The following is a 56383-nucleotide window of genomic DNA, read 5'->3' as shown; positions in this document are numbered from 1 at the left end:
GCACCGGGCGGGCGGCGTGCCGGGCCAGTTCGGCGGCGGCGAACTGGCACAGCGGGCAGCCGGAGTCGGCGACCAGCACCGTGCGCGGGCCGTCGAAGCGGGCGGTGACCGAGCCGGGCAGGCGCAGTTCGGCCAGGTCCGCGCCGGTGGCCTGGCGGGCGGTGAGCTGACGGCGGAGCAGCCGCAGCTCGCGCAGCACCGCGGCCAGGCCCAGGTACAGCAGCGCGATCGCCAGCCAGGCCAGGATCAACAGGGCGAGCACCGGGTCCATCAGTGACCGGCCCAGGCCACGTCGAGTCCGGCCACCCAGTCGAGCAGCTCATCGGTGCTCGCCCCGGTGTCCCGGCTCAGCTGCACCTCGGCCGCGCCGCGCAGGCCGGCCAGCACGAACAGGTAGTCCCTGGCGTCCGGGGAACCTTTCCGGCCGGGCAGCGCCAGCCGCCACAGCTCGCCGCCGGGGGTGGCCGCGCCGCGGTGCTTGGGCAGCACCTGGCGGGCGGTCTCCGGGCCGGGGATGGTCACCGTGCCGCGACCGTGCACGGTGAGCGTGATCCGCTCCAGCACCTGCCCGACCGCGGCGCGCACCCTCAGCCCCTCCGGCCGGTCGTCCAGGTCCAGGCCGCTGAACAGCGCGAGCAGGGTCTCCCGGCTCGGCGCCGGGCCGCTGAAGACGGTGAGCAGCTCGTGGAAGGGACCGAGCCAGCTGACCACGGTGGTGTCGCCGTCCGCGGTGGCCGAGGCGAGGACCTCCCGCCCGGCGGCCGGGAACCGGTGCGCCGCGGTGGCGGGCAGCACCTCCCGGCAGGCGAACTCGTGGTAGCCGCGCGGGCCGATCTGGAAGCCCCGGCTGTACACGCCACCGGCGAAGCGCACCTCCGCGGCGACCGAGGTCACCCTGGCCGCGTCCGGCAGCCGCACGGTCACCGCCCGCCCGCTCGGGCCGCGCAGGCGCAGTGTTGATCCGGCCACTTCGGACCTCCCCGTTCACTCAACCGTGGTCGCTCGTTCGTTTCCGTTGCCGAGCCTGCTCATCGAACGAACCCCCGGCCTCTCGGCAGGGTCCGAAAGGTTTGTGGTTCGCCGTGCTCCCGGTAGGACAGATCACGGGGGGTATCGCTCAATCGGGTCAACCTGAGTGAGGATCGGGCGACCATGCTGAAGGCGACCCGTGAAGAGAAAGAGGAGTGGGTGGATCTCGTCGGACGTGCGGTCGAGCTGAACGCGGTCGACGAGCTGCTCTCCCTGGCGCACTCCGGCCACGGGACCAGCGCGCTGCTGCGCGGCCCTGCCGGGGCCGGCAAGAGCGCTCTGCTGCGGGCGGTGCTGGCCCGCGCGCGGGCCGCGGGCGACCTGGTGCTGGCCGCGAGCGCGGACCGCTGGGAGGCGGACTTCCCGTTGTGCCTGCTGCGTCAGCTGTTCTCCGAACGTTTGCTCAGCAATGAACTCGACTGGGGCAGGCAGCTGACCTCGGTGAGCGCGGGCGGCCGGGCCGGCGTGCCCGCGGCCGCGGTGCGCTCGCTGGGCAGGCACGAGACCCGCTACCTGCCCTATGACGCGGTGGAGGAGCTGTACCGGGTCGCGGTCGGGCTCAGCGAGCAGCGGCCGCTGGTGATCGCGGTGGACGACCTGCACTGGGCGGACGCGGCCTCGGCCCGCTGGCTGGCCTACCTGCTGCGCCGGATCGGCGGCGAACGGGTGCTGGTGCTGGGCACCACCGCGCCCGCCGACGTCTGGCCCGCCGACCTGGCCGGCCGGTTCGCCCACCACATCGTCCTGGACGGACTGTCCATCCCGGACGTGACCACGATTGCGGGCGCGGTGCTCGGCGTGCCGGTGGCCGAGGGCGTCGGCGCGGCCTGCCACGCGGCCACCGCGGGCAACCCGTTCCTGGTGCACGCGTTGCTGCGCGGGCTGCGGCAGTCCGGCACGCCGCCGACGGTGAGCACGGTGCGCGCGTTGCTGGAGCGCCCGCCAGGGGAGATCGTGAGCTGGCTGCGGCTGGTGCTGGCCGAGCTGGCACCGGGCGCCAGCGAGCTGGCCGGGACGCTGGCCACCCTGGGCGAGGAGGTCGAGCTGGACCTGGCCGGGGCCATCCGCGGCCTGCCTGCCGACCGGGCCGCGCGGCTGGCCGACGCGCTCACCGAGGCCGGGCTGCTGCGCTGGCGCGGTGACCAGGTGGCGCTGCGGCAGCCGCTGGTGCGGGCCGCCGCGGCCGCGGACCTGAGCCAGGAGGCGCGCCAGCACGTGCACGGTGGCGCGGCCCGGCTGCTGCACGCGCGCGGCGCGGGCGCGGAGCGGGTGGGCGCGGAGCTGTTGCGGGCCGGGCCGCTCGGCGAGTCCTGGGCGGCGCAGGTGCTGGAGCTGGCCGCCACCGAGGCGGTCGCGGCCGGCCGCACCGGGCACGCGGTGCGCTACCTGCGCGCGGCCCTGCGCGAGCAGCTCGACCACCGGCAGCGGGCCGCGATCCTGGTCCGGCTGGGCTCGGCGCTGAGCCACCTGGACGTGGCGGGCGCGGTGGCCGCGCTGCGCAGGGCGCTGACGGTGAGCGCGGATCCGGTGCAGCGCAAGGAGATCGCCCGCCAGCTGGCCGGGCTGCTGTGCCTGAGCCGCAGGCACGAGGACGGGTTGCGGGTGCTCACCGAGGTGCGCGAGCAGTGCGCCGACCCGGCGGTGGCCGAGGCGCTGCTGGTGGGCGAGGCGCTGCTGGCGCTGCTGCACTCCTCCACCGCGGCCACCCGGTTCACCCCGCAGCCGGAGCGGGAGCTGCCGCCGGTGCTGTGGTGCGTGCGCGCGGTGCTGGCCGGCACCGACCGGGACCGGGTGCACGACTGGGCGCGGGCCTCGCTGGCCCCGGCGACCGCGCTTGCGCTGACCATCGCCGGGGCCAACGAGGCCGCGGCCGGGCAGGCCGAGCTGCTGTTCGAGCAGGCCAGCTCGCCGGCGGACACCGCGTTCGCGCTGGCCGTGCGTACCGAGGTGGGCTACCGGCTGGGCAGGCTCACCCAGTGCCGGGAGGACGCCCGCGCCTGCCTGAACACCCTGGTCCGGTTCGGCCCCCGGTACGCGCACGGCCTGGCGGTGACCGCGGCCACCCGGCTGGCCGACACGCTCGCCGAGACCGGGGACGTGGAGGGCGCGCACCGGCTCTACGAGGAGGTGCTGGCCGCGGACAACCTGCCCGGCGGCCTGGCCGGGGCCTGGCTGCTGGCCGGGCGCGGGCGGCTGCGGATCGCCACCGGCGCCGCGGCCGAGGGCGTGGAGGACCTGCTGTGCGCGGGCCGCAGGCTGGACGCCTGGCGGATGTCCAACCCGGCCGTGGTGCCCTGGCGCTCAGCCGCCGCGATCGGCCTGGCCGCGCTGGGCAGGCTGGGCACGGCCAAGGCGCTGGCCATGGAGGAGCTGGCGCTGGCCCGCTCCTGGGGCAGTCCGCAGGCCATCGGCGCGGCGCTGCGCGTCTCCGGGGTGCTGGCCAGGGGCAGCGCGGCGGTGGAGCTGCTGCGCGAGGCGGCCAGGGTGCTGGCCGAGGCGCAGGCCCCGCTGGAGCAGGCCCGCGCGCTGGCCGACCTGGGCACCGCGCTGCGCAAGACCAACCAGCTGGCCGAGGCCCGCGAGCAGCTGCGGCTGGCCGGGGCGCTGGCCCAGCAGTGCGGGGCGACCGTGGTGGACCGGCGGATCCGGGCCGAGCTGCGGGTCTCCGGCGCGCGGCCGCGGCGGCAGGCGCACAGCGGCCTGGAGTCGCTGACGCCGACCGAGCTGCGGGTGACCAACCTGGCCGCGCTCGGGCTGAGCAACCGGGAGATCGCGGCCCGGCTGTTCGTGGTGCGCCGGACCGTGGAGCTGCACCTGAGCAGCGCCTACCGCAAGCTCGGCATCAGCAGCCGGACCGAGCTCCCCCGGCCCTGAACCTGGCCTGACTGGCCGGAATCCGCAGTCCCTCGGTGATCGCGGTGTGCACCGCGCGGGCCAGCGCCGAGCCGATCAGCGACCTCGGCCCGCCGTAGCGTTCGGCCTCGCCGTCGGCCGGGCAGAGCAGCACGGTGGCGTCGGTGCAGGTGCCGGTGCCCTCGATCCCGTTCTGCGCCAACGCTTGCGCCTTCGCCTCGGCCACCGTGGCCACCGCGTTCACCAGCGCGCCCTCGGTCAGCCGCACCGGTAGCAGGCCCACCACGTTGATGGTGCCCGGCGGCGGCCGCCACACCAGCGGTTCGGCCGAGGCCGCCCACACCGGCTGGCCGACCCCGGTGGTCGCGGTGACCCTGGTCCCTTCGCTCGCGCTGTGCACCGCGTGCCGCACGTCCACCGCGGTCAGCAGCGCGGTGCCGTTGCCGGACAAGCCGATCCGCGCCGCCATCTGTCCACAGTGGACTTCCGGGTCGGTGCGGTCGTAGCCGGTGGGCACGGTGGCGTTGAGCACCCAGTTGCGTTCGCCGATGCCGCCGCCGAGCACCGCGGAGGAGATGGCCAGCCACGGGCGCTCGGTTTTCCAGGCCAGCAACGGGAACCCGTCCAGCCAGTGCGTCTCCGGAGTCACGGTTCGCGGAGCCGCCCGGTCATTTCGCCAGCGCCCGCACCACCCGGGACGGGCTCGGCCTGCCCAGCTGCTCTGCCATCCACACGCTGGTGGCGACCAGCTGGTCCAGGTCGACGCCGTGCTCGATGCCCATGCCCTCCAGCATCCACACCAGGTCCTCGGTGGCCAGGTTGCCGGTGGCCGACTCCGCGTACGGGCAGCCGCCCAGCCCACCGGCCGAGGAGTCGATCGTGGACACCCCGCAGTACAGCGCGCTCAACGAGTTCGACAGCGCCTGGCCGTAGGTGTCGTGGAAGTGCACCGCCAGCATGGACGGGTCCACGCCTGCCTCGATGAAGCCGCCGAGCACCGCCTCCACGTGGCCGGGCGTGGCCACCCCGATGGTGTCGCCGAGGGAGAGCTGCCAGCAGCCCATCTCCAGCAGCCTGCGGCCGACCTCGACCACCTGCTGCACCGGGACCGGACCTTCCCACGGGTCGCCGAAGCACATCGAGACGTACCCGCGCACCGACATGTCCGCCTCCAGCGCCCTGGAGACCACCGGGTCGAACATGGCGAACTGCACGTCCAGGCTGCTGTTCAGGTTGCGCTGGGCGAAGGTGTCGGTGGCGCTGGCGAAGATCGCGATGTGGTCCACCCCGGCGGCCAGCGCGCGGTCCAGGCCGCGCTCGTTGGGCACCAGCACCGGGTAGATCACCTCGGGCCGCTTGCGCAGCCCGGCCAGCAGCTCCTCGGCGTCGGCCAGCTGCGGCACCCACTTGGGGTGCACGAAGCTGGTCGCCTCCAGCACGGACAGCCCGCTGTCGGCCAGCCGGTCCAGGAACTCCAGCTTGACCTCCACCGGCACCGCGGTCTGCTCGTTCTGCAGCCCGTCGCGGGCGCCGACCTCCCAGATGGTCACCCTGGAGGGCAGCTCCTCGGTGTTCACCGGCAGCACCCTGGCCGGCAGCCCCACCTCACGCGCGCCCATCAGCGGCCTTCCTCGCGCGGCGGCCGGTTGCGGATGAAGTCGTCCTCAGGGTCATCGTTGACCTCCCGGTAGAGCAGGGTGTGCACGCGTTCCACGCCCGGGATGTCGTCGAACTCCAGCGGTTCGTCCGAGGCGGATTCCACGATCAGGGTGCCGCAGCCCAGCACCCGGTCCAGCAGGCCGTGCTTGAACCGGACGCTGTTGATCCGGGACAGCGGGATGTCGATGCCGTTGCGGGTGATCACGCCCTCGCGGACCATGATCCGCTGGGTGGTGACCACGAAGTGGGTGGAGCGCCAGCGCACCAGCGGCACCAGCACGAACACGATGATCACCAGGCCGCCGAGGCAGCCGAGCACGATCCAGCCGGTGTTCGCCCAGCTCAGGTCCTGGACCAGGGCGGCGAGGTAGAGGCAGAGCCCGATGGTGACCAGCAGCACCAGCACCGGGAGGATGAGCGTCTTCCAGTGCGGATGCTTGTGGACCACGACGTGCTCGTTGTCCGCGAGCAGGTCGTCCGGATAGGCCACGGCACTTCCTCCAGGAATGGCACACCGTTCGGTCGACGATCACGGTACCGGCGCACGACGGCGCCGTACGGGAGCGACGGACCCTATCCGGCCACACCTTGCGGTGCCACCGGCCGCAGGTGCACGACGTCACCTGCGGAAACGGGCTTCAGCTGGCCGGTGGTGGTGCGGATCACCAGCCTGCCGTCCAGGTCCACGTCGCTGGCGAAGCCGTTCAGGTTCACCCCGCCCGGCAGCTCGACCCTGACCTGCTTGCCCAGGGTCGCGCAGGCCGAGCGGTAGTCCCCGGCCAGTCCGCACCGGCTCGGATCGCCCTCGGCGGCCCGCCAGTGCGCCTCGGCCCTGGCCAGCTCCTCCAGCAGCCGCACCGTGATGAGCTGCCGGTCCAGGCAGGCGGCCTGCTGCAGCGCGAGCGAGGTCGGCCGCAGCCCGCCGGGCCCGACCGGCAGCTCCTCCCTGGTGTGGTGCACGTTCACGCCGATGCCCAGCACCACCGCCGGTTCCGGCGCGCCGGTGACCACCTCGGCCAGGATGCCGCCGCACTTGGCCAGGTCCGGGCCGACCAGCAGGTCGTTGGGCCACTTCAGCCGGGCCTGCACCTCGCACAGGTCGCCGATGGCGTTGACCACCGCCACCCCGGCCAGCATCACCAGCCAGCCCAGCCGCGGGAAGGGCACGCCCGCCGGCCGGAGCAGCACGCTCAGGTACAGCCCGGCCCTGGGCGGGGAGAACCACTGCCGGTCCTGGTTGCGGCCCCGGCCCGCGGTCTGGGTCTCGGCGATGAGCACCGTCCGGTCCGCCGCGCCGGAGTGCGCGGCGGCGACCAGGTCGGTGTTGGTGGATCCGGTGCAGGAGACGACCTCCAGCGCCGCGTACGGCCCGCCCGGCCGCGCGAGCTTCTCGCGCAGCCCTTCAGCGTCCAGCGGGGGCCGTTCCGCGGGCGCCTGATCGTCCCAGTCACGCACCCGGACAGTGTACGAAAACCCAGGTGAGCGGCCGGTCAGCTGAAGCCGAAGTTCTGGGTCCAGTAGAAGCGGTAGCTGCCGCCCTTGTGCAGGCCGACACCGATCGCCTGGTAGCCGCAGTTGAGGATGTTGGCCCGGTGCCCAGGGCTGTTCATCCAGGACTTCATCACCGCTTCCGGGCTGTTCTGACCTGCGGCGATGTTCTCCCCCGCGCCGCCGGGGTAACCCTCGGCCTTGACCCGGTCGGACGGGGAGCGCCCGTCCTGGGAGGTGTGCGAGAAGTAGTTCTTGGTGGCCATGTCCGCGCTGTGCTTGCGGGCCGCGGTGGCCAGCCGGTCGTCCCAGCGCAGCGCGGCGCAGCCCGCCTTCGCGCGCTCGGCGTCGACCAGCGCGCGCACGGCCTGCTCGGCGGCGTCCCCGGGCGGCGGGTTCGGGGTGCGGCTGGGCGTGGTGGTGCTGGGGCGCGGCTTGGTGGTCGGCTTGGCGCTGGTGGGGGTGGGTGTCGCGCTGGTGGTGGTCGTGGTGGTGCTGCTGCTCGTGCTGGTGCTGGGTTCGGCGCTGGTGGTGCTGGTCTCAGTCGGTTCGGCGGACTCGGACGGGGCAGGGCCACCCACGCCGGAACCGGGGTCGATGATGCCGGCGGAGAGGGGCACCGGAGCCGCCAGTGGCTTGGGCGAGGGCGTCGGTGTGGTCAGCCATGCCGCCACACCCACTCCCGCCGTCACGGCGGCCAGCACGCCGATGGTCATCCGGTTCCGCCGCCACCGTGTGCTCCCTTCATGCGCGGTCACTAGTCCAGGGGTCCTTCCGGGTTGCCGGATACGGGCAGTGGCTGGGCCCGAGCAGGGGTGCGGGCCCAGCCACTCATCTGGAGGACGGAAAATCGCCCGGAGGGATTACGGTCTGACCCGAAAAGTCCGGGAAAGGTTTGGCACTCGCGTCCGGAGGCCCCGCTCGTGCAGACCCAGGAACCCACTGACGCGGAGCTGGTCCGCGCGGCCGCGGCCGGTGCAGGCCAGGCGTTCGCGACCCTCTACGCCCGGCACCGGCCCTCGGTGTTCGCCTTCGTGCTGCGGCTGGCCAGGGACGGGCACCTGGCCGAGGACATCACCCAGGAAGCCTTCGTCACCGCCCTGCGCAACCTCGCTGACCTGCGCGAACCCGAGCGTTTCCGGCCCTGGCTGGTGAGCATCGCGCACCGCGCCGCGCTGGACCACCTGCGCAAGCCGGGTCCCGCGCTGATGCCGGAGCTGCCCGAGCTGGTCGCCGGCGAGGCCTCCCCCGCCGAGGCCGCGGCCGCGCACGAGGCGGCCCGGCTGGTCTGGGACGCCGCGGCCAGCCTGGAGCCGCGGCAGCTCGCGGTGCTGGAGCTGACGGTGCGGGAAGGTCTTTCCGGCACCGAGCTGGCCGAGGCGCTGGACGTGCGGGCGAACCACGCCGCGGTGCTCGCCCACCGGGCCCGTTCCGCGCTGGGCAACGCGGTCCGGATGCTGCTGCTGGCCCGCAACCCGCGCCGCTGCCCCCGGCTGGCCGAGCTGGTGCCCGGCAAGCCGCGCTCGCTGTCGCTGCCGCAGCGGATGAGCGTGGACCGGCACCTGCGCCGCTGCCCGCAGTGCCGGGACCTGGCCGGTCGCCTGACCAGGCCGCTGGCCGTGCTGGGCGCGCTGTTCGCCGCCGCGGTGCCCGCCGACCACCCGGCGCTGCTGCCGGTGCACGCCGGGCACTCGATGGCGTTCAAGGCCTCCGTGCCGGTCGCGCTGGCCGCCGCGCTGAGCCTGGGCTACTACCTGCTGCCGCACCCGGTCCAGCCGCCGCAGGCCGCCCCGCCCGCGCCCGCGACCAGCACCACGACCACCACCGTCGAACCCGCCACGACCACGCCGCCCCCGCCCAGCAGCAGCACCCCGCCGACCTCGACCACCCGCCCGAAACCCAGCCCGACCACCACCACCCCCGCCCCGGCCGGTCCGGGCGAACAGCTCACGGTGCTGATCAACGAGCGCCGGTCCGCCGCTGGCTGCCAGCCGCTGCGCCAGGACCCGAGGCTGACCACCGCGGCCCGCCAGCACAGCGCGGACATGATGAAGCACAACTACATCGGCATGACCGGCCCGGACGGCACCTCGGTCGAGGAGCGGGCCAGGGCGGCGGGCTACCAGCGGACCGCGGGCGCCTACGTGGCCGCCTCCAGGGAGTCGGCCAGGGAGATGGCGCCCACGGTCGCGGACGGCGACTCACCGGCGCTGCGCTGCGACCTGCGCTCGGTGGGCGTCAGCCGGGTGGTCGGCGGTGAGTGCGGTTACTACTGGACCGTGATCTACGGCCGCGCTTAGGGCCAGCGGTCCGCCATCGCGTAGGCGGCATGCAGCAGGGCGGCGTCACCGGTGCGGGCGTGCTCGCGGAAGGCGGCCTCGGTCAGCTTGATCACGTGCGCGTCCCCGGAGGCCACCGCCCGCTCCACCAGCGTCTCCGCCACCGGCGGCTCCGCCAGCACCACGTCCAGCCCGTCCAGCCGCTCCGGCGAGAACGCGGCCACGATGCCGCCGACCACCTGCCAGGACGCGGCCACCGCCGGCGCGGCGAACTCGGCGGGCAGGTGCGGCAGCACCAGCCGGACCGCGGCAGGCCCGGTGACCGCGTGGCAGAACTCGATCGGCGCGTCCGGCCGGGCCAGGAACACCCTGGCGGCGGCGCTGATCAGCTCGTCCAGCACCGCGTCGGGGGCTTCCGGTGCGCCGTAGCGGTCCAGCCCTTCGGCGAACCCGGCCAACCCGTCCAGGTGCGCGAGGTCGCCGCTGATGCCACCGCCGTGGCCGATCTGGTCCGGGGTGAGCCGGGGCAGCCGGGAGATGGCCACGCCCAGCGGGTCCGGGCCGCGCAGCGCGGGTGAGCCGGGCAGCTCCTGGTAGCGGGCGGCCCAGAAGCCGAGGCCCTTTGCCAGCTCGTCCACCAGCATCGGGTGCGGTCCGGCCAGCGTCAGCGCGCGGACCCCGTGCGCGGTGCGGATCACCCCGTGGGTGGCGCTGGCGGCCAGTCCGGGCAGCAGCCGCGGCCACCAGGCGCGCAGCACCTCCAGCCAGTCCCGCTCGGCCAGCTCGCGGCGGAACAGCGCGGTCCAGTCACCGAGCCGGCTGAGGTCGCCGAGGTGTTCCCGCCAGTCCGCCGCGTCCAGCCGGAACCGCTCCGGCGGCTCGGGTTCCAGGATCGGCCGGTAGAGCCGGGTCCAGCCGGGAGCGGCCCCGGCCACGCCGAGGGCGACCAGCGCTTCGGCCGCCATCGGGCCGTGGTTGGCCAGGTAGCCGCGGCGCTCGGCCCCGGTGCCCGCGAGCAGTTCCAGGCTTTCCAGGAGTTTGTCCAGGTCAGAAGTCATCTGCCCACGATCGGATCTCCAGTGCGGTGGAGGTCAAGGGTGAACCTGGACGTGACATGGGCTACGGGCCGGTAGCTTCCGCGGTGATGCTGGTTACGCTGCCGGGTCATGAGCAGTGCCACCGCGCCGATGGGGCAGCCGCTGGAGTCCGCCCCGGCCGAACCGGACATCCACACCACGGCAGGCAAGCTGGCCGACCTGTACCGGCGCAACGAGGACGCGGTGCACGCCGGGTCGGCGCGGGCGGTGGAACGGCAGCACGCCAAGGGCAAGATGACCGCCCGCGAGCGGATCGACCTGCTGCTGGACCCCGGCTCCTTCGTGGAGCTGGACGAGCTGGCGCGGCACCGCTCGACCAACTTCGGCCAGGAGAAGAACCGGCCCTACGGCGACGGCGTGGTCACCGGCTACGGCACCGTGGACGGGCGGCCGGTCTGCGTGTTCAGCCAGGACGTGACCGTCTTCGGCGGCTCGCTGGGCGAGGTCTACGGCGAGAAGATCGTCAAGGTGATGGACCTGGCGCTCAAGACCGGGCGGCCGATCGTGGGCATCAACGAGGGCGGCGGCGCGCGGATCCAGGAGGGCGTGGTCTCCCTCGGGCTCTACGGCGAGATCTTCCGGCGCAACACGCTGGCCTCCGGCGTCATCCCGCAGATCTCGCTGATCATGGGCGCGGCCGCGGGCGGGCACGTGTACTCCCCCGCGCTGACCGACTTCACCGTGATGGTGGACCAGACCTCGCACATGTTCATCACCGGCCCGGACGTGATCAAGACCGTCACCGGTGAGGACGTCGGCTTCGAGGAGCTGGGCGGCGGGCGCACGCACAACACCAAGTCCGGCAACGCGCACTACCTGGGCAGCGACGAGCAGGACGCGATCTCCTACGTCAAGGCGCTGCTGTCCTACCTGCCCTCGAACAACCTCTCCGAGGCCCCGGCCTACCCGGGTCCCGGTCTCACCGAGGCTTCCATCGCCGACTCGCTGACCGAGGAGGACCGGGAGCTGGACACGCTCATCCCGGACTCGGCGAACCAGCCCTACGACATGCACGAGGTGCTCACCAGGGTCCTCGACGACGGCGAGTTCCTGGAAGTGCAGCCGCTGTTCGCGCCGAACATCCTGATCGGCTTCGGCCGGGTGGACGGGCAGAGCGTGGGCGTGGTGGCCAACCAGCCGACCCAGTTCGCCGGCTGCCTGGACATCGACGCCAGCGAGAAGGCCGCCCGGTTCGTGCGCACCTGCGACGCGTTCAACCTGCCGGTGCTGACCTTCGTGGACGTGCCGGGCTTCCTGCCGGGCACCGACCAGGAGTGGAACGGCATCATCCGGCGCGGCGCCAAGCTGATCTACGCCTACGCCGAGGCCACCGTGCCGCTGGTCACCGTGATCACCCGCAAGGCCTACGGCGGCGCCTACGACGTGATGGGCTCCAAGCACCTGGGCGCGGACGTGAACCTGGCCTGGCCCACCGCGCAGATCGCGGTGATGGGCGCGCAGGGCGCGGCCAACATCGTGCACCGCAAGACCCTGGCCCAGGCGGCCGAGCGCGGCGAGGACGTGGACGCGCTGCGCGCCCAGCTCCAGCAGGAGTACGAGGACACCCTGTGCAACCCGTACGTGGCCGCCGAACGCGGTTACGTGGACTCGGTGATCCCGCCCTCCTACACCCGCGGCTACGTGGCCCGCGCGCTGAACCTGTTGCGGGACAAGCGGGAGACCCTGCCGCCGAAGAAGCACGGGAACATCCCACTGTGAGCCCGGCCGAGGAGGGGCAGGCATGACCGAGCGCCCACTGTTGCGCGTGGTCCGGGGCACCCCGGACGACGCCGAGCTGGCCGCGCTGACCGCGGTGGTGGCGGGTTTGGCGAGCGCGCCCAGCGCCGAGCCGGCGCCCCAGCCGCGTTCGGCCTGGGGCGATCCGGCCCGGCTGCACCGGCCGCCGCTGCGGCCGGGACCGGGCGCCTGGCGGGCGTCCGGCCTGCCGCGCTGAGCAAGGGCCTCAGCGCAGTCCGCGCCAGAACTCCAGCCGGTGCTGCGCCGGGAAGTCCACCTGCCGGGTGGCCTCTCCCGGCGCCAGCGCCTGCACGTACTTCGCGGTGCCGAACTCCTCCCACCTCGGCAGGCCAGGCCCGTTCGGGTCGCCGGTGCGGGCGAAGTTGGCCCAGTACTTGAGCATCCGCTCCGACAGCTCCCGCTGCCCCGGCTTGGCCTTGTCCCGGAAACCCTTGTCCGGGAACAGGTACGGGGTGTCCGCGGCGTGGAAAGCCCCTGGTGGCAACGATTGCGGGAACGGCAGGTAGCTCGGCGCCTCCCGGTCGGCGAAGGAGTAGGCGAAGGTCTTGCCGCGCTGGGCGCCCAGTTCGGCCTGCTCGAACGCGGCGGTGGCCCACAGCCCGTCGGTGAGCACCGCGGACCAGGCCAGCGCCGGTGACTCGAACTGGCTCAGCGGGTACTCGCGCAGGATCCGGTCCGCCTTGGCGCCAAAGGCTTCCGCCACCAGCTTCGGGTACTCCGCCGCGCTCAGCTCGCCGCGGAACAGGCCGACGAAGGTCCGGTGCTCGTCCCTGGTGATCCCGGTGACCAGCGGCACCGGCTGGGCCTTGCCCGCGCGCAGCGCCGCGGCGGGCAGCTCGGGCAGCACCTCGCCGCCGTAGGCGTAGCTCTGGAACAGCCGCATCAGCGGGAACAGCTTGTCCACCGGCAGCTTGCGCAGGCAGTCCAGGTCCGCGCAGCCCAGCTCGCCGGCCATGGCCGCGCCCAGCTGTTCGGTCTCGGCCAGCGAGCGCCACATGAACCAGTCCACCGCCGGGATGCCGGGGTTGACCGCGCCCGCGGGCAGCGGCATCAGCGCCTCTCCACTGTGGACGGAGGCCCGCTGGAAGAGTCCTTGCGCCCCAGGCGAAACCAGGTGCGCGCTGATCGAGGAGCCGCCGTAGGAGGAACCGATCACGGTGACGTTGCCCGGATCCCCGCCGAACGCGCCGATGTTCTGCTTGACCCAGCGCAGCGCGGCCTGCTGGTCGGCCAGCCCGAAGGTGCCCGAGCCGGCCAGCCCCGGAAAGCCGAAGCCGCCGAACACGCCGAGCCGGTAGTTGATCGTCACCACCACCGCGTCGCCCGCGGTGGCCAGTGGCACGCCGTCGAAGAGCGCGCCCGAGCCGACCACGCCGTCGCCGTGGATCCACACCAGCACCGGCTTCCGCTCACCCGAACGTGGTGTGGTCACGTTGAGGTACAGGCAGTCCTCGGTGGTGCTGCCGGTCTTGGCGTACTCGGTGCCCTCCTGCGGGCAGGCGTTGCCCGGCCGGTCCGCCGCCCTGGTGCCGGTCCAGGCCGCCACCGGCTTCGGTGGCTGCCAGCGCAGCTCGCCCACCGGCGGTGCGGCGTACGGGATCCCCTGGTAGCTCAGGTGATCCGCGGCCACCACGCCGCGCAGCTCGCCCGCCTCGGTCCGCACCACCGCCGTCGGCTCCGGTGGCGCGCCCGCGCATCCCGCCAGCAGCAGCGCCGCCAGCGCCAGTCCCGCTGTTCGTCCGCTCATGTCTCCCCCGATCCGCGATCTCGATGACCTCAATCGGAAGCTAGCGCCAAGGGGGCAGTACAGGTGTCGCCCAATAGTCCGGACAGTTGGACCTGGCAACTGAACAGAACTGGCCCTAGCGTTCACGCAGATCACAGGAGGTGTTCGTGACCCACCGCCGACCTTCGCGCGCCCTCATCGCGCTGCTGGCCACCGTGGCCAGTGGCATCGGCGCGCTGACCTTCGTGCCCGCCGCCAGTGCCGCCGCCGAGCAGGCCTTCCAGCTCCGGTCCGGGGTCAGCGACCCCATCTACTCCTATGCGAACGCCATCCGCGAGACCGTGTACGTGCCCACCGGGTTCGACCTGGACGGGGACAACGTGATCGACCGGGTGGCCGCGGACATCATCCGGCCTTCGGAAGCCGCCCAGCAGGGCAAGAAGGTCCCGGTGATCATGGACGCGAGTCCGTACTACGACAACCTGGGCCGGGGCAACGAGAGCGAGAAGAAGACCTACAACGGCCAGCAGCCGTTGGGCTTCCCGCTGTTCTACGACAACTACTTCGTGCCGCGCGGGTACGCGGTGGTGCTGGTCGACCTGGCCGGGACCACTCGTTCGGAGGGTTGCAGCGACATCGGCGGCAAGTCCGACGTGGCCTCGGCCAAGAAGGTCATCGACTGGCTCAACGGCAGCGCCGACGGCTTCACCACCAAGGCCGGCAACGTGAAGGCCTCCGCCGCCTGGAGCACCGGCGCCACCGGCATGATCGGCAAGTCCTACGACGGCACCATCGCCAACGGCGTGGCCGCCACCGGCGTGCCCGGCCTGAAGACCATCGTGCCGATCGGCGCGATCAGCTCCTGGTACGACTACTACCGCAGCGACGGCGTGTCCTTCGGCTTCAACCCGGTCGGCCTGGCCAACACGGTGGAGAAGGGCGGCCGCGCGGACTGCGGCGCGCAGAAGACCAAGCTCACCAACGGCGCGACCAGCAACGGCGACTACAACGCCTTCTGGGCCGAACGCGACTACCTGCCGAACGCGAGCAAGGTCAAGGCCAGCGTGTTCGTCGTGCACGGCCAGGGCGACCTGAACGTCAAGGCGCTGCACTACGGGCAGTGGTGGGACAAGCTGGCCGCGGCCGGGGTCACCCGCAAGATCTGGCTGACCCAGGCCGGGCACGTGGACCCGTTCGACTTCCGCCGCTCGGTGTGGGTGGACACCCTGCACCGCTGGTTCGACCGCTGGCTGCTGGGCGTGAACAACGGCATCGAGAACGAGCCGCAGGCCACCATCGAGCGCGCCCCCGACACCTGGGTGAACGAGCCGACCTGGCCGCTGGCCGGAACCGAACAGGTGAACCTGCGCATCCGCAAGGGCCAGGTCGCCGGGCTCGGCCTGCTGGGCACCACCCAGGCCACCCCCGGCAGCACCGAGAAGTTCACCGACACCGCGGGCCAGAACTCGGCGAACTGGGCGGCCAACCCGAACGCCGCCTCCACCGCGCGCACCCTGTTCAGCACCGGTCCGCTGACCAAGGACCTGCGCATCTCGGGCACCGGCTCGGTGACCGTGCGGGTCACCCCGACCACCTCCACCGCGCACCTGAGCGCGGTGCTGGTGGACTACGGCCCGGCGACCATCCGCAACTACGCGGGCTCCGGCGAGGGCATCAGCACGCTGGCCAACGAGTCCTGCTGGGGCGAGTCCACGCCAGGCGACAACGGTTGCTACAAGAACACCGCGACCACCACCACGAACGTGGGCCTTGAGGTCTTCGCCAGGGGCTGGGCCGACCTGGCCAACTCCGAGTCGCTGACCAGCCAGACCCCGATCGTGCCCGGTCAGGCCCGCACCATGACCTTCAGGCTGGCCAGCACCGACCACGTGATCCCCAAGGGCCACCGGCTCGCGGTGATCATCGCGGGCACCGACGCCGGCCGGATCGTGGCCCCGGCCAACCGCCCGACGGTGACCATCGACCTGGGCCGCTCCTTCGTGACCCTGCCGGTCGTGGGCGGCGCGGGCCAGGTGCCGCCGGCCGCGCCGGACGCGCTGACCCCTGACCTGCCCGGTCACCTCCCGCAGCTGGACCTGGGCGGGAACCAGAACGGCGACTTCGTGCGGCGCTGACAACCCCACACGAATCACCAACGGCGGGGCGTCCCTCCCTCGGGGCGCCCCGTCGTCATGCCCGGCTGAGCAGGGCCTCGATGCCCACCACCGCCGCGCCGCGCGCCCAGTCCTCGAAGGACAGCGGCCGCAACTCCAGCGCGCACCGGGCGGCCGCGCCGAAGGCGTGGACGGCGAAGGTCTCCCGCAGGCGTTCGCCGAGCAGGTCGTAGGCGGCCAGTCCCTCGCCGGAGACCACGATCCGCTCCGGGCCGACCAGGTTGGCCAGCGCCGCCAGCCCCAAGCCGATGGCGTGCCCGGCCTCGGCGAAGACCGCCCGCAGCGGCTGGTCCCCGGCCCGCGCGGCGGCCACCGCCTCGGCCATGGTCAGCTCGGTGCCGGACACCTCGCGGGATCTGGCCAGGATGGCCCGCTCGGCGGCCACCGCCTCCACGCAGCCGGTCCGGCCGCACGGGCAGCGCGGTCCGTCGGCGACCACCGGCACGTGCCCCAGCTCCCCGGCCACCCCGTGCGCACCGGCCACCAGCGCGCCATTGACCACCAGCCCGCAGCCGACCCCGGTGCCCACCGTGACCAGTGCGAACGAGCTGGCGCCCAGCCCGCTGCCGAACCAGCGCTCGGCCGCGGTGAGCGCCTTGACGTCGTTCTCCACCAGCACCGTCAGCCCGGTGGCCGCGGCCAGCCGCGCGCCGAGGTCCACCTCGGTCCAGCCCAGGAACGGCGAGGACCGCACCACCCCGGCGGCCCGGTCGATGTCCCCGGAGACCGCGACCCCCAGGGTGCGCACCCGCTGGCGGCGGCCCGGCTCGGCCAGCAGTTCCTCCACCAGCGCGGCGAGCGCGGGCACCACGGCCTCGGGCGTGCAGGCGGCCAGCGCGCGCCGGGTGCTGGCGCGGACCCCGGCGCGCAGGTCGGTGACCACCGCGATCAGCTCGGCCGCGGTGACCTTGACGCCGAGGAAGAACTCCCGGTCCGCCCTGATCGCCAGCGGGCTGCGCGGGCGGCCGCGGCCGGAGGGGTCCTCGGCCCGTTCCTCCACCAGGTAGCCGTTGTCCAGGAACGGCCGGGTGGCCTTGGTGACCGTGGCCGAGGACAGGCCGGTCAGCTCGCCGATCTCCACCCTGGACAGCGGGCCCCTGGTCAGGACGGTGGTGAAGACCAGCGCGCCGGCCGGGGTGGACTGAGGGCTGTTGTCTGGCACACCCTGATGCTAATTTTCCTTCCCAAGGAAATTAAACCACCGTCCGGTCCCCGCCAGTGAAGGGTCAGCAACGATGCGGTCCTTACCCCGACTCCTGCTCGCGCTCGGCCTCGTCGCCGCCGGGCTCGGTGGCGCCGCGCAGGCCGCGCCCACTGTCCCCACGCTGGCCGCCTTGCCCGCCGACGCGCCTGCCGTGCGGCCGTACATGGGCTGGAGCAGCTGGAGCCTCCAGACCACCTCCTACCCGGGGGTCAACCCCAAGGGGCGAGCCAGCTTCCTCACCGAGGCCAACGTGCTCAAGCAGGCCGAGGTGCTGGCCCGCGACCTCAAGCAGTACGGCTACGACTACGTCAACATCGACGCGGGCTGGTGGCACACCTGGGGCTGGGTGCCGCAGTTCGACGAGTACGGCAGGCCCAAGGCCGATGCGGAGAAGTTCCCGCGCGGCATCAAGTGGCTCTCCGAGCAGCTGCACCGCAAGGGCCTGAAGTTCGGCATCTACCAGCCCGTCGGCCTGCAGAAGGAGGCCTTCGGCCTGGACCAGGCCAACCGGCGGAACTTCCCCATCCACGGCGCGCCCGGCTGCACCGGCAACGACATCGTCTACCCGGACTGGCGCACCACCAACGGCTGGGACAACGCCTACAAGATCGACTTCGCCAAACCCTGCGCGCAGAAGTACATCGACTCGATCACCACGATGTTCGGCGACTGGCAGGTGGACTTCTTCAAGCTGGACGGCGTCGGCCCCGGCTTGTGGAAGGAAGGCCCCAACTACGACAACCGCCCGGACGTGGCGGCCTGGCGCAAGGGCCTGGACAAGACCGGCCGCAAGGTCATCCTGGAGATCTCCTGGTCGGTCGACATCAAGGCGATCGACTTCTGGAAAGAGCACGCCACCGGCTGGCGGATCAACACCGACGTGGAGTGCTACTGCCCGACCCTGGTCACCTGGCAGAACTCGGTGGACGACCGGTTCGCCGACCTGCCGCAGTGGCTCCAGCACACCCGGCCCGGCCAGTGGCACGACCTGGACACGCTCAACGTGGGCAACGGCGTGATGGACGGCCTCACCCCGGAGGAGCGGCGCAGCTACCTGACGCTGTGGGCGGTCACCAACGCCCCGCTCTACATCGGTGACGACCTCACCCAGCTGGACAGCTTCGGCAAGTCGCTGCTGACCAACCGCGAGGTGCTGGCGATCAACCAGAACGGCATGCCCGCCAAGCCGGTGCGCACCGGGGTGGACCAGCAGGTCTGGTCGGTCAAGAACGCCGACGGCAGCCACACCGTGGCCCTGTTCAACCTGGGCGGCGCGAAAGCCCCGGTGGACGCGGTCTTCGCCGAACTGGGCATCACCGGCCCTGCCCAGATCCGCGACGTCTGGGCGGGCGCGGACCTGGGCACTTTCCAGCACGGCTTCACCGCCGAGGTGCCCACCCACGGCACCCGGCTGCTCAAGATCACTTCGGGCGGGCGGCCCACCGGCGTCGAGGCCGAGGCGGCCGAGAGCGTGCTCACCGGCGGCGCGAAGGTCTCCGACTGCGCCGGCTGCTCGGGCGGCCGCAAGGTCGGCGACCTGGGCAACGGCTCGGTCACCCTGCACGGGATCACCGTCCCCCGCGCCGGCGGCTACACCGTGCGGGTGGGTTACGTCTCCGGCGACCCGAGGGCGTTCGCGGTCGGCGTGAACGGGGCGGCGAACATCAACTTCGACCTGCCGCCCACCGGCGGCTGGGGCACCCCGGGCGTGGCCGAGATCGTGGTCCGGCTCAAGGCCGGCGCGAACTCGCTGAAGTTCAGCAATCCCGGCAACCACGCACCGGACCTGGACCGCGTCGAGGTCGTGCGGTAAACGCTGATCGACGCGCACGGCCGGGCAACTAAGCTGCCCGGCCGTGCGCTTTGTTCTGGCTTCCCAGTCCCCCGCCCGTCTCAACGTGCTCCGCACCGCGGGCATCGAACCCGTCGTGCACGTCTCCGGCGTTGACGAGGACGCGGTGGCCGCCGCCCTGCCCGACCCCAAGCCGGCCGAGGTGGTCGTCGCGCTGGCCGCGGCCAAGGCCGAGGCGGTGCTGCCCACGGTGGCCGCCGAGCTCGACGAGGCGGTGGTGGTCGGCTGCGACTCGATGCTGCTGATGGACACCCCGGACGGGCCGCAGATCGTCGGCAAGCCGGCCAGCACCGAGATCGCCCGGCAGCGCTGGCGGCTGATGGCCGGGCGCAGCGGCGAGCTGCTCACCGGGCACGCGGTCGTCCGGCTCAGCGGCGGCCAGGCGGTGGCCCGCGCGCAGGAGACCATGTCCACCACGGTGCGCTGGTCCGCGCCCAGCGAGGCCGAGCTGGAGGCGTACCTGGCCAGCGGCGAGCCGCTGCACGTGGCCGGTGGGTTCACCCTGGACGGGCTGGGCGGCTGGTTCGTCGAGGGCATCGACGGCGACCACGGCAGCGTGATCGGGATCAGCCTGCCGCTGACCCGCAGGCTGCTGGCCGCGGTCGGCGTCTCGGTCGTTGATCTCTGGGCCAAATAGCCTGCTCAACGTGACTGTCCTCACCCGTTCGAAGGACAAGGAAGACGTGAGGGAGTTTTAGAGTTCTACCCATCGTCATGGGCATCCGATGGTTCTTCACCGAGCGCCGCCACGTCGACCTGGGTCGGCTGGCGAGTTCGCTCTGTCCGGCCTGAGCCGCACCCCCGCTCAGTCCCGACCCATCGCCAACCCATGATCCCCTGGGGGAATCCGTGCTGTCCGCACTCAAGAAGTTCCCGTTCTGGGCGCAGACCGTCACCGGTCTCGTGCTCGGTGTGCTGCTCGGCGTGCTCGCCAGAGCCAACGGCCTGACCTGGCTGTCCACCACGCTGGCCACCATCGGCTCCACCTTCGTGCAGCTGCTCACGCTGGCCGTGGTGCCGCTGGTGTTCACCGCGATCGTGGTCAGCATCGCCAACCTGCGCAACGTCAACGGCGGACCGGGCACGGTGGCCAGGCTGGCCGGCAAGACGCTGCTCTGGTTCGGCATCACCTCGCTGATCGCGGTGCTGGTCGGCATCGCGGTCGGCCTGATCACCAACCCCGGACAGGGTGTCACCCTGCCGGTGGACCAGTCGTACAAGCCGAAGAGCCAGGGCGGCTGGCTGGACTTCCTCAAGGGCCTGCTGCCGACCAACCCGGTGCTGGCCTTCACCGAGGGCCGGGTGCTGCAGATCGTGTTCCTGGCCGTGGTGATCGGCATCGCCGCGTACAAGATCGGTAACAAGGCCGAGCCGTTCGTGAACTTCAGCCGGTCCCTGCTGGAGATCACCCAGAAGGCGCTGTGGTGGGTCATCCGGCTCGCCCCGCTGGGCACGCTGGGCCTGATCGGCCGGGCCACCGCGCAGTACGGCTTCGACCTGCTCCGCCCGCTGGCCACCTTCGCCTTCGCGGTCTACCTGGGCTGCGCGATCGTGCTGTTCGTGGTCTACCCGCTGCTGCTGGCGCTGGTCGGCAAGGTCAACCCGCTGCGCTTCTACGCCAAGGCCTGGGCGCCGATCCAGCTGGCCTTCGTCTCCCGCTCCTCCATCGGCACCCTGCCGCTGACCCAGCAGACCACCATCCGCCGCCTCGGCGTGCCGGAGCAGTACGCCAGCTTCGCGGTTCCCTTCGGCGCGACCACCAAGATGGACGGCTGCGCCGCGGTCTACCCGGCCATCGCCGCGATCTTCGTGGCCCAGGTGTTCAACGTGCCGCTGTCCTTCACCGACTACATCCTGATCGCCGCGGTGTCGGTGTTCGGCTCGGCCGCCACCGCGGGGCTGACCGGCGCGATCGTGATGCTCACCCTCACCCTGTCCACGGTCGGCCTGCCGCTGGCCGGGGTCGGCCTGATCATCGCCATCGACGCGATCCTGGACATGATCCGCACCGCCACCAACGTGGCCGGTCAGATGGTGGTCCCGGTGCTGGTCGCGCGCAGCGAGGGCACCCTGGACGACGAGGTCTTCAACGCCCCCGGCGGTGGCGACCCGCTGGCCGAGCGCGCGGCGGAGGAGGTCAGGGCCGAGGAGAAGGTGCCCGCGACGGTCTGAGCACCGTCACTGGCAGACCTTGAGCTGCTGCCTGGTTGGCGACAGGTTGTTCGGCCAGCCGGGCAGCAGCTCCTTCTTGGTCACCACCGCGGTGCAGCCGATGTAGCTGCCCTCGTGGTTGATCGCCTGCAGCACGAACCGCTTGCAGGCCTGGAAGTTGCCGCTGCCGTCACAGGCGCTGGCCACCGCGAGCACCTCGGGGATGCCGTCGTCGTTGACGTCCCGCAGCTGGAGCACGCCCTGGTCGGAGGGGTAGTTGGCCTCCACCCGCACCCACGGCCGGGACGGCGGCTTCAGGTACAGCGTGCCCACCTTGGTGCCGTCGTCGGACTGGTTGAAGGTGACCAGGCAGGCCTGGTACCGGCTGGCGGCCTGGCAGCTCAGCGAGCCCTTCTGCACCTTGCCGCCGACGGAGATGGCCAGCGTCTCGTGCACGTTGAGCCCGGAGTCGCCGCCCTCGTCGAAGCGCACCCGGCTGAAGCCGCCGGAGGCGTCGGCGAGCAGCTCCACCTTGGTGTTGCCGACCGTGGTGGCCTCCACGCCGACACACGGCCCGGAGCCGCAGCGCAGCGCGGGCGCGGCCGAGCTGGCGGGCGCGCGCTCGCTGGCTGAAGGCTGCTGCGCACCGGGCACCCCGCCCGAGGCGGCCGGTCCCTCCCGGAGCAGGGCGGCCCCCAGCAGCGCGGCCACCGTGGCCACGGCCGAAGCCACCATCGCGACCTTCACCAGCCTCGGCACCTTGGCCGTCTGCTCGGCCACCGCCGCCACCTCCACCTCTCGCCCACCGGGCTCCATACCATCGACGCGGACACACCACGTGAGGTTGCTCTCGCTCAGTGCATCACCACTGGACCCTAGACTCGCCGAACACCACCCTTTTCGATGACGTGTCGTCTCGTAAGAACGTGTCGTCCGGGGTCGTCAGCACATGGAGGTGCCGTGGCACTGCGCAAGGTGCTCATCGCCAACCGCGGTGAGATCGCCGTCCGAGTCATCAGGGCCTGCCGGGATGCCGGGCTGACCAGCGTCGCGGTCTACGCCGACCCGGATCGGGACGCGCCGTTCGTGCGCCTGGCCGATGAGGCCTTCGCCCTGGGTGGCACCACGGCCGCCGAGTCCTACCTGGTCGTGGACAAGCTCCTGGAGGCGGCCAAACGCGCGGGCGCGGACGCGGTGCACCCCGGCTACGGCTTCCTCTCCGAGAACGCCGACTTCGCCCAGTCGGTGCTGGACGCGGGCCTGACCTGGATCGGCCCGACCCCGCAGGCCATCCGCGACCTGGGCGACAAGGTGACCGCCCGGCACATCGCGCTGCGCGCGGGCGCCCCGCTGGTGCCCGGCACCAAGGACCCGGTCAACGGGCCGGAGGAGGTCGTCGCCTTCGCGCAGGAGCACGGCCTGCCGGTGGCGATCAAGGCCGCGTTCGGCGGCGGCGGGCGCGGGCTGAAGGTGGCCCGCACGCTGGAGGAGATCCCGGAGCTGTTCGACAGCGCGGTGCGCGAGGCGGTCACCGCCTTCGGCCGCGGCGAGTGCTTCGTGGAGCGTTACCTGGACAAGCCGAGGCACGTCGAGGCCCAGGTGCTGGCGGACACGCACGGCAACGTGATCGTGGTCGGCACCCGCGACTGCTCGCTGCAGCGCCGTCACCAGAAGCTGGTGGAGGAGGCCCCCGCGCCGTTCCTCTCCGCCGAGCAGCGCGCCACCATCCACACCGCGGCCCGCGCGATCTGCGCCGAGGCCGGGTACCACGGCGCGGGCACGGTGGAGTTCCTGGTCGGCCAGGACGGCACCATCTCCTTCCTGGAGGTCAACACCCGGCTCCAGGTCGAGCACCCGGTCAGCGAGGAGACCGCCGGGATCGACCTGGTGCGCGAGCAGTTCCGCATCGCCGCGGGCGAGCGGCTGCGCTTCGACACCGACCCCGAGCCGCGCGGTCACTCCATCGAGTTCCGCATCAACGGCGAGGACGCCGGCCGCAACTTCCTGCCCGCCCCCGGCACGGTCACCCGGTTCATCCCGCCCTCCGGCCCCGGCGTGCGGGTGGACGCGGGTGTGGAGAGCGGCAGCGTGATCGGCGGCCAGTTCGACTCGCTGCTGGCCAAGCTGATCGTCACCGGCGAGACCCGAGAGCAGGCCCTTGAGCGGTCCCGGCGGGCGCTGGACGAACTGGTGGTCGAGGGCATGGCCACCGTGGTGCCGTTCCACCAGGCCGTGGTGCGCGACCCGGCGTTCACCGCGCAGGACGGCTTCACCGTGCACACCAGGTGGATCGAGACCGAGTTCGACAACACCATCCCGCCCTTCACCGGCGGCGCGGAGGCCGAGGCGGAGGAAACCCCCCGGCAGACCGTGGTGGTCGAGGTCGGCGGCCGCAGGCTGGAGGTCTCGCTGCCCGGCGACCTGGCCGTCGGCGGCGGCGCGCCCGCGGCGAAGGCCAAGCCCCGCAAGCGTTCCGCGGGCAAGGCCGGGGCCGCGGTCTCCGGTGACGCGGTGGCCGCGCCCATGCAGGGCACCATCGTCAAGGTCGCGGTGGAGGAGGGCCAGCAGGTCAGCGCGGGCGAGCTGCTCGTGGTGCTGGAGGCGATGAAGATGGAGAACCCGGTCACCGCGCACAAGGACGGCGTCGTCACCGGCCTGTCCGCCAAGCCGGGAGAGACGGTGACCCAGGGCTCGGTGCTCTGCGAGCTGAAAGACTGACCACAGTGGACAGTCCAATCCAGACTGATCAGAGTTTGCTGCTGGTCCTGCACGACCGGCAGGAGGCGGAGGACCTCGCGGAGGAGCTGCGCGCCGACGGCTGGGTGGTCGGCGGCGTGCACCGCGAGATGCTGGCCGGCGAGGACGACGCGGAGGACGTGGACTGGGTGGTGGTGCTGGAAACCGCCCCTGACGGCCTCCCGGCGTCCTGCTGGCAGGACCAGTTGGAGGACATCGCCGAGGCACACGACGGCTTCGTCAGTCAGCCCTAGCCAAAAGTCGGTCACGGCTGGCCAAAAGGCCGAGGGCACGAGCCGGTCGGATCCCTAACTTTGACGTTGTGAGCACATATGGGGATCACGTCGAGCTGCGGATCGGGGACACCGAGCGGACCGAGGCCGAGCGGTTGCTCGGTGAGCACCTCCGGGTCGGACGGCTGACCGCGGAGGAGTTCGGGGAGCGGGCCAACGTGGCCGCCTCCGCGCGCACCCGCCGGGAGCTGTCCATGCTCTTCGAGGACCTGCCCGCGCCGCACCCGACCTTCGAGCTGCCCGCGCCGCTGCAGTACCAGCCACAGGTCACGCCGATGCCGCTGGCCGCGCCGCCGTCGCGGCAGTCCGACTACGCCGCGCACACCGTGGTCAAGGTGATGGCGGTGCTGATCGGCGTGCCGGTGGCCGGGCTGACCCTGCTGGCCGGTGGCGGCTTCACGCTGGCCCTGGTCGACCGGCTGCCCGCCACGCTGGCCATGCTGACCGCGGCCTGCATCGGCGTGCTGGTGCTGGCCGGGGTCGTGGTGGCCGTGCAGCGGTTCAAGCCGAAGTAGCATCGGAATGTGCCCAACGAGCCTGAGCTGCGGATCAGCGATCACGAGCGGTCCGAGGCGCTGACCGCGCTCGGCGAGCACTTCGCCGTGGGCAGGCTGCAGCTGACCGAGTACGACCAGCGCGCCGCCCAGGTGGCCGCCGCGCTGACCAGGGGTGAGTTGCACGCGCTGTTCAGCGACCTGCCCGAACCGCACCCGCGCTTCGACCACCTGCCCGCCGTGGTCAAGGCGAGCAGCGGCGCGGTCGCCGTGCCCGACCCGCGCACCCCGGCCCAGCGGGCCGCCGCGGTGAGCCTGGTGGTGCTCGGCGTGGCCTGGATCCCGCTGATGATCTTCCTCGGCTGGTGGTGGTTCTTCTTCATCCCGCTGGGTTTCGGCGCGGTCTACGGCTCGCTGTGGGGCGAGGACTGGAACAGCAGGGACCAGGGCCGCAAGAAGGGCAAGAAGAAGCGCAAGTAGGTTTCCTTTCATGGAGCCGGTGGAGATCAACGCGGGTGCGTACTACCTGCGGCAGCTGCGGGCGGACAACCTGATGGACGACCGGCCAGCCGTGCTGGCCGCGTTCACCGACCCGGAGCTGCGGCGCTGGGTCACCGGCTACCAGGTCGAGGACCTGGACAGCGCAGGCCGCTACATCACGCTGCGCGCGCACGAGTGGCAGGAGGACCTGCGCTGCTCGTGGGCGGTGGCCGAGCCGACCACCGGCGAGATGCTCGCCGAGGTCGGCCTCAAGGACCTGGACCTGGTGCGCGGCATCGGTTCCGCGGCCTGCTGGACCCACCCCGCGCACCGCGGCCGGGGCGTGATGACCCAGGCCCTGCAGACCGCGCTCCGCTTCGGCATCGAGGCACTCGGCCTGCGCCGGATCGGCTACCGGCACGCGGCGGGCAACGAGTCCTCCCGCCGGGTCGCGGAGAAATGCGGCTTCACCCTGGAGGCCACCCTGCACCAGGCCACCACGGTCGACGGCGACCTGCACGACGTGCTCGCCTGGACCCTCATCGTCTAGCGTGCCCAGCGTGGCCAGACCGCTCCGAATCCCAGCACTCCGAATCACCGGGCTGCTGCTCGGCTGCCTCCTGCTGGCCGCCTGCACCCCGCCGCCGCCCCAGCCCACCGCGCCGAACCCGCCGCCGGTCCCGGTCACCAATCCCAAGGTCTCCCTGCCGCCCCGGCCCAAGGAGATCAAGCTCGACCGGGTGGACCCGTGCACCCTGCTGACCACCCGCCAGCGCAAGACCCTCGGCATGGACCGCCCGCCGCTGCCCACCCGGTACCCGACCATGGGCAACGCCAAGGTCTGCGACTTCCGCGACTCCACCAGGGCGCTCACCGTGCGCATCGGCCTGGTGCTGGTCCAGGGCGTCGGCGTCTGGCTGGAGGAGACCGCCCAGGCCGAGGCCAAGGCCGCCACGGTGGCCGATTTCCCCGCGGTGGTGGTGCGCACCGCCGAGCAGACCAAGTTCTGCAACGTCGAGGTCGACGTGGCCGAGGGCCAGTTCCTGGACATCCAGTTCGGCGACGCGGGCAACGCCCACCCACCCAGCCTGGACGCGCTGTGCGCCTCCGCCCAGGAGGTCGCCACCGCCGCGATGACCACGCTCGCCGGCCGCTGAGACGAAGTACTCGCCAGCACCACCTGGATGGCCCGTTGACAGTTCACCAGTAGGTGGGATCGTTACGGAGACCGCACCAAGTGATCACTGTCGGTCGCTACAGTGACCGCGCAAGGATTGTCCAGTTCGGGGAGACGCCGTGCCGCGCACCAACTCCGCCAGTGGCGACGCTGTGCAGTCCGGGCTCGACTCCGTCAGCGGCGGTGGCGCCAAGGTCCGGGTCGAGCAAGCCGCGATCCCGACCATGCGCAAGGCCTTCCAGCGGGCGCTGGACAAGCTGACGCCGCAGATCGGGCACGCCCGCACGGACCTTAGGATGCGGCCGTGGGCCGGTGACCCGGTCAGCGACGAGGCCGCGGAGAAGTTCAACGAGCGCTCGATGGACGGCGGCGAGGCCGCGCTGAGCGCCCTGGAGGGCTACCAGCAGCAGCTGCAGACCGCGGTCAGGGCGTTGCAGGAGGTCGAGTACGAGTACCGCGGCGCCGAGCGCGGGAATGCCGACTCGGTGCGGGTCAGCGGCTGCTGAGAGGGGACGCGACCATGGCTGACCATCGCTGGCAGGGCTATTCGCACCAGGAGCTGTACGGGCAGCTGCACTCCGGTCCGGGGCCGGCGGCCTCGGCCACCTCGATCGGCCGGTGGTCGGACATGTCCGCCGCGCTGGCCGACATCGACGCCGAGATCAAGCAGGCCATCGGCAACTCCCGCGCGGACTGGACCGGCAAGGCCGCCGACGCCGCGGACGCCGCGCTGCACCCGCTGGCCCAGTGGGCGCGGGACGCGCAGGCCGGGGCCGAGCTGATGCGCCTGTCCGCCGAGCTCCAGGCCGAGTACGTGGGCAAGGCCCGCGCGGACATGCCCGCGCCCATGGAGGTCACGGCCGAGAAGCCGAACATGCTGGTCACCGGCGTGGTGCACCTCTTCGGCGGGCAGACCGACTACGAGCTGCAGGAGGCGGCGCAGAGCGCGGCCGAGCAGCGGGCCTTCGAGGTCATGGAGACCTACCAGACCAGCACCGCGGCCAACGTGGCCACGCTGGGCCAGTTCACCAAGCCGCCGGAGCTGCACCTGGACACCGGCCACGGTGCGCACCAGAGCAGCGGCCCGATCGGCGCCGCCGCGCCACCACCGGCCCGGCCGACCCGGATCCCCCCGGCCCGCAGCGCGCCGACCAGCAGCGGCGGCCGTACCGGTTCCGCACCTGTGCCGGCCCCGCCCCGCTCGGGCGCCCCAGCGACCTCCTCCGGCGCGCCCGCCCCCGGCACCCGCCTCAGCGGCGCGACGCCACCGGCCGCGACCGGCTCCCCGGCGACCGCCTCGGGCGTCCCGGCCGCCAGCGGCACCTCGCCGTCCAGCACCACCGCACCGTCCGCGGCCCGCCCCGGCGGCGCGCCCGCGCCCGGCTCCGCCCGCGACCTGCCGCAGCCGCGCACCGAGGGCACTGGCACCTCCGCGGCGAGCACCCGCCCCGGCCCGCAGCACCGCCCGAACTGGGACGCCGCCGAAGCCACCCACCTCGCCGAGGCCCGCCGCGGCAACGCGCCGCAGGGCGTCCTCGGCCTGGACTCCACCCCGGCGCCGATCGCGCCCGCCGCGGCCGCGCCGATGGGCCGGGCCAGGCGCGAGGACGACGGCGAGCACCAGAGCTTCCTGGTCGAGGACGAGGACGTCTTCGGCGACGCCCGCCAGTACGCGCCACCGGTGATCGGCGAGTGACCCTGTTCGAGCAGGGGCTGCGCGAGCCGATCGCGCTGACCGCCCTGGAGTTCGACGTGCTCTGGCAGCACCTCGGCCTCGGCCAGCCGCCCCTGGTGATCAAGGTGCCCTCGCCCGGCCGCACGCACACCGAGCGCGCCGGGCTGGAACGCCAGGCCTGGGACGCGCTGGAGGCGCGCGGGCTGGGCCGCCCGGTCGCGGTGGACGAGGAGCTGGCCGCGCTGCTGCGCCTGCTCGCCGACCCGGCCCGCGAGGTGGACGGCAGGCTGTGGCTGGGCCGCAGCGTGCGAGTGCTGGCCGCCGCCCGCGAGGAGGAGGGCGCGCTCGCCGTGCTCGACTCCGGCCAGCTCACCGTCAAGGCCATCTCCGGGCTGAGCCTGCCGCGCGAGGCCGTGGGCGTGCTGCGCCCGCTGCCCGCCGGTCCCGGCCGCTCGGTCACCCTGCCCAGCGCCGAGCTGGACGCCGCCGCGGCCGCCGCGGGCAACTCCGCGGACCGCCTCGGCCCCGAGCTGGTCGAGCGCGGCATCCGGCAGGAGGACGCCAAGGTCATCACCGAGATGATCAAGGACGCGGGCGACCTCGGCCAGTTCGGCGTGGCCGCCAAGGAGCAGTGGGAACGCCGCCGCAGGGCCGATCGCGTGATCGGCTTCTTCGACACCCCGGCGGGCCGCTACCTGCAGACCCGCCGCGGCGTGGACGGCGGCGCGGCCTGGAGCACCATCGCCCCGGTGGACAACCGCCGCCTCACCCAGCACCTGGAGGAGGTCCTCGCGGACCTCCTCGCAGGCTGAGTCGTCAGCTGACCGGTTCGATGACCTCGGGCCTGGCCTCCGGCGCGGCCGAACGCCGGGCGTCGGCGGCCTGGTCGTCCGGCTGGGTCTGCGAGTCCCGCTCGGCCTCGACCCTGGCGGTGTAGACCTCGACCTCGTGCGCGACCCGCTTGTCATCCCAGCCGTGCACCCCGGCCATCAGCCTGGCCGCCGCCTCCGCGCTCTCCACGCCGCGGTGCGGGTACTCGATGGAGATCCGGGTGCGCCGGGTGAGCGCGTCCTCCAGGTGCAGCGCGCCCTCGGCCGCGGCCGCGTAGACGATCTCGACCTGCAGGTAGTCCGGCGCGCCTGCCAGCGGGCGGAGCAGTTCGGGGTTGCCGTCGGCGGTGGCCAGCACCTGGTGCACCAGCGAGCCGTAGCGGTCCAGCAGGTGCCGCACCCGGTAGGGGTGCAGGCCGTGCTTGGCGCCCAGCTGGTCGGCCTGGTTGACCAGCGCGTGGTAGCCGTCCGCGCCCAGCAGCGGCACCTTGTCGGTGATCGAGGACATGATCCGGCCGGGCAGGTCGGGGCTGGCCGCGTCGATCGCGTCCGCCGCCATCACCCGGTAGGTGGTGTACTTGCCGCCCGCGATGGCCACCAGGCCCGGCGCGACCCGCGCCACCGCGTGCTCCCTGGAGAGCTTCGAGGTGTCCTCGCTCTCCCCGGAGAGCAGCGGCCGCAGGCCCGCGTACACGCCTTCGATGTCCTCGTTGGTCAGCGGCGTGGCCAGCACCTTGTTGACGTGGGTGAGGATGTAGTCGATGTCCTTCTTGGTGGCCGCGGGGTGCGCCAGGTCGAGGTTCCAGTCCGTGTCGGTGGTGCCCACGATCCAGTGGTTGCGCCACGGGATGACGAACAGCACGGACTTCTCGGTGCGCAGGATCATCCCGCTCTCGGACACGATCCGGTCCCTGGGCACCACGATGTGCACGCCCTTGCTGGCGCGCACCCGGAACCGCCCCCTGGTACCGGCCAGCCGCTGGATCTCGTCGGTCCACACGCCGGTGCAGTTGATCACCGCGTGCGCCTTGACCTCGATCTCCTCGCCGGTCTCCACATCGCGCACGTGCACGCCGGCCACCCGGTCGGCCTCCCGGAGCATGCCGGTGACCTGGGTGGAGGTGCGCACCACCGCGCCGTAGTGGGCCGCGGTGCGGGCCACGGTCATGGTGTGCCGGGCGTCGTCGGCCTGGGCGTCGTAGTAGCGGATGCCGCCGATCAGCGCGCTGCGCTTGAGCGCGGGCACCATCCGCAGCGCGCCCGCCCTGGTCAGGTGCTTCTGCCCGGGAACGGACTTGGCGCCACCCATGGTGTCGTAGAGGAACAGGCCGGCCGCGGTGTAGGGGCGCTCCCAGATCCGCTTGGTCAGCGGGTAGAGGAAGCTCACCGGCTTCACCAGGTGCGGCGCGATCCGGGTGATCATCAGCTCCCGCTCGCGCAGGGCCTCCCGGACCAGACCGAATTCCAGCTGTTCGAGGTAACGCAGACCGCCGTGGAAGAGCTTGCTGGAGCGGCTGGAGGTGCCGGAGGCGAGGTCGCGCGCCTCGACCAGGGCCACCCGCAGACCACGCGTGGCGGCGTCCAGAGCCGCGCCCGCGCCGGTCACGCCGCCACCGATGATCACCACGTCGAAGTGCTCGGATCCCAGTCTGCGCCAAGCTTCCTGGCGTTCTGCCGGTCCCAGTCGACCCTGCACGATCTCCGCGCTGCTCTCCTTGGCCTTGGCCACTGAACGTCGCCTCCCTGCTCGGCTTGGACGCGGGGCCTACGCTACCGCTCCACACGTGTCCACGTGCACTGACAGTAATAACGAAACTGTCCCGTTTCGAATTCTACCGTAGACAGTTGATCGGCCCGGGACTACGTTCCCCAGCTCAGACGCAATGGAGCGGACTGAGGGAGGACGCGCATGTCCGGCGGAGCAATCTTCGTCTGGGAGCTGATCGGCACCGCGGTGCTGATTCTGCTGGGCGCAGGTGTGGTGGCCAACACCGTGCTGAAGAACTCACTGGGGAACAACGGTGGCTGGCTGCTGATCACCTTCGGCTGGGGTTTCGCGGTCTTCGCGGGCGCCAGCATCGCCGCTCCCAGCGGCGCGCACCTCAACCCCGCGGTCACCCTCGGCCTGGCCACCGCGGGCAAGCTGGACTGGGCGCTGGTGCCGATCTACTTCATCGCCCAGCTGCTCGGCGCCTTCCTCGGCGCGGTGCTCTGCTGGCTGGCCTACAAGCTCCAGTTCGACACCCACGACGACCCCGGCGGCACGCTGGGCATCTTCTCCACCGGCCCCACCGTGGACCACAAGGTCTGGAACACCGTCACCGAGGTGATCGGCACCTTCGTGCTGGTGCTGTGGATCTTGCTCAGCCCCGGCGCGAAGGCGGCCACCGAGGGCATCCCGCAGTTCGGCAACGCCGCGCTGGGCTACGCCGCGGTGATGTTCGTGGTGGTCGGCATCGGCGCCTCCCTGGGTGGCCCGACCGGCTACGCGATCAACCCGGCCCGCGACCTCGGCCCGCGCATCGCCTACGCGCTGCTGCCGATCAAGGGCAAGGGCGGTGCCAACTGGGGATACTCCTGGGTGCCGGTGGTCGGCCCGCTGATCGGCGGCGCACTCGCCGGCCTGCTCTCCCTCGCACTGGCCTGATCCCGCTGACACGAAAGGCAAAGAGGCAGCAACATGTCCGCTGAAGCGCGTTACGTGGCCGCCATCGACCAGGGCACGACCTCCACCCGGTGCATGGTCTTCGACCACTCCGGCCGGGTGGTCTCGGTCGACCAGACCGAGCACGAGCAGATCTTCCCCAAGGCCGGCTGGGTCGAGCACGACGCCGAGGAGATCTGGCGGAACACCCGCAAGGTGTGCGGCGGGGCACTGGCCAAGGCCGACATCCAGAACTCCGACCTCGCCGCGGTCGGCATCACCAACCAGCGCGAGACCGCGGTGGTGTGGGACAAGAACACCGGCAAGCCGGTCTACAACGCGATCGTCTGGCAGGACACCCGCACCGACGCGATCTGCGACTCGCTGGCCGCGCTCGGCGGCGGCCAGGAGCGCTACCGCTCCCGCACCGGGCTGCCGCTGGCCACCTACTTCTCCGGCCCCAAGGTCCGCTGGATCCTGGACAACGTCGAGGGCGCGCGGGAGAAGGCCGAGGCGGGCGACCTGCTCTTCGGCAACATGGACACCTGGGTGCTGTGGAACATGACCGGCGGCCCGGACGGCGGTCTGCACTACACCGACCCGACCAACGCCTCCCGCACCCTGCTGATGGACCTCGACACCCTGGACTGGGATGACGAGATCTGCGCGGAGATGAAGATCCCGCGGTCCATGCTGCCGGAGATCCGCTCCTCCTCCGAGGAGTACGGCAAGGTCCGCGAGCGCGGCGTGCTGGCCGGGGTGCCGATCGCGGGCATCCTCGGCGACCAGCAGGCGGCCACCTTCGGCCAGGCCTGCCTGTCCCCCGGCGAGGCCAAGAACACCTACGGCACCGGCAACTTCGTGCTGCTCAACACCGGCAACGAGAAGGTGATGAGCGAGAACGGGCTGCTCACCACGGTCTGCTACAAGATCGGCGAGAACGCCCCGGTCTACGCCCTGGAGGGCTCGATCGCGGTCACCGGCTCGCTGGTGCAGTGGCTGCGGGACAACCTGGGCCTGATCCGCTCGGCGGCGGACATCGAGCCGCTGGCCAAGGGCGTGGAGGACAACGGCGGCGCGTACTTCGTGCCCGCCTTCTCCGGCCTGTTCGCGCCGTACTGGCGGGGTGACGCGCGCGGCGCGATCGTCGGCCTGACCAGGTTCGTGAACAAGGGCCACCTGGCCCGCGCCGCGCTGGAGGCCACCGCCTTCCAGACCCGCGAGGTCATCGACGCCATGAACGCCGACTCCGGGGTGCCGCTGACCTCGCTGAAGGTCGACGGCGGCATGGTGGTCAACGAGCTGCTCATGCAGTTCCAGGCGGACATCCTGGGCGTGCCGGTGATCCGGCCGGTGGTCAACGAGACCACCGCGCTGGGCGCGGCCTACGCGGCCGGTCTCGCGGTCGGTTTCTGGGCGAGCGAGGACGACATCCGGGCCAACTGGGCGCAGGACAAGCAGTGGGACCCGGCGATGGACGAGACCCACCGGGACAAGCAGTACCGCAACTGGAAGAAGGCGGTCACCAAGACCTTCGACTGGGTCGAGGCCGACTGACCAGCTGAACGTCGAAACGGGGCGTGCCCGCGCGGCACGCCCCGTTTTCGCTGCTCAGGCCACGAGTGTGGCGTAGACGATGGTGTTGTCGCGGTAGCTGCCCGCGGCCCGGTCGAAGCTGCCGCCGCAGGTGATCAGCCGCAGCTCCGGCTGGTCGGTGTTGCCGTAGACCTCCTCGGTGGGGAAGTCGGTCTTGGGCACCTGGGCCAGGCGCCGCACCACGAACTTCGCGGTGCTGCCGTCAGCCCGCTTGACCAGGATCTCGTCGCCGGGCTTGAGCTCGCGCAGCCGGTAGAAGATGCCCGGCTTCTTCGCCCCGTCGATGTGCCCGAGGATCACCGCGGGGCCCTTCTCGCCCGGCGTCGGGCCCTTGGCGTACCACCCGGCCTGCATCGGCTGGCTCACCGGCGGCACCTGCACGGTGCCGTCCTTGTTCAGCCCGAGCTTGGTCAGCGTGGACCTGGCCCCGATCTTGGGGATCTCCACCGAGACCGGGTCGGACTTGCGCATGGGCTTGCCCTGCGCACCGGCGACCGGTGTCCCGCCCTGGTCGTGGGCTGCCTCGGCGAACACCTGGCCCCACAGGTCCCGCGCACCGCCGCTGAGCAGCACCGCCCCAGCGGCGAGCAGCAGTACGGACAGGATCCCGGCGAGGACACGGCCGCCCCTCCGGTCAGCCCTGCGCGGAGGCACGACGCCGCCGCAGCGCCCACCCGCCGAAGCCCGCACCGGCGGCCAGCGCGGCCGCGCCACCGGCGAGTGCCAGGCCGTTGCCGTCGTCGGAGGTGCCGCCGCCACCGGTCTCCGGCGCGCCCTTGGGCGTCTTGGCCGAGGTGGAGGTGGTGGCGCTCGGCTTGGCCTCGCTGGGCTTGGTGGCGCTGGGCTTGGGCCGGGTGGACTCGGCCGGCCGGGACTGGGGCGGGCTCGGCTTGGTGGTCTCCCCCGCGCCGGCCGCGACCGCGAACTTGGCGGCCTGCGGCTTGCCCTGGCAGGTGAAGGTGATCTCGTAGCCGCCGGGCTTGGCGTCCTTCTTCACCACGGCCGCCCACTTGGCGGTCTGGGTCTTCTCGTCGTAGCTGACCCGCTGCACGCCGTCGAGCGCCGAGGAACCCGGCTCGCGGAACCCGGAGTCGACCACGCATTCGGTGGTGATCTCCACCCGGCTGCCCGGGCCGCTCTCCGACTTGGCCACGGTAATGCTGGGCGCCGCCGCCAGCGCGATCGGCGCGGCGATGAGCACGCCGGTCGCACCCAGTGCGGAACCGGCGGCGAGAATGCGACCAATAACCATTGTTTCCTACCTCATTCCCCGACGTCTTCAGTGCGGGCTCGGCACCCGCCTCCACACCTAAAGACGCCAGGAGCGCCATCGGGTTGCCTGGATACTCGCTGGTCAGAGACCTCTGGCCAGACGGCCATACTTCGCGGAGCCAGGCAACCTCGGCGTTGATCGAACGTCCTACGCGGACTACTCGACCATGGTTGCATACACGATGATGTTGTCCTGATAACTGCGCGCACCCTTGTCGAAAACGCCACCACAAGTGATCAGGCGCAGTTCCGGACGTTCCGTGTCGCCGTAAACACGGTCGGTCGGGAATTCCTTCTTCGCGACCTGTTGCGTCTCGTGCACGACAAACCGGACGGTTTTCCCGTCCGCCCGGTCCACCAGGACCTCATCGCCGACGGCGACCTCGCGCAGCTGGTAGAAGATGCCCGGTTTCCCTGCCCCGTCCACATGCCCGAGCACGATCGCCGGCCCCTTCTCCCCCGGCGTGGGCGCGCCGTCGTACCAGCCGGCCTGCATCGGCTGGCTGACCGGCGGCACCTGGATGGTCTGGTCCTTGTTCAGGCCCAGCGGCACCAGGCTGGACTCCGCGCCGATCTTGGGCACCCGCACCTTGGTGGGCGTGGACCTGCCCAGCGCGGCCACCTCGGCCGGTGCGGCGGAGGTGGTCTCCGCACTGCTGCCGGCCGGTGCGGCCGGTGGCGCGGCGGGCGGGGCGGCGCCACAACCGGTCAGCGCGAACACCGCGGCCAGCAGCAGACCAGCCACACCGGCCCTGCTCATCCCAGGTCACCCCCGCCGGTCTCCACGCCGCCGACCGGCTTCACCTTGACCTGCCCGCCACCGGCAGCCGGCGGTGGCTGCTGGTGGCCCGGCGAGCCCAGCACGGTGAAGAACACGCTCCGGCTCACCGCGCCGCACCTGATGGTCACCGCGTAGCGGCCGGGCTTGACGTCCGCCCTGACCTTGGCCGAGAAGTTGGAGTCCAGCGGGTTGCCGCCCTGGTACCAGACCGAGTCCAGCGCCGCGGAGACCGGCTCGGTGTTGGGCTTGTTCCGCTTGTCGCAGCGCCGCACCAGCTTCACCGCCTCCCCCGGCCTGCCCGAGCTGGGGTTGAGCTTCAGCCCCACCTCGCCGATGGTCTCCGGCGGCTGCACGGTCACCTGGGTGGTGCGGGTGACCGAGCCGCAGCCGTAGCTCACGGTGTGCCTGGACCCGGCCTTGAGGTCCTTGACCAGGTAGCCGGTGCCGTAGCCCCAGGCCGGCGAGCCGGGGTAGGACTTCAGCGGGACCGGCGCGGTGAACAGCGCGGACTTCACCGGCTGCCAGTCCTGGTCATCACACACCACGTTCAGCCCGATGTGCTCCGCACCCGAACGGATGACCGGCAGGTGCAGCTCCGGCTCGGTGGCCGCCCCGGCCGGTGCCACGTTCAGGCCGGTGAGCACCGCGGCGGCCGCGAGCACCCCCAGCGTTCGCGTCCTCATGACATCCCTCCACCGGTCTCCGCGCCGCCCTTGGGCTTGTCCTTGACCTGACCCGGCCCAGGCGGCGGGGTGGGCGTGCCCTTGGCCAGCACGGTGAAGACCTTGCCGAGCTTGACCCCGGGAACGCAGGAGTACGCCACGGAGTACTTGCCCGGCACCACATCGGCCACCTTCGCGGTCACCTCGTACCGGCCCGGCCCGATCGACTTCCAGGCGAGCTGGCCGGCCAGCGCGCCCGAGAGGGGCTGGCTGGGCTTGTGCGCGGGCGGGCAGACGCTCAGCAGCTTCACCGTCGTCCCCGGCCTGCCGCTGGCAGGCGTGACCAGCAGCGCGGGCTTCATGTCCCCCTGCACCCGCACCTTGCCGCTGATCCGGTCCTTGCCGCAGGTCAGCACCAGGTCGTAGGTGCCGGGCACCGCGTCCTTGCGCACCAGCGCGCTGCCGTGGACGGAATAGGCACTGGGCCGCGTGACGTACATCTTCACCGGCGCGACGAACGCCGGCGAACTCGCCGAGGCGCCGCTCTCCGCCTCCGCACAGTTGCCCCTGAGCTCCGCCTTGTCCCCGGGCCCCACCTGGTTGGTGACCTCGATCTCGCCGCGGCTCCCCGCCGACGCCGGTGACGCGGTCATCCCCACGGTCAGCGCCACCGCCGTGGCAACGAGTCCCACCACTCTCACAGCTCGCATGTCGTGCCTCCCCGTTCAGCGACTGTCATGGGGAACACGCGCGAGCGCCCGGCTTCGTTGTCCGCGGTGACCAGGTCGAGACCTGAGTTGGAGCGGTTCTCTAGTCCAGGTCGTCGTGCCGCATCAGCTTGCGCCCGGCCTCGGTGATCGAACCGGACAGCGAGGGGTAGACCGAGAAGGTGTAGGCCAGGTGTTCCACGGTCAGCTGGTTCTGCACGGCCAGCGCGATCGGCGTGATCAGCTCGCTGGCCACCGGGGCGACCACCACGCCACCGATCACCACGCCGGTGGCCGGGCGGCAGAACAGCTTCACGAAACCGCGGCGCAGCCCCTCCATCTTGGCCCGCGCGTTGGTGGCCAGCGGCAGCATGATCGTGCGCGCCGGCACCTCGCCGGAGTCGATGGCCTGCTGGCTGATGCCGACGGTGGCGATCTCCGGGTGGGTGAAGACGTTGGCGGCCACCGTCTTGAGCTTGATCGGCTGCACGCCCTGGCCGAGCGCGTGCCACATCGCGATCCGGCCCTGCATGGCCGCGACCGAGGCGAGCATCAGCAGCCCGGTGCAGTCACCGGCGGCGTAGATGCCGGGCACGGTGGTCCGGGAGACCCGGTCGACCGGCACGAACCCGCCGGGCCCCGGCTCGATGCCGACCTTGTCCAGGCCGATGTCCGCGGTGTTCGGGATGGACCCGACCGTCATCAGCGCGTGGCTGGCCTCCACGGTCCGCCCGTCGGCCAGGAAGACCTTGACCCCGCCGCTGGTCCGCTCGACCTTGTCCGCCCGCGCGTGCTTGAACAGCGCGGTGCCCCGCTCGGTGAACACGTCCTCCAGCACCGCGGCCGCGTCGGCGTCCTCGTGCGGCAGGATGCGGTCCCGGCTGGAGACCACGGTGACCTTGACGCCCATCTCGGTGTAGGCGGAGGCGAACTCGGCCCCGGTGACCCCGGAGCCGATCACCACCAGGTGCTCGGGCAGCTCGGGCAGGTCGTAGATCTGCCGCCAGGTCAGGATGCGCTCGCCGTCGGGCTGGGCGCCGGGCAGGATGCGCGGGTTCGCGCCGGTGGCGATCAGCACCACGTCGGCGGCCAGCTTCTCCACCGAGCCGTCCGCGCCGCGCACGGCCACCCGGTGCTGGGCCAGGCCCGGCGCGTCGTCGCACAGCCTGGCGTGCCCGTTCATGATCCGTACACCCTCGCGCTGCACCCGCGCCCTGATGTCCGCCGACTGCGCCAGCGCGAGCCCCTTGACCCGCCCGTGCACCACCGGCAGCTCGACGCCGATCGGCCCGTCCCCGGTGCTGATGCCCAGCTCGGGTCCGTTGCGGAAGGCGGAGCGGGCGCCGGCGGAGGCGATGAAGGTCTTGGAGGGCACGCAGTCGTACAGCACGCAGGCGCCGCCGAGGCCGTCGCTCTCCACCAGGGTGACGTCGGCTCCGTGCTGGGCGCCGACCAGCGCGGCTTCGTATCCGGCCGGCCCGCCTCCCATGATCACGATGCGGGTCACGGGGTCCTCCTGTGGTGGGTGGTGCGGTCAGGTTTGTCGGCGGGTCCAACCGTACGCGCTACCCGTCCGGGGTCAGTTCGGAGGCTGTGCGCACGGCGCGTCCCGATGCCGCGAACGGGTCGCTAGGCTAGGGCCGTGCCGCTCTATGCCGCTTACGGGTCCAACATGGATCCGGACCAGATGATGGAGCGTGCTCCGCACTCGCCGATGGCCGGTACGGGGTGGCTCGTCGGCTGGCGAATGACCTTCGGAGGCGAGGACCTCGGCTGGGAGGGCGCGCTCTCCACCATCGTCGAAGACCCCGGCAGCCAGGTCTTCGTGGTCCTCTACGACGTCAACTCCCTGGACGAGGACCGCCTCGACCGCTGGGAGGGCGCCGAACTGGGCCTCTACAAGAAGATCCGCCTCCGCGTGCAGACCCTGGAGGGCTCGGTCCTGGCCTGGCTCTACGTCCTGGACGCCTACGAGGGCGGTCTCCCCTCGGCCCGCTACGTGGGCGTGGTCGCCGACGCCGCCGAGGCCGCGGGCGCCCCAGCGGACTACGTCAACGACCTCCGCACCCGCCCCTGCAACGGCATAGGCCCCAACGCCTGACCCCACCCCGGGCGCCGGCCGGTCTCGTACGGCGGGCCGGCCGCTGTTGCGGGCTGCCCGGTTCTCGCGCGCCTCGAACCCGTCGCAGCCAACGACCGGGCCACGGCTCAGCCCCTGGACACGACGGCCTACCCGTCACGTCACGACGGACTCCCCCGTCGCGGGGCGTCGGGCGACCCGCGCTTGAACCGCTCAGCGCGAACGCGCCTGCCTCGCTCCCGGCCGAGACCGACCGCGCGAGCGGGCACACCGTCCCACGCTCGCGGTTCAGCACCGGATCCGTCCCCTGCCGGGCGCCGGTCTTGCCCACGCGCCAACAGCGGCCCGGCCCGATCGGGCAGGGGCGGCGATCGAGCCGTTGTCACCGGCGTCCGAACGCGGACGCCGGTAGCAAAATCACCAGCAGGTGATCAACGCGATCCTGTGGAAGCTGCGCACTGGCGCCCCATGGCGCGACCTGCCCGACCGCTACGGCCCCTGGAAGACCGCCCACGAACGACTCCGGCTGTGGACCGCGGACGGCACCTGGCAGCGCATCCTGGACCGGGTGATCGTCAAGGACGACTCGGCGGGCGAGCTGGAGTGGATCATCAGTGTCGGCTCGGAAAAGGGGGGATGTGCGGCCGGGATCGAAGCCTTTGCCGTCCAAGGGGAAGGACTCGGACGGTCCCGGGGCGGACTGAGCACCAAGATCCATATCGTGGTGGACGGACGCGATCTGCCGCTGTTCGACGGCATCCGCCTCGCCCGCCTCGGACCAGGACGACCGCGCGTCCGACCCGAGGCGGTCATCGCCGACAACGCGTACTCGCACACCTCGACCAGACAGGCCCTGCGCACCCGCCGCGTCGCCTTGATCCGCCCCGAACGCGAGGACCAGACCGCCCACCGCGCCGCCAAGGGCTCGCGCGGCGGACGGCCACGGGCCTTCGACCGGGAGAGCTACAAGCAGCGCAACGTGGTCGAGCGCTGCTTCAACCGGCTCAAGCAGTTCCGCGGCCTGGCCACCCGCTACACCAAACGAGCCACCTGCTAACAGGCCGAACTCACCATCGCCGCCATCGTCCGCTGGTTGCGATGACGACTTACCGGACACCACCTAGGGCGGCCTCCGCGCCGACCCCGCTGCACCACCCAGCCCTGTTTCCGGCACCGCCCTGCTCGCCCGCGCCCGCGGGTTCAGCGGGCGGTCACCCGGTTCCGGCTCCGGTTCGCCGGCGCCGCACCGCGTAACGCGGCTCGACGACCTCGATCCGGCGGACCCCGGACTGGTCCCCCACTCGCGTGCCCTCCGGCCCGGCCCGTTCCCCGGAGATCGGCAGACCCCGGCCGTCGGACGCGCCCTCGGGCCGCGACGGGACCGGAGCGCTGGTTCTGTCGCGTTGGGCCGGTATCGCGATGCCGGGAGGTCGCTCGGATGACCGGCGCAGGACGGATCTGATCTCGCGGACCAGGGTTCGGCGCAGGTCGGGCGGCAGGTCGCGGAGGGCGGTTCGCACGCAGGGCAGGGCGTTGGGGTGGTGGGTGGCCAGCAGGGTGGCCAGGACGTGGGCGGAGGTGAGCACGGGGAGGTCGTCTAGGCGGAGGACGTCTTCCTCGGTGAACTCGGCCGGGTGCAGGATCAGGCCGGGGCGGCCTCTGGCGCGGTGCCGGGGTGGCACGGCGACGTGCACGCTCAGGGTGTGCGGTGGCAGCCAGCCGTAGATCTCGGCGGCGGTGGGGCCGGTCAGCGCGGCGGGGGCGCCTGCCAGCAGCAGGGCGGCCCTGGCTCGGGTGCGGCGGTCGCGGGCGCGGTCGGCTGGCACGAACAGGTCGTGCCAGATCCGGCGGAGCCTGCCCGCGCGCAGGGCGGCGCCGAGGCCGGGTTCGCCGAGGGCCGCTACGGCCTGGGCTCGGGTGCAGGGGACGGGGAGGGGCGTGGTGGGCATGCGTCCACGATCGGCGTTTGCCGGGGTGGGGGCAAACGCCGATCGGGCGGGCTGTGGATAACTCGGGGGCTGTGGATAACCGAGTCAGGCCTGGAGGGCGTCGATGGCAGCCTGGGTCATGATGCGGATGCCGACCGGCAGCGCGCGCTCGTCCAGATCGAAGGTGGGTTGGTGCAGGTCCTTCTGCGGTCCCTGGCCGGACCAGACGCCCAGGCGGGCGAAGGAACCGGGGACGTGTTCCAGGTACCAGGCGAAGTCCTCGCCGCCGGAGGACTGCTCGGTGCCGGTGATGGCGTCCTCGCCCAGCGCGGTCTGGGTGGCGGCGCGCAGCAGGCGGGTGCTCTCCCGGTCGTTGACCACCGGCGGGACGCCGCGGCGGTGCAGCAGGTCGAAGCCGATGCCCAGCGGCACCAGCAGCGCGCCGATCAGCTCGCGGACCACCGGTTCCAGCTCGGCCCAGGTGTCCCGGTCGCCGGTGCGCAGGGTGCCGCGGAGCAGGCCGTCCTGCGGGATGGCATTGGCGGCGTCGCCCGCGTGCACGGCGCCCCAGACCAGCACGGTGCCCGAGCGCGGGTCGACCCGGCGGGTGAGCAGCTCGGGCAGGCGGGTGATCAGCGTGCCGAGGCCGTGCACCAGGTCGGCGGTCAGGTGCGGGCGGGAGGTGTGGCCGCCCGGCGAGGTCAGCCGGACCTCCAGCAGGTCGCTGGCGGAGGTGATCGCGCCGATCCGGGTGCCCAGCTTGCCCACCTGGAGCCGGGGCGCGCAGTGCAGGCCGAAGATCCGCTCCACGCCGTCGAGGCCACCGGCGGCCAGCACGTCCAGCGCGCCGCCCGGCATGACCTCCTCGGCAGGCTGGAAGATCAGCCGGACCCGGCCGGGCAGCGAGTCCGCCGAGGCCAGGGCCAGTGCGGTGCCGAGCAGCACGGTGGTGTGCGCGTCGTGCCCGCAGGCGTGCGAGACGCCGTCCACGGTGGAGGCGAAGGGCAGGCCGGTGTCCTCGGTCAGCGGCAGCGCGTCGATGTCGGCGCGCAGCGCGACGCAGCGGGACCCGCTGCCCACCTCGCAGATCAGGCCGGTGCCGCCGGGCAGCACCCTGGGCCGCAGGCCCGCGCCCGCCAGCTCGCGGAAGAGGAACTTGGTGGTGTTGTGCTCGTTGCGGGACAGCTCGGGGTTGGCGTGGATGTGCCGGCGCCAGGCCACCACCCGGCTGAGGTTCTCGCCGAGCCATTTGTCCAGCCAGGACGGTCCCCGCCCGGCACCAAGATCAGCCACAGTGGACATGGTGCGGCCGGAGCCGGGGCTCAGCACGTCGATGGGTCCGCGGGACTCCGGTCCGAACGGCGGGCCGGGTCGGGAATCCAGGACAGTCACGCCTCAAAACCTCCTGCCGTGGCTGGCACGGCAACGCGGCTGTTCACACGATCAGCGGTGTCCGCGAGCAGCCGGGCTCGCTGGGCATCATCCGAGGCGGCGACCACCGCGGTCCAGGCCAGCGCGACCGCGCCGTCCAGCACCGCCCTGTCCGCGGAGGGCGAGGCGCAGGCGGCCGCGAACTCCGGTTGGTGGTTCACCGAGTTGCCACAGTCGATGGCGATCGTGGGGTGGATGGCGGGCAACGCGTGGGTGATGTTGCCCATGTCAGTGCTGCCGGTCTGGCGGTTCGCCTCTTCGGCCGGGCTCAGCGGCTCCCGGCCGAGCTCCGTCACGGCAGCGCGGTACGCCATGGCCAGCCACGGGTCTGGGGCCAGCTCGGCGTAGTTCGGGGACACCTGGGTGATCTCGTACTCGCAGCCGGTGGCCACCGCGCCTGCCTCGAAGCAGCGGCGGATCCGCTCGTCCAGGTGGGTCAGCGAGTCGAGGTTCTCGGCTCGCAGGTAGAACAGCCCGGCGGTGCGCGCGGGCACGATGTTGGGCGCGGCGCCGCCGTGGGTGACGATGCCGTGCACCATCTGCCCGTGCTCCAGGTGCTGGCGCAGCAGGCCGATGGAGACCTGGGCCACGGTCAGCGCGTCCGCGGCGTTCACCCCGAGGTGCGGCGCGGCCGCGGCGTGCGAGGCGCGGCCGGTGTAGGCCACTTCCAGGTCGGTGATGGCCAGCGAGGAGCAGGCGCAGGTCTCGTGCGGGGCCGGGTGCACCATCATGGCCAGCGAGACGCCGTCGAAGGCGCCGCGCTCCAGCATCAGCACCTTGCCGCCACCGGCCTCCTCGGCGGGGGTGCCGAACAGCTTGACCGTGATGCCGAGCCGGTCGGCGACCTCGCGCAGGGCGAGCGCGGCGCCAACGGAGGAGGCGGCGATCACGTTGTGCCCGCAGGCATGCCCGACCTCGGGCAGCGCGTCGTACTCCGCGCACAGCCCGACCACCAGCTCACCGGAGCCGTAGGTCGCGGTGAGCGCCGTGTCCAGACCCGAGGTGCCCCGTTCGACCGCGAAACCCTCCGCGGCCAGCAGGGTGGCGACCTTCTCGGCGCTGCGGTGCTCAGCGAAGGCCAGCTCGGGTTCGGCGTGGATGCTCCGGGAGAGCCCGACCAGCGCGTCCGAGTACCGCTCGACCGTGGAGCGGCACTGAACTTTGGTGTCGGTACTCATTTGCATCCAATCCTGCACTACCCGTTCCGGCCAAGATCCAAAGATCGTCTGCGAACCGCTTGACGGTTGGTTCGCTGCGCCGAGCGGAGTCGTGCCCTTCGGTCTGGCTGTACCCCCAACGTGTCCATCGGAACGTGAACCCCCGCGCACGTCAATGTGATCGAAGGGGTTTCTATCCGGACAACTTTTCTTCCGGCTAGCCAAAATAGCAGGTCAGCGCAGGTCACCCCGCGCTCTTACCCCACTTCTTGCGGTACTTCCGCCCGAAGAAGACGATCGCCAGCAGCAGCACCGCGATGATCGCGATGGTCACCCTGCGCTCGTTCTCCGCCTTCTGTTCCGGGGTGACCGGCGCGGGGGCGGTGGTCTGCGTCGGGGACGGAGTCGGCTTGCGCGTGCCGGTCTGCTCGGCGAGCACCCGGACCACGGCGGTGGGCTCGATCGCCGCGGCCGCGGTCGGCGTGGCCAGCAGGGTCAGCCCACCCAGCAGGGCAGCTACCACCGCGTTGGCCCGACCTCGCATCATCGCCTCCTCCTCGAGCATGCACCCTCTGTGCATCGTCGAGACAGAGCATGCCCTGTCGCCCCCCGGAAGGTCACCCCGCCCGGGGGGCTCGGTGGCACATCGTGAGATCAGCGCACCCCGAACAGGTGATCAAGCCCCAGCTGATCGAGTCGCTCGTAGCCCATGCCCCTGGTCGCGGCGGCCTCCGGGTCGAAGGACTCGGCGCGCAGGTCGGCCAGGCTCTCCCCCGGCAGCAGGGTCGGCACGGCCAGCGCGGCCACCCTGGAGGCCTCCTTGGCCGCGACCACCTCGGGGTCGGCGTGGAAGGCCTTGGCCCGCTCGGCGAAGATCAGGTAGTTGCGCATGCAGGCGGCCGCCGCCTCCCACACACCGTCCTCGTCCTCGGTGCGGGCGGGCTTGAAGTCGAAGTGCCGGGGACCGTCGTACCCGGCCCGCTCCAGCAGGTCGACCAGGTGGAAGGCGGCCTTGACGTCGCCGTTGCCGAAGCGCAGGTCCTGGTCGTAGCGCGGCCCGGTCTGCCCGTTGAGGTCGATGTGGAACAGCTTGTCCGCCCACAGCGCCTGGGCCACCCCGTGCGGCACGGACAGCCCGGCCATCTGCTCGTGCCCGACCTCCGGGTTCACCCCGACCATGTCGGGATGGGCCAGCCGCTCGATGAAGGCCAGCGCGTGCCCGATGGTGGGCAGCAGGATGTCCCCGCGCGGCTCGTTGGGCTTGGGCTCCAGCGCGAAGCGGATGTTGTAGCCCTGCTCGCGCACGTAGGCGCAGAGCAGGTCGATCGCCTCGGCGTAGCGGTCCAGCGCGACCCTGGCGTCCTTGGCCACCGGGGTCTCCGCGCCCTCGCGGCCGCCCCACAGCACGTACACGCCCGCGCCCAGCTCGGCGGCCAGGTCGATGTTGCGCAGGGTCTTGCGCAGCGCGAACCGGCGCACGTCGCGGTCGTTGGCGGTGAACGCGCCGTCCTTGAACACCGGGTGGGTGAACAGGTTCGTGGTCAGCATCGGCACGGTGAGACCGGTGTCGGCCAGCGCCTTGCGGAAGCGGTCCAGCAGCAGGCCCCTGCTGGTGTCGTCGGCGCCGAAGGGGATCAGGTCGTCATCGTGCAGGGTCACGCCCCAGGCGCCCAGCTCGGCCAGCTTGCCCAGCGCGTGCTCGGGTTCGAGCGCGGGACGAGTGGGCTCGCCGAAGGGGTCGTTGCCCCGCCAGCCCACCGTCCACAGCCCGAAGCTGAAGCGGTGTTCCGGCCGCGGCTGGTAAGGGTCAAGACTCACGACTACCTCCGGCTGTCCACAGTGGACTGTGCAGGGACGAGTTCCCAACGGTTGCCCGGCGCGGGCACTGGGGCCAGCGTCGGGTCGGTCAGCACGTGCTCCATGGCCGCGTACGCGCCGCCGCGCACGGCCGCGGTGAAGCCCAGGTCCGAGGGCAGCAGGGAGCAGAGGGGCTGCTCCGCGCCGAGGGCGAACACCCGGCCGGCCAGCTCCCGCTCGGCGGGCGCGATGAGCCAGTCGGCGAGCACCGCGAAGTAACCGCCGAGCACCACCGCGGCCGGGTTGAGGATGTTGACCAGGATGGACGCGCCGACGCCGAGCGCGGCGCCGATGCGCTCCAGCGCGGCCAGCGTGCGCGCCTCGCCGTCCCTGGCCCTGCTGGCGATGGTGGCCAGCCGCTTCTCCAGGTCCAGCGAGGGGTCGCGGACCGGGTCGCCCTCCTCGGCCACCGAGCGCAGCAGCGCGGCCAGCCCGACCTGGGTCTCCCAGCAGCCGGTGCGCCCGCAGCCGCAGGCCGCGCCGCCGGGGTCCATCGGCATGTGGCCGACCTCGCCGGTGAACCCGGCGGCGCCGCGCAGCAGCCGCCCGTCGGCGATCACGCCGCCGCCGACGCCGACCTCACCGGTCAGGTAGAGCAGGTCGGTCGCGCCCGCGGCCACCCCGGCGACGTGCTCGGCGACCGCGGAGAGGTTGGCGTCGTTGTCCACCGCGATCCGGCCGGCCGGCAGGTCCAGCCGGGCGCTGAGCTGCTCCACCACGGCCGCGTCCCGCCAGCGCAGGTTGGGCGCCAGCCGGACCACGCCGTTGTCCACGTCGACCAGGCCGGGCACCGCGGCGGTGACCCCGGCGACCCAGCCGCCCATGGCCTCCACGGTGCGGCGGGCCTCGGCGGCCAGCCCGGCGAGCAGGTCCACCGCCTCCTCGGCGCCGAGCGCGGTGACGTCGGTGGGCAGCCTGCGGTGCAGCACCAGGTCGCCTGCCAGGTCGAGCACGGCGACCGCGGCGTAGTCCACGTTGGCCTCCAGGCCGATGCCGCACACGGTGCGCGGGCGCAGCTCGACCAGCTGGCCGGGCCGCCCGATCGCGCCGCCGACCACCGCGCCGAGCCGGACCAGCCTGCGCTGTTCCAGCTCGGCCACCAGGCTGGACATGGTCGCCTTGTTGAGGCCGGTCATCCGGGCCAGCCGGGCGCGGGACTGCGGCCCGTCCGCACGCAGCGCCCGGAGCACCAGGGCCAGGTTCGCCTTGCGCAACCCGGCATGGTCAGCGGGACGGTCCGGACCCGGCACCCTGCACCTCGATTCGTTTGTTGCTCAGCCAAACTAAGACCTCGACGGCTTGGGGTCAACCTGACCCCGCCTTGAGTGCCTATCGGCTGAACGGCCGCACGTCACCCCACCGAAGAGTGGATCACCCGTTCAGCGCATCAGTAATCGTGTACTTGACCTCGGGCGGCTGAATAAGCCGCCCGGACCTCGGCATACGCGTCAAGGTTCGCTGACGGACAAGGCTCCGCGCGCACCGTCCAGGACGGGGGCTCCGCCGACCCGCTGACCGCCCAGGCGGCCTGCCGGGCCGCGCCCAGCGCCACGTACTCGGCCGGATCCGGCGCCTCCACCGGCGCGGCGAACAGGCCGGGCGCGACCGCGCGCACCGCGGCCGAGCGGGCCGCGCCGCCGACCAGCAGCACCCTGCGCACCTCGACCCCCTGTGCACGCAGCGCGGACAACCCGTCGGCCAGGCCGCACAGCATGCCCTCGACCGCGGCCCTGGCCAGGTTCTCCGGGGTCATGTTGGCCCGGCGCATCCCGGTGAGCGTGCCGCTGGCCCCTGGCAGGTCGGGCGTGCGCTCGCCGTCCAGGTAGGGCAGCAGCACCAGCCCGCCCGCGCCGGGCGCGGCGGCCAGCGCGAGCCGGTCCAGCTCGGCCAGCTCGACGCCGAGCAGCTGGGCGGTGGCGGTGAGCACCCTGGCCGCGTTGAGCGTGCAGACCAGCGGCAGGTAGCGCCCGGTGGCGTCGCAGTACCCGGCCACCGCGCCGCTCGGGTCGGCGGTCGGGTGCTCGGCGACGGCGAACACGGTGCCCGAGGTGCCCAGCGAGACGATCACGTCGCCCGGTCCCGCGCCGAGGCCGAGCGCGGCCGCCATGTTGTCCCCGGTGCCCGCGCCGAGCAGCCACCCCTCCGGTGTCCGGCCCGCGGACTCGGCCGGGCCGAGCACCGTGGGCAGCTCGGGCACCCGGCCGAAGGCGGTGGTGAGCAGGTCGGGCAGCCAGTCGCCGCTGGCCGGGTCGAAGTAGCCGGTGCCGGAGGCGTCGCCGCGGTCGGTCGCGGGCGCGTGGCCGGGTTCGGCCAGCTGGTGGGTGAGCCAGTCGTGCGGCAGCAGCACCCCGGCCACCCGGTCCGCGTTGGCCGGTTCGTGCCTGGCCAGCCAGGCCAGCTTGGTCACGGTGAAGCTGGCGCCGGGCACCGAGCCGGTCCGGCGGGCCCACTCCCCCGGCCCGCCCAGCTCGCGGACCAGATCGGCCGCCTCGCCCGCCGAGCGCAGGTCGTTCCACAGCAACGCGGGCCGCACCGGAACGCCCTCGGCGTCCACGGTGACCATGCCGTGCTGCTGGCCGCCGACCGACAGCGCGGTGACCGGTCCCGGCAGCCCGGCGGTGGCCTCGGCCAGCGCGTCCCGGCAGGCGGCCAGCCACACCGAGGGGTCCACCTCGGTGGCGTCCGGGTGCGCGGCCCGGCCTTCCGCGACCACGCGGCCGGTTTCCGCTTCGACGACAAGGGCCTTGGTGGACTGGGTCGAGGAGTCGATGCCGACAGTGAATGCCATAGCGCCGGATCATGCGCTGCCGCCGGAGCGCGCGCCAGCGTCCAACCGTGCGGCCGGATGTGCAGAATGGACCTTGTGCCACCCGCTGACACCCCCTCCGACCAGCCCGGGCCGAGCGCGGACGAGCAGCCCGCCGCCCGCCGGATCGCCGAGCGCTACCGGCTGGACGGACTGCTCGGCCGGGGTGCGATGGGCACCGTGTGGTCGGCCTACGACGAGATGCTGGGCCGCCGGGTGGCGGTGAAGGAGGTCCGGCTGCCGCCGGGCATCCCGGTGGCCGAGGCGGACGCGCTGCGCGAGCGCACCCTGCGCGAGGCGCGGGCCATCGCGGTGCTCTCCCACCCCAACGTGATCACCCTCTACGACGTGGTCCGCCAGGACGGCGAGCCGTTCGTGGTGATGGAGCTGCTGTCCTCGCTCAGCCTGGCCGAGCTGGTGCGCGACCAGGGCCCGCTGTCCACCGCGCAGGCCGCGGCCATCGGCGACGCGGTGGCCGCCGCGCTGGAGGCCGCGCACCGGGCCGGGGTGACGCACCGGGACGTCAAGCCGGGCAACGTGCTGGTCGGCGTGGACGGGCAGATCAAGCTCACCGACTTCGGCATCGCGCGCAGCGTCAGCGACCACACGCTGACCAGCACCGGGATCATGCTCGGCACCCCCGCGTTCATCTCGCCCGAGGTGGCCTCCGGCGACCCGGCCACCCCCTCGGCCGACCTGTGGGGGCTGGGCGCGACGCTGTTCGCCGGGCTGGAGGCGCGCCCTCCCTACGACGCCGACGGCGACCCGCTGGACACGGTCACCGAGGTGGTGCACGGCGAGGTCCCGCAGGTCGACGCCGAGCACCCGCTGCACCCGGTGATCGCCGGGCTGATGACCAAGGAACCCGGCGCCCGGATGCCGCTGGCCGAGGTGCGCAGGCTGCTGCACCCGCTGCTGCCCGAGCCGGGCGAGCGCCTGTTCGACGTGCGGCCCAAGGAGATCACGCCGGAGTCCGGGGAGCTGCTGGAGCAGCCGCGCACCCCGAACCCCGCCTCCGGGGTGCTGCCCGCGCTGCTGGCCAGCGACCCCGGCCCGCTGCCGTTCCTGACCGCGACGCCGGAGCCCAAACGCCGGGGCCCGGTGGCGCGGGTGCTGCTGGCCGCGCTGGCCCTGGTGCTGTTCACCGTGGCGACCGGCGGCGGGTTCGCGCTGGCCAGGGTGCTCGGCGGCCGGCCGGTGGTGCCGGCCGCGGAGCCGACCACCGGGACGCGGCAGCAGCTGCTCTCCCCGGTGCGCGAGCTGCAGCCGAGGACCGAGCGGGCCAGCCTGGCGGTCAACGGCACCGACGGCGGGTTCACCGTGAACGTGCCGCAGGACTGGACCACGTTCAAGGAGTTCCGGGCCAGCTCCCCCGACTCCATGGCGGTGCACTTCGTCTCCGCGGACGGCCGCCAGGAGCTGGTGGTCGAGCGGTTCCCGAACTACTACCCGCAGTCCCGGCTGGAGAACTACCTCAACAACCTGCGCACCAGCGCGGTCAGCTCGCAGGGCACCTTCGAGACCAAGCGCGACCAGGTCGGCGCGAAGAGCGAGGGCGCGCCGGAGGCCTCCCGCGAACTGCTCTACCGGGTGGCCGACCCCGGCCCGTTCGTCACCACGCCCAAACCCGGCGCCGGCGCCGAGGCCGACCTGGTCCGCCGCTCCAGCTACGTGCTGCTGCTGCCGACCAAGGACCGGGACCTGTGGGTGGTACAGGTCACAGTGCCGACGGAGTCCGAGGACACCGGGCAGAAGGAGCTGTTCGGGCCGATGGCTGCCAGCTTCGTGCCCGCTGGCTAGGGTCCTGGGTGTGACCGAGACAAGCACTTCACTGAACGTCAGCCCGTCGGTGGATCCCGACGCCGCTGCCGCGGCCGCCGCCGCGGAGCTCGCCGCCCGTACCGGGGTGGCCACGCACGACCTCGCCCTGGTGCTGGGCTCCGGCTGGCGGCCCGCCGCCGACGTGCTCGGCGAGCTGGTCGCCGAGGTGCCGATCGGCGAGCTGCCCGGCTTCGTGGCGCCCAACGTGGTCGGCCACGGCGGCACCGCGCGCTCGGTCCGGGTGGGCGGGAAGAACGTGCTGGTGCTGCTCGGCCGCACGCACTACTACGAGGGCAAGGGCATCCCGCAGACCGTGCACGGCGTGCGGGTGGCCACCGCGGCCGGGTGCACCACGGTGGTGCTGACCAACGCCGCCGGTGGCCTGCGCCAGGGCATGCGGGTGGGGCAGCCGGTGCTGATCAGCGACCACCTGAACCTGACCGCGGCCTCGCCGCTGGTGGGCGCCAGGTTCGTGGACCTGACCGACCTGTACTCGCCGCGGCTGCGCGGGCTGGCCAAGGAGATCGACCCCTCGCTGGAGGAGGGCGTCTACGCCGGGCTGCCGGGCCCGCACTTCGAGACCCCGGCCGAGATCCGGATGCTGCGCACCATGGGCGCGGACCTGGTCGGCATGTCCACCGTGCTGGAGGCCATCGCGGCGCGGGCCGCGGGCGCCGAGGTGTTCGGGCTGTCCCTGGTGACCAACCTGGCCGCGGGCATCACCGGCGAGCCGCTCAACCACGAGGAGGTCCTGGAGGCGGGCAAGGCCGCCGCGACCTCGATGGGCGAGCTGCTGCGGAAGCTGGTGGAGCGCGCATGACCAAGCTGGGCACGGAGCTGCGGGACGCCGCGTTCCGCTGGATCGCCGACGACGTCGACCCCGATGCCCGGCTGGAGCTGCAGAAGGTGCTCGCCTCGGCGCTGGCCGGGGACGAGGCCGCGGTGGCCGAGCTGGCCGACCGGATGGCCGGGCCGCTGCAGTTCGGCACCGCCGGGCTGCGCGGTCCGCTGCGCGCCGGGCCGAACGGGATGAACCGCTCGGTGGTGGTGCGCACCACCGCGGGCCTGGCCGAGTACCTGCGCGCGCAGGGCCGCTCCGGCGGGCTGGTGGTGGTCGGGCGGGACGCGCGGCACGGCTCGGAGAACTTCTGCGCCGACGTGGCCGAGGTGCTCACCGGCGCCGGGTTCGACGTGCGGGTGCTGCCCAGGCCGCTGCCCACGCCGGTGCTGGCCTTCGCGGTGCGCGCGATCGGCGCGGTGGCCGGGGTGCAGGTGACCGCCTCGCACAACCCGTCGGCGGACAACGGCTACAAGGTCTACCTGGACTCGGGCACGCAGATCGTGCCGCCCGCCGACCGGGAGATCGAGGCCGCCATCACCAAGGTGCCCGCCGCGGTGTCGGTGCCCAGGGTCGCGGCCTGGCAACCGGTGGGCGAGGACCTGATCGAGACCTACGCCGACCGCGCGGCCAGTCTGCCCACGGGCAAGGCGCGAGAGCTGCGGGTGGCGGTCACCGCGCTGCACGGGGTCGGCTCGGAGACGCTGCTGGAAGTGTTGCGGCGGGCCGGTTTCACCGATCTGCACCTGGTCGAGTCGCAGGCCAGCCCGGACCCGGACTTCCCCACGGTCACCTTCCCCAACCCGGAGGAGCCCGGCGCCACCGACGAGCTGCTCGCGCTGGCGTCCACTGTGGACGCTGACCTGGCGGTCGCGCTGGACCCGGACGCGGACCGCTGCGCGCTGGGCGTGCGCGGCCCGGACGGCTGGCGGATGCTGCGCGGGGACGAGACCGGCGTGCTGCTCGGCGCGCACGTACTGTCCACATTGGACAAAGAGGCGCACCCGGATCCGTTGGTGGCAACCACGATCGTGTCCTCGGAGCTGCTGCGCTCGGTGGCCAAGGCGCACGGCGCGCGCTACGACGAGACGCTCACCGGCTTCAAGTGGCTGGTGCGCGCGGGCGACGGCCAGGGCACCGGTCTGGTCTACGCCTACGAGGAGGCACTGGGCCACTGCGTGGACCCGGACTACGTGCGGGACAAGGACGGCATCAGCGCCGCGGTGCTCGCCTGCGACCTGGCCGCCACGCTCAAGGCGGCAGGCCGCGGCCTGCTGGACGCGCTGGACGACCTGGCGGTCGCGCACGGCCTGCACCTGACCGACCAGGTCTCGCTGCGGGTGGCCGACCTGGGCCTGATCGGCGCCACCATGCGCCGCTTCCGGGACACGCCAATCACCGAGCTGGGCGGCACGCCGGTCACCCAGACCGACCTGCTGCCCAAGGCGGACGTGCTGGTGCTGCGCGCCGAGGGCGTGCGGGTGCTCATCCGCCCCTCCGGCACCGAGCCCAAGGTGAAGGCCTACCTGGAGGTGGTCACACCGGTGGCCGACCACGCCGCGCTGCCCCAGGCCCGCGCCGAGGGCAAGGCCCGCCTGGCCAAGCTCCGCGAGGCCATCACGGCCCTGCTCACCGCCGCCTAGACCACGTCCCGCCGGGGCTCGGGCGAGCCCCGGCGGGTGCGGGTCAGCCGTTGAGCAGGGGCATCATCTGGTCGCCGTAGCGGTTGCCGGCGACCTGGTCGGCCGGCACGGCGGCCTCCACCGCGGCGATCTCCTCGGGGGTGAGGGTGATGGTGGCAGCGGCGATGTTCTCGGTCAGGTACTTCAGGCGCTTGGTGCCGGGGATCGGCACCACGTCCTCGCCGCGGGAGTGCACCCAGGCCAGGGCGAGCTGGCCGGTGGTGATGCCGCGCCGCGCCGCGATGGCCTCCAGGGCGCGGACCATGCCGAGGTTGCGGGCCAGGTTCTCCTCGCTGAACCGCGGCTGACCGGCCACCCGGAAGTCGTTGCTGTCAAAGTCCTTGGCGCTGGCGAAGCGGCCGGTCAGGAAGCCGCGGCCGAGCGGGGAGTAGGGCACCAGCCCGACGCCCAGCTCACGGGCGGTCGGCAGGATCTCCGCCTCCAGGTCCCGGGTCCACAGCGACCACTCGGTCTGCAGCGCGGTGATCGGGTGCACGGCGTGCGCGCGGCGCAGGGTGGCCGCACTGGCCTCGGACAGGCCCAGGTAGCGGACCTTGCCCTGGGCGACCAGCTCGGCCATCGCGCCGACGGTCTCCTCGATCGGCGTGTCCGGGTCGACCCGGTGCTGGTAGTACAGGTCGATGTGGTCCACGCCGAGCCTGCGCAGCGAGGCCTCCACCGACTGGCGCACGTAGGCCGCGTCGCCGCGCACCCCGCGCTCGTGCGGGTCGGCGGTGCGCACGATGCCGAACTTGGTGGCCAGCACGACCCGGTCGCGGCGGTCCTTGATGGCCCGGCCGAGGAGTTCCTCGTTGCGGTGCGGTCCGTAGATGTCGGCGGTGTCCAGCAGCGTGACACCGAGGTCGAGCGCGCGGTGGATGACCTCGATCGAGGCGGCGTCGTCGGTCTCGCCGTAGAACTCGCTCATCCCCATGCAGCCCAGGCCCTGGGCCCCGACTTCCAGGGCGCCGATCTTGCGGGTGGGCAGGGTGGTCATGCGGTCGCCTCCTCGTGGATCAGGTCGGCGGCGGTCATCTGCCGCTCGATCTGGTCGTAGTGCTCGATCTTGTAGTCCAGGACGTCCAGGCAGGCCTGCAACTCGGCGATGCGCTCGCGGACCGAGGTGCGCTGCTCCAGCAGGATCGCCTTGCGCCTGCCGTAGCTGGCCGCGCCGCGGTGCCGGAGCTGGGCATATTCCCGCATCATCCGGATGGGCATGCCGGTCAGCCTGAGCTTGGTGAGGAACCCCAGCCAGCCCAGGTCGTCCTCGGAGTAGGACCGTCGCCCGCCGGAGTCCCGGGCGGGCGGGTCGAGCAGGCCGATGCGCTCGTAGTACCGCAGGGTGTCGACCGAGAGTCCGCTGCGCTCGGCCGCCTGGGCGATGGAGTAGCTCACGTCTTCGACCGTAGGAGCTGGAGTGCACTCCAGGTCAACCCGAAAGCCCGAACGGGTCCGAATCAGTCCTCGTCCTTGGCCGTGGCCCACTCCTCCAGGCGGTCGGCCACTTCAGAAACCTCGATCAGGCCACGGCCCAGATCGCGGACGATGTCCAGCGCCTCGTCCTCGTCGGCGTCGATCCACCAACCATTGATGTCACACAGAGTCACCGCGGCGACCCAGCCCAGGCGCCAGTTCCCCTCCAGCAGCGGGCGGGTCCGAACAATGGAGTCCAGCAGGGCGGCGGCCTTCAACCAGAGCGTCGCGTACGCCTCGACGCCGAGCACCGCGGCGCGGGGTCGGTGCGCGGCGGAGTCCAGCAGCCCGACATCGCGCACCACGAGGTCACCGCCAGTGACCGCGGTGGCCAGCACGAGCAGGTCGCTGGCATCCAGATAAGTGATCACTAGCCAGGAGATACCAGAAAATCAGGTCGAGCCGAGCCGTTCCAGCAATCCCCGATAGCGGGGAAGAACACGTTCCAGGGCGTCGGAGAGCTGTTGTTCCTTGTGCAACCGCGACCACCGGTCGGCCAGCGCGAGTCGCACAATTTCCTGTTTGGAGCGGCCCTCGACGGTGGCTAGCTCGTCGAGTTGCCGATTCTCCTCTTCGGTCAGCCTCAGCGTCATGGCCATGCGGGGGATGGTACCGATCTGGTATCACCATAACCAGAGGTCAGATACGTCCATTCAGGTTACATAACAGTGTTCCGGTACGATTGCGCGGTGCCTCGGCCGAAGACGCACGACGAAACCCTCCGGCAGAAGCTGCTCGACCGGGCGGCCCGCCTGCTCGCCTCCCGCGGCCCCAGCGCACTCGGGCTGCGCGGACTGGCCCAGGACGTGGGCACCTCCACCACCGCGGTCTACGCGCTCTTCGGCGGCAAGCCGGGGCTGCTCCGCGAGCTGTTCCTGGACGCGTTCCGGCGCTTCGGCGACCGGCTGGCCGAGGTGCCGGTGACCGAGGACCCCGCGCGGGACCTGGTCCAGCTGGGCCTGGCCTACCGGGCGGCCGCGCTGGCCGATCCGCACCTGTACCCGGCGCTGTTCGGTGTGCCGGAGCCGGACGAGCAGACCGCCGAGGCGGCCACCGCCGCGCTGGCGCCGCTGCTGACGGCGGCGCGCCGGGGCGTCGAGCAGGGCGTGTTCGCGGCGGCTCCGGCCGAGGAACTGGCCAACTCGGTGTGGAGCCTGGTGCACGGCCTGGTCAGCCTGGAGCTGGGCGGACGGCTGCTGCCGGGACCGGAGCCGGCGGAGAGCTACCTGCGCGCGCTCGAAGCGCACACGCGGGGCTGGCGCGCGCCCCTGTCCTGATGACAGAGGGCGCGAGGCCCGGGACACCCCGCCGCCAACGGTTCCCCGGGCCTCGCTGAACTGTCCGTTTAGGACAGTCCTCTATGGATCGCCGCGAACAGCTCACCGTTGCCGGTGTCACCGTCGAGCGACCAGACCATGGCGCCACCCAGCCGTTGCTGCCGGATGTAGCGCGTCTTCTCCTTGATCGAGACCGGGTCCTCGAAGTTCCAGAACGTGTTCCCGTCGAACAGCCAGCCGGTGGCCGCCTCCGGGTCCCGGTACTGGGTGAACCCGGTCAGTTCCTTGATCTTGTTGTAGTTCAGGTAGCCGCACTCGTGGCTGCTGGGCGCGCAGCCGGTGGCGGGCTGGAACAGGCCGTTGCCGCCACCGGTGACGCCGGTCCAGCCGCGGCCGTAGAACGGCACGCCGAGCACCAGCGAGCGCCGGGGCGCGCCGCGGTCCAGGTAGTCCTTGATCACCTGGTCCAGGTCCAGCTTGCCGGGCGTGGGGTCGTTGTCCGGGGCGTGGATGGCGGACTGGTGGTTGGTCAGCGAGTCCCAGGCGCCGTGGATGTCGTAGCCCTGGATGGTGGCGAAGTCCAGCAGCCGGAACACCTTCGGCACCTCGATGCCCGCGTCCACGGTGGCCGCGCCGGCCGGCAGGAAGGCGGTCAGCTCGTAGCGCTTGCCGGTGCGCCAGGACAGCTCGGCGAACTGCCGCCGGAACTCCGCCAGCGCGAGGGTGAAGTTCTGCTTGTCCGCCGGCCGCACGATGTTGCCGGGCGCCCCCGGCGCGCCGGGCCACTCCCAGTCCAGGTCGATGCCGTCGAAGAGCCCGGCGGCCGCGCCGTCGCCGCCCTGGGCCAGGCCGTCCAGCTTGGGCAGGTTGCCCTTGAGGTAGAGGTCCACGCAGCTCTGCACGAAGGCCTTGCGGGAGGCGTCGGTGAGCACCGCGTTGGAGAAGTACTTCGACCAGGTCCAGCCGCCGAGGCTGATGTTGACCTTGAGGTGCGGGTACTTCTTCTTCAGCTTGCGCAGCTGGTTGAAGTTGCCCGCGAGCGCCTGCTCCGGTTTGTCAGCCACCCCGTCCACCGACTCGGCCGCGGTGTGCAGCCGCTGGTAGTCGGCCTTGGCGTCACCGAGGCCGGTGGTGCTGCTGGCGAAGCACCTGCCCTCCTCGCTGACGTTGCCGAAGGCGTAGTTGAGGTGGGTGAGCTTGCCCGCGGTGCCCGAGCTGACCAGCTTGTTCACCGTGAAGCCGAACTGCTTCGCGCTCCACTGCGTGTAGTAGCCGACCCTGCGCTGGGACTGCCCCCAGTGCTCGGCCGCGGCTTCCTCCGCCACGGCTGCCGGTCCCAGTGACGCCAGGAGACCGGCCAAGGTGGTGACAACGACCGCGGCGATCCGGCCGCGGCGCTGAGTGGTCCTCATCTGC

General features: G+C 72.4%; 55 protein-coding genes and 1 pseudogene (1 of these 56 cut by a window edge). 26 read left to right on the top strand and 30 right to left on the bottom strand.

Going from position 1 to position 56383, the window contains the following annotated elements; genetic code table 11:
• On the bottom strand, window positions 1-271 hold the 5' portion of the coding sequence (locus tag M8C13_RS35650; protein WP_252485193.1) for a hypothetical protein. Its footprint begins 212 nt before the window's first position; 271 of the gene's 483 nt are visible here — the first part of the coding sequence; its start codon is at window positions 269-271; its stop codon lies beyond the left edge, outside the window.
• Window positions 271-969: a hypothetical protein gene (locus M8C13_RS35645; RefSeq protein ID WP_252485192.1), complete on the bottom strand. Its 699-nt coding sequence runs from the start codon at window positions 967-969 to the stop codon at window positions 271-273. Before M8C13_RS35645 ends, M8C13_RS35650 begins: the two co-directional genes overlap by 1 nt.
• Before the next feature lie 219 nt (window positions 970-1188).
• Here M8C13_RS35645 and M8C13_RS35640 point away from each other — a divergent pair, with 219 nt between their 5' ends.
• Window positions 1189-3903, top strand: a complete 2715-nt coding sequence (locus M8C13_RS35640) for an AAA family ATPase (RefSeq protein WP_252485191.1) — start codon at window positions 1189-1191, stop codon at window positions 3901-3903.
• On the opposite strand, the gene M8C13_RS35635 is transcribed toward M8C13_RS35640, so the two are convergent.
• The 5 genes from M8C13_RS35635 to M8C13_RS35615 form a co-directional block, all read right to left on the bottom strand.
• Window positions 3872-4531, bottom strand: coding sequence for an adenosylcobinamide amidohydrolase (locus M8C13_RS35635; protein ID WP_252485190.1), 660 nt, complete (start codon window positions 4529-4531; stop codon window positions 3872-3874). The genes M8C13_RS35640 and M8C13_RS35635 overlap by 32 nt on opposite strands.
• A gap of 19 nt (window positions 4532-4550) precedes the next feature.
• Window positions 4551-5501, bottom strand: coding sequence for a hydroxymethylglutaryl-CoA lyase (locus tag M8C13_RS35630; protein WP_252485189.1), 951 nt, complete (start codon window positions 5499-5501; stop codon window positions 4551-4553).
• On the bottom strand, window positions 5501-6031 hold the full coding sequence (locus M8C13_RS35625; RefSeq protein ID WP_252485188.1) for a PH domain-containing protein: 531 nt from the start codon (window positions 6029-6031) through the stop codon (window positions 5501-5503). Before M8C13_RS35625 ends, M8C13_RS35630 begins: the two co-directional genes overlap by 1 nt.
• Window positions 6032-6114: 83 nt before the next feature.
• Window positions 6115-6996 carry a biotin--[acetyl-CoA-carboxylase] ligase gene (locus M8C13_RS35620; RefSeq protein WP_252485187.1) on the bottom strand — a complete coding sequence of 294 codons (882 nt, stop codon included), beginning with the start codon at window positions 6994-6996 and terminating at the stop codon, window positions 6115-6117.
• A gap of 35 nt (window positions 6997-7031) precedes the next feature.
• The gene (locus M8C13_RS35615) at window positions 7032-7745 is read right to left on the bottom strand and encodes a CAP domain-containing protein (RefSeq protein ID WP_252485186.1); all 714 of its coding nucleotides are present in this window, start codon (window positions 7743-7745) and stop codon (window positions 7032-7034) included.
• Between the two features lie 207 nt (window positions 7746-7952).
• On the opposite strand from M8C13_RS35615, the gene M8C13_RS35610 reads away from it, so the two are divergent.
• Complete coding sequence (locus tag M8C13_RS35610; protein WP_252485185.1) at window positions 7953-9329, top strand: sigma-70 family RNA polymerase sigma factor; 1377 nt, start codon at window positions 7953-7955, stop codon at window positions 9327-9329.
• On the opposite strand, the gene M8C13_RS35605 is transcribed toward M8C13_RS35610, so the two are convergent.
• Entirely contained in the window at window positions 9326-10366 is a 1041-nt protein-coding gene (locus M8C13_RS35605) for a questin oxidase family protein (RefSeq protein WP_252485184.1), read from the bottom strand. The two genes, M8C13_RS35610 and M8C13_RS35605, sit on opposite strands and share 4 nt — an antisense overlap.
• Window positions 10367-10474: 108 nt before the next feature.
• Between M8C13_RS35605 and M8C13_RS35600 the strand changes: the two genes are divergently transcribed.
• Both M8C13_RS35600 and M8C13_RS35595 read left to right on the top strand, forming a co-directional pair.
• Window positions 10475-12124 (top strand): acyl-CoA carboxylase subunit beta, encoded by a 1650-nt coding sequence (locus M8C13_RS35600; protein ID WP_252485183.1) that lies wholly within the window; start codon window positions 10475-10477, stop codon window positions 12122-12124.
• Between the two features lie 22 nt (window positions 12125-12146).
• Window positions 12147-12359: an acyl-CoA carboxylase subunit epsilon gene (locus tag M8C13_RS35595; protein ID WP_252485182.1), complete on the top strand. Its 213-nt coding sequence runs from the start codon at window positions 12147-12149 to the stop codon at window positions 12357-12359.
• Window positions 12360-12368: 9 nt separating this feature from the next.
• Here the strand turns inward: M8C13_RS35595 and M8C13_RS35590 are convergent, their stop codons facing one another.
• The gene (locus tag M8C13_RS35590; protein ID WP_252485181.1) at window positions 12369-13910 is read right to left on the bottom strand and encodes a carboxylesterase/lipase family protein; all 1542 of its coding nucleotides are present in this window, start codon (window positions 13908-13910) and stop codon (window positions 12369-12371) included.
• Between the two features lie 146 nt (window positions 13911-14056).
• On the opposite strand from M8C13_RS35590, the gene M8C13_RS35585 reads away from it, so the two are divergent.
• Window positions 14057-16024: a Xaa-Pro dipeptidyl-peptidase gene (locus M8C13_RS35585; RefSeq protein ID WP_308202891.1), complete on the top strand. Its 1968-nt coding sequence runs from the start codon at window positions 14057-14059 to the stop codon at window positions 16022-16024.
• 55 nt (window positions 16025-16079) lie between these two features.
• Here M8C13_RS35585 and M8C13_RS35580 read toward each other — a convergent pair whose 3' ends face one another.
• On the bottom strand, window positions 16080-17225 hold the full coding sequence (locus tag M8C13_RS35580) for an ROK family protein (protein ID WP_252485180.1): 1146 nt from the start codon (window positions 17223-17225) through the stop codon (window positions 16080-16082).
• 73 nt (window positions 17226-17298) lie between these two features.
• On the opposite strand from M8C13_RS35580, the gene M8C13_RS35575 reads away from it, so the two are divergent.
• The 4 genes from M8C13_RS35575 to M8C13_RS35565 all read left to right on the top strand — a co-directional run bounded on the left by M8C13_RS35575 (window position 17299) and on the right by M8C13_RS35565 (window position 21291).
• A complete protein-coding gene (locus M8C13_RS35575; protein ID WP_252485179.1) occupies window positions 17299-19080 on the top strand; it encodes a glycoside hydrolase family 27 protein in 1782 nt (593 codons plus the stop codon).
• Window positions 19081-19123: 43 nt separating this feature from the next.
• Window positions 19124-19756 (top strand): nucleoside triphosphate pyrophosphatase, encoded by a 633-nt coding sequence (locus M8C13_RS35570; RefSeq protein ID WP_252485178.1) that lies wholly within the window; start codon window positions 19124-19126, stop codon window positions 19754-19756.
• A 77-nt stretch (window positions 19757-19833) separates the two neighbouring features.
• Window positions 19834-19911: a putative leader peptide gene (locus M8C13_RS45885; protein ID WP_374205690.1), complete on the top strand. Its 78-nt coding sequence runs from the start codon at window positions 19834-19836 to the stop codon at window positions 19909-19911.
• Between the two features lie 57 nt (window positions 19912-19968).
• Window positions 19969-21291: a dicarboxylate/amino acid:cation symporter gene (locus tag M8C13_RS35565; RefSeq protein ID WP_252485177.1), complete on the top strand. Its 1323-nt coding sequence runs from the start codon at window positions 19969-19971 to the stop codon at window positions 21289-21291.
• Between the two features lie 6 nt (window positions 21292-21297).
• Here the strand turns inward: M8C13_RS35565 and M8C13_RS35560 are convergent, their stop codons facing one another.
• Window positions 21298-22050 (bottom strand): hypothetical protein, encoded by a 753-nt coding sequence (locus M8C13_RS35560; RefSeq protein WP_252485176.1) that lies wholly within the window; start codon window positions 22048-22050, stop codon window positions 21298-21300.
• Window positions 22051-22173: 123 nt separating this feature from the next.
• On the opposite strand from M8C13_RS35560, the gene M8C13_RS35555 reads away from it, so the two are divergent.
• The 9 genes from M8C13_RS35555 (at window position 22174) to M8C13_RS35515 (ending at window position 28937) form a co-directional block, all read left to right on the top strand.
• Window positions 22174-23988 carry a biotin carboxylase N-terminal domain-containing protein gene (locus M8C13_RS35555; RefSeq protein WP_374213264.1) on the top strand — a complete coding sequence of 605 codons (1815 nt, stop codon included), beginning with the start codon at window positions 22174-22176 and terminating at the stop codon, window positions 23986-23988.
• Between the two features lie 5 nt (window positions 23989-23993).
• Entirely contained in the window at window positions 23994-24260 is a 267-nt protein-coding gene (locus M8C13_RS35550; protein ID WP_252485174.1) for a hypothetical protein, read from the top strand.
• A 68-nt stretch (window positions 24261-24328) separates the two neighbouring features.
• A complete protein-coding gene (locus tag M8C13_RS35545) occupies window positions 24329-24814 on the top strand; it encodes a DUF1707 domain-containing protein (RefSeq protein ID WP_252485173.1) in 486 nt (161 codons plus the stop codon).
• Between the two features lie 9 nt (window positions 24815-24823).
• A complete protein-coding gene (locus tag M8C13_RS35540) occupies window positions 24824-25273 on the top strand; it encodes a DUF1707 domain-containing protein (protein WP_252485172.1) in 450 nt (149 codons plus the stop codon).
• Between the two features lie 10 nt (window positions 25274-25283).
• Window positions 25284-25823: a GNAT family N-acetyltransferase gene (locus tag M8C13_RS35535; RefSeq protein ID WP_252485171.1), complete on the top strand. Its 540-nt coding sequence runs from the start codon at window positions 25284-25286 to the stop codon at window positions 25821-25823.
• Between the two features lie 10 nt (window positions 25824-25833).
• Complete coding sequence (locus M8C13_RS35530; protein WP_252485170.1) at window positions 25834-26430, top strand: DUF3558 domain-containing protein; 597 nt, start codon at window positions 25834-25836, stop codon at window positions 26428-26430.
• A 139-nt stretch (window positions 26431-26569) separates the two neighbouring features.
• A complete protein-coding gene (locus tag M8C13_RS35525; protein WP_252485169.1) occupies window positions 26570-26956 on the top strand; it encodes a transcriptional regulator in 387 nt (128 codons plus the stop codon).
• A 14-nt stretch (window positions 26957-26970) separates the two neighbouring features.
• Complete coding sequence (locus tag M8C13_RS35520) at window positions 26971-28146, top strand: PPE domain-containing protein (RefSeq protein ID WP_252485168.1); 1176 nt, start codon at window positions 26971-26973, stop codon at window positions 28144-28146.
• Window positions 28143-28937, top strand: a complete 795-nt coding sequence (locus M8C13_RS35515) for an ESX secretion-associated protein EspG (protein WP_252485167.1) — start codon at window positions 28143-28145, stop codon at window positions 28935-28937. Before M8C13_RS35520 ends, M8C13_RS35515 begins: the two co-directional genes overlap by 4 nt.
• 4 nt (window positions 28938-28941) lie before the next feature.
• On the opposite strand, the gene glpD is transcribed toward M8C13_RS35515, so the two are convergent.
• Complete coding sequence (gene glpD / locus M8C13_RS35510; protein WP_374213263.1) at window positions 28942-30684, bottom strand: glycerol-3-phosphate dehydrogenase; 1743 nt, start codon at window positions 30682-30684, stop codon at window positions 28942-28944.
• A 180-nt stretch (window positions 30685-30864) separates the two neighbouring features.
• On the opposite strand from glpD, the gene M8C13_RS35505 reads away from it, so the two are divergent.
• Both M8C13_RS35505 and glpK read left to right on the top strand, forming a co-directional pair.
• On the top strand, window positions 30865-31602 hold the full coding sequence (locus M8C13_RS35505; protein WP_252485166.1) for an MIP/aquaporin family protein: 738 nt from the start codon (window positions 30865-30867) through the stop codon (window positions 31600-31602).
• A gap of 33 nt (window positions 31603-31635) precedes the next feature.
• Window positions 31636-33156 carry a glycerol kinase GlpK gene (glpK, locus tag M8C13_RS35500; RefSeq protein ID WP_252485165.1) on the top strand — a complete coding sequence of 507 codons (1521 nt, stop codon included), beginning with the start codon at window positions 31636-31638 and terminating at the stop codon, window positions 33154-33156.
• Between the two features lie 54 nt (window positions 33157-33210).
• Here the strand turns inward: glpK and M8C13_RS35495 are convergent, their stop codons facing one another.
• The 6 genes from M8C13_RS35495 to M8C13_RS35470 all read right to left on the bottom strand — a co-directional run bounded on the left by M8C13_RS35495 (window position 33211) and on the right by M8C13_RS35470 (window position 38124).
• Window positions 33211-33849, bottom strand: coding sequence for a class F sortase (locus M8C13_RS35495; protein ID WP_252485164.1), 639 nt, complete (start codon window positions 33847-33849; stop codon window positions 33211-33213).
• Window positions 33830-34447, bottom strand: a complete 618-nt coding sequence (locus M8C13_RS35490) for a hypothetical protein (protein WP_252485163.1) — start codon at window positions 34445-34447, stop codon at window positions 33830-33832. The genes M8C13_RS35495 and M8C13_RS35490 overlap by 20 nt, the downstream gene beginning before the upstream one ends.
• Window positions 34448-34624: 177 nt before the next feature.
• Entirely contained in the window at window positions 34625-35227 is a 603-nt protein-coding gene (locus tag M8C13_RS35485) for a class F sortase (RefSeq protein WP_252485162.1), read from the bottom strand.
• A complete protein-coding gene (locus tag M8C13_RS35480) occupies window positions 35224-35931 on the bottom strand; it encodes a hypothetical protein (protein ID WP_252485161.1) in 708 nt (235 codons plus the stop codon). Before M8C13_RS35480 ends, M8C13_RS35485 begins: the two co-directional genes overlap by 4 nt.
• Window positions 35928-36620, bottom strand: a complete 693-nt coding sequence (locus M8C13_RS35475; RefSeq protein ID WP_252485160.1) for a hypothetical protein — start codon at window positions 36618-36620, stop codon at window positions 35928-35930. Before M8C13_RS35475 ends, M8C13_RS35480 begins: the two co-directional genes overlap by 4 nt.
• Window positions 36621-36720: 100 nt before the next feature.
• Window positions 36721-38124, bottom strand: coding sequence for an NAD(P)H-quinone dehydrogenase (locus M8C13_RS35470; RefSeq protein ID WP_252485159.1), 1404 nt, complete (start codon window positions 38122-38124; stop codon window positions 36721-36723).
• 135 nt (window positions 38125-38259) lie between these two features.
• Between M8C13_RS35470 and M8C13_RS35465 the strand changes: the two genes are divergently transcribed.
• The gene (locus M8C13_RS35465; RefSeq protein ID WP_252485158.1) at window positions 38260-38718 is read left to right on the top strand and encodes a gamma-glutamylcyclotransferase; all 459 of its coding nucleotides are present in this window, start codon (window positions 38260-38262) and stop codon (window positions 38716-38718) included.
• Window positions 38719-39004: 286 nt separating this feature from the next.
• Window positions 39005-39754 (top strand): annotated as a pseudogene (locus M8C13_RS35460) (IS5 family transposase).
• A 154-nt stretch (window positions 39755-39908) separates the two neighbouring features.
• Here M8C13_RS35460 and M8C13_RS35455 read toward each other — a convergent pair.
• The 7 genes from M8C13_RS35455 to xylB all read right to left on the bottom strand — a co-directional run bounded on the left by M8C13_RS35455 (window position 39909) and on the right by xylB (window position 47858).
• Window positions 39909-40646, bottom strand: coding sequence for a hypothetical protein (locus M8C13_RS35455; RefSeq protein WP_252485157.1), 738 nt, complete (start codon window positions 40644-40646; stop codon window positions 39909-39911).
• Between the two features lie 84 nt (window positions 40647-40730).
• Window positions 40731-42017 (bottom strand): M20 family metallopeptidase, encoded by a 1287-nt coding sequence (locus tag M8C13_RS35450; protein ID WP_374213261.1) that lies wholly within the window; start codon window positions 42015-42017, stop codon window positions 40731-40733.
• Entirely contained in the window at window positions 42014-43234 is a 1221-nt protein-coding gene (locus tag M8C13_RS35445; protein WP_252485156.1) for a M20 family metallopeptidase, read from the bottom strand. Before M8C13_RS35445 ends, M8C13_RS35450 begins: the two co-directional genes overlap by 4 nt.
• A gap of 223 nt (window positions 43235-43457) precedes the next feature.
• A complete protein-coding gene (locus M8C13_RS35440; RefSeq protein WP_252485155.1) occupies window positions 43458-43760 on the bottom strand; it encodes a hypothetical protein in 303 nt (100 codons plus the stop codon).
• Window positions 43761-43867: 107 nt separating this feature from the next.
• Window positions 43868-45031, bottom strand: coding sequence for a xylose isomerase (gene xylA / locus M8C13_RS35435; RefSeq protein ID WP_252485154.1), 1164 nt, complete (start codon window positions 45029-45031; stop codon window positions 43868-43870).
• Between the two features lie 2 nt (window positions 45032-45033).
• Complete coding sequence (locus M8C13_RS35430) at window positions 45034-46284, bottom strand: ROK family transcriptional regulator (RefSeq protein ID WP_252485153.1); 1251 nt, start codon at window positions 46282-46284, stop codon at window positions 45034-45036.
• 173 nt (window positions 46285-46457) lie between these two features.
• Window positions 46458-47858: a xylulokinase gene (gene xylB / locus M8C13_RS35425; protein ID WP_252485152.1), complete on the bottom strand. Its 1401-nt coding sequence runs from the start codon at window positions 47856-47858 to the stop codon at window positions 46458-46460.
• Window positions 47859-47933: 75 nt separating this feature from the next.
• Here xylB and M8C13_RS35420 point away from each other — a divergent pair, with 75 nt between their 5' ends.
• The 3 genes from M8C13_RS35420 to M8C13_RS35410 are packed head-to-tail and all read left to right on the top strand — an operon-like array spanning window position 47934 to window position 52178.
• Entirely contained in the window at window positions 47934-49676 is a 1743-nt protein-coding gene (locus tag M8C13_RS35420; RefSeq protein ID WP_308202890.1) for a serine/threonine-protein kinase, read from the top strand.
• Window positions 49677-49725: 49 nt separating this feature from the next.
• The gene (locus M8C13_RS35415; protein ID WP_252485236.1) at window positions 49726-50517 is read left to right on the top strand and encodes a purine-nucleoside phosphorylase; all 792 of its coding nucleotides are present in this window, start codon (window positions 49726-49728) and stop codon (window positions 50515-50517) included.
• On the top strand, window positions 50514-52178 hold the full coding sequence (locus tag M8C13_RS35410) for a phospho-sugar mutase (RefSeq protein WP_252485151.1): 1665 nt from the start codon (window positions 50514-50516) through the stop codon (window positions 52176-52178). The genes M8C13_RS35415 and M8C13_RS35410 overlap by 4 nt, the downstream gene beginning before the upstream one ends.
• 43 nt (window positions 52179-52221) lie before the next feature.
• On the opposite strand, the gene M8C13_RS35405 is transcribed toward M8C13_RS35410, so the two are convergent.
• From M8C13_RS35405 to M8C13_RS35390, 4 genes are all read right to left on the bottom strand, one after another.
• Window positions 52222-53214, bottom strand: coding sequence for an aldo/keto reductase (locus M8C13_RS35405; protein WP_252485150.1), 993 nt, complete (start codon window positions 53212-53214; stop codon window positions 52222-52224).
• On the bottom strand, window positions 53211-53612 hold the full coding sequence (locus M8C13_RS35400; RefSeq protein WP_252485149.1) for a MerR family transcriptional regulator: 402 nt from the start codon (window positions 53610-53612) through the stop codon (window positions 53211-53213). The genes M8C13_RS35405 and M8C13_RS35400 overlap by 4 nt, the downstream gene beginning before the upstream one ends.
• A gap of 62 nt (window positions 53613-53674) precedes the next feature.
• Complete coding sequence (locus M8C13_RS35395) at window positions 53675-54061, bottom strand: type II toxin-antitoxin system death-on-curing family toxin (RefSeq protein ID WP_252485148.1); 387 nt, start codon at window positions 54059-54061, stop codon at window positions 53675-53677.
• A 21-nt stretch (window positions 54062-54082) separates the two neighbouring features.
• Complete coding sequence (locus M8C13_RS35390; RefSeq protein WP_185001644.1) at window positions 54083-54289, bottom strand: ribbon-helix-helix protein, CopG family; 207 nt, start codon at window positions 54287-54289, stop codon at window positions 54083-54085.
• Between the two features lie 90 nt (window positions 54290-54379).
• Here M8C13_RS35390 and M8C13_RS35385 point away from each other — a divergent pair, with 90 nt between their 5' ends.
• Window positions 54380-54967, top strand: a complete 588-nt coding sequence (locus tag M8C13_RS35385; protein WP_252485147.1) for a TetR/AcrR family transcriptional regulator — start codon at window positions 54380-54382, stop codon at window positions 54965-54967.
• Window positions 54968-55035: 68 nt separating this feature from the next.
• Here the strand turns inward: M8C13_RS35385 and M8C13_RS35380 are convergent.
• On the bottom strand, window positions 55036-56383 hold a 1348-nt coding region (locus tag M8C13_RS35380), incomplete at its 5' end, for a glycoside hydrolase family 18 protein (protein WP_308202889.1).

Source organism: Crossiella sp. SN42, assembly GCF_023897065.1.
In the GTDB taxonomy this organism is placed as follows: Bacteria; Actinomycetota; Actinomycetes; order Mycobacteriales; family Pseudonocardiaceae; genus Crossiella.
This window is presented reverse-complemented; position numbering and strand designations above follow the sequence as displayed.

Coding starts and splice junctions, on each gene's coding strand:
- glpK (WP_252485165.1), top strand. CDS start 31,636: ATGTCCGCTGAAGCGCGTTACGTGGCCGCCATCGACCAGGGCACGACC.
- M8C13_RS35410 (WP_252485151.1), top strand. CDS start 50,514: ATGACCAAGCTGGGCACGGAGCTGCGGGACGCCGCGTTCCGCTGGATC.
- M8C13_RS35590 (WP_252485181.1), bottom strand. CDS start 13,910: ATGAGCGGACGAACAGCGGGACTGGCGCTGGCGGCGCTGCTGCTGGCG.
- M8C13_RS35615 (WP_252485186.1), bottom strand. CDS start 7,745: ATGACCATCGGCGTGCTGGCCGCCGTGACGGCGGGAGTGGGTGTGGCG.
- M8C13_RS35485 (WP_252485162.1), bottom strand. CDS start 35,227: ATGAGCAGGGCCGGTGTGGCTGGTCTGCTGCTGGCCGCGGTGTTCGCG.
- M8C13_RS35455 (WP_252485157.1), bottom strand. CDS start 40,646: ATGCCCACCACGCCCCTCCCCGTCCCCTGCACCCGAGCCCAGGCCGTA.
- M8C13_RS35405 (WP_252485150.1), bottom strand. CDS start 53,214: ATGACCACCCTGCCCACCCGCAAGATCGGCGCCCTGGAAGTCGGGGCC.
- M8C13_RS35390 (WP_185001644.1), bottom strand. CDS start 54,289: ATGGCCATGACGCTGAGGCTGACCGAAGAGGAGAATCGGCAACTCGAC.
- M8C13_RS35505 (WP_252485166.1), top strand. CDS start 30,865: ATGTCCGGCGGAGCAATCTTCGTCTGGGAGCTGATCGGCACCGCGGTG.
- M8C13_RS35480 (WP_252485161.1), bottom strand. CDS start 35,931: ATGAGGACGCGAACGCTGGGGGTGCTCGCGGCCGCCGCGGTGCTCACC.
- M8C13_RS35630 (WP_252485189.1), bottom strand. CDS start 5,501: ATGGGCGCGCGTGAGGTGGGGCTGCCGGCCAGGGTGCTGCCGGTGAAC.
- M8C13_RS35600 (WP_252485183.1), top strand. CDS start 10,475: ATGAGCAGTGCCACCGCGCCGATGGGGCAGCCGCTGGAGTCCGCCCCG.
- M8C13_RS35535 (WP_252485171.1), top strand. CDS start 25,284: ATGGAGCCGGTGGAGATCAACGCGGGTGCGTACTACCTGCGGCAGCTG.
- xylB (WP_252485152.1), bottom strand. CDS start 47,858: ATGGCATTCACTGTCGGCATCGACTCCTCGACCCAGTCCACCAAGGCC.
- M8C13_RS35595 (WP_252485182.1), top strand. CDS start 12,147: ATGACCGAGCGCCCACTGTTGCGCGTGGTCCGGGGCACCCCGGACGAC.
- M8C13_RS35445 (WP_252485156.1), bottom strand. CDS start 43,234: ATGAGTACCGACACCAAAGTTCAGTGCCGCTCCACGGTCGAGCGGTAC.
- M8C13_RS35440 (WP_252485155.1), bottom strand. CDS start 43,760: ATGATGCGAGGTCGGGCCAACGCGGTGGTAGCTGCCCTGCTGGGTGGG.
- M8C13_RS45885 (WP_374205690.1), top strand. CDS start 19,834: ATGGGCATCCGATGGTTCTTCACCGAGCGCCGCCACGTCGACCTGGGT.
- M8C13_RS35575 (WP_252485179.1), top strand. CDS start 17,299: ATGCGGTCCTTACCCCGACTCCTGCTCGCGCTCGGCCTCGTCGCCGCC.
- M8C13_RS35605 (WP_252485184.1), bottom strand. CDS start 10,366: ATGACTTCTGACCTGGACAAACTCCTGGAAAGCCTGGAACTGCTCGCG.
- M8C13_RS35490 (WP_252485163.1), bottom strand. CDS start 34,447: ATGGTTATTGGTCGCATTCTCGCCGCCGGTTCCGCACTGGGTGCGACC.
- M8C13_RS35555 (WP_374213264.1), top strand. CDS start 22,174: ATGACGTGTCGTCTCGTAAGAACGTGTCGTCCGGGGTCGTCAGCACAT.
- M8C13_RS35475 (WP_252485160.1), bottom strand. CDS start 36,620: ATGCGAGCTGTGAGAGTGGTGGGACTCGTTGCCACGGCGGTGGCGCTG.
- M8C13_RS35520 (WP_252485168.1), top strand. CDS start 26,971: ATGGCTGACCATCGCTGGCAGGGCTATTCGCACCAGGAGCTGTACGGG.